The sequence below is a fragment of the Chromobacterium sp. CCUG 30098 genome, from assembly GCF_059916605.1.
The window spans coordinates 200,860-255,884 of record NZ_JAUCGS010000006.1; the positions used below are offsets into that span (position 1 = coordinate 200,860).

Sequence of the window (55,025 nt, forward strand, 5' to 3'; positions counted from 1 at the left end):
TGCGCATCGACACCGAAAACGGGAGCTGTGTGATGAGGGTAAACGGAATCGTCGCGGCCTTGGCCGCCCTGGCCTTGCCTGCCTTGGCTGTGGCGCAGACGGCGGACGAACAGTTGCTGGCGGCGCAGATGTACTACCAGCAAGTGCGCGGCGCGCAGCAGAAGGCGGACGCGCGTTTGACGCAGGCCGAGTCCGACAAGCTCAAGGCGGAGCAGCGACTGAGCGAGGCTCAGGCGGGCTTGAGCGGCGCCACGGCGGAACTGGAGGCGGCCAAGTCGGCTCAGGCCGCGGCGGCGCAGACCAGCGAGGCGGCCACCAAGGCCTTGAACGAGGCTTGGCAGCGCAAGGACGGCGGGCAGTAGTTAGCCGCCGCGCAATTGCCGGTAGCGGTTGAGGTCGTTCTGAGTCTTTTGGCGGAAGGCGGCCAGCTCCTGCTGCTTGGCGGAGATTTGCCTGGCCAGTTCGGCTTGCTCCGCCTGCAGCACGTTCAGATTGCGCTGACTGTTTTGCGGAGGGGCTTGTTTGTTGCGCCGGCTTTGCGCAATGTCTTGCTGAATGCCTTGAATTTGCAGCGTCAGGCCGCGAGAGCGCAGTTGCAGCGCGTCCAGCGCGCTTTGCAGCACGGCCTGCTGTTTGGCGCGCTCGGCCTGCAGTTGCTGCAGGTTGGCGTAGCTTTCCACCAGCGCGTTGTCGCGGCGGGTGTTTTCCAATTGCTGGGCGTCGCGTTGTTTTTGCGCGGCCTCGGCGGCTTCGCGCGCTTGGCGGGCGGCGGGGCTTTCCGCCGGTTTGGTGACGGCGCCCTGCTTGGACAGCTCGGCGACGCCCTGCTGCTGGCTTTGCAGCGGCGGGGAGTCGCTGTAATGCACCTTGCCGGATTCGTCCACCCACTTGTAGAGGCCGCCGGCGTAGGCGGCGGTTCCCAGTATCAGCAGCGCGAGTCCGGCAAGCGGTTTCATCAGTCGTTGACTCCGTATTGCGCCCGGTAGGCGCGCACCGCGTCCAGGTGCGCCGCCAGTTCCGGGCTGTGTTCCAGGAAGCCGAGCAAATCTTTCAGCGTGGCGATGGCGATGACCGGCAGGCCATGTTGCTGGGCCACTTCCTGCACCGCCGACAATTCGCCGCTGCCGCGTTCCATGCGGTCCAGCGCGATGGCCACCCCGGCCGGTTCGGCGCCGGCGGCGCGGATCAGCTGCACCGATTCGCGCACCGAGGTGCCGGCGGAGATCACATCGTCGATGATCAGGACCTTGCCTTGCAGCGGGGCGCCCACCAGGGTGCCGCCTTCGCCGTGGTCCTTGGCTTCCTTGCGGTTGTAGGCGAAGGGTGCGTTGCGACCCTGTTCCGCCATCGCCATGCAGGCGCCGGCGGCCAGGATGATGCCTTTATAGGCCGGGCCGAACAACATGTCGAATTGTACGCCGCTTTCCAGTATCGACTTGGCGTAGAAGCGCGACAAGTGCAAAGTGGACAGACCGTCGTTGAACAGGCCGGCGTTGAAGAAGTAGGGAGACTTGCGGCCGGCCTTGGTGATGAACTCGCCAAACTTCAAAACCTGCTTGTCGAGCGCAAAACGAATAAAATCCTGACGGAAATCGCTCATCATTACTCCTTATTAACTGTTAACTGTTTGAACGGCTGAAAAAATTGCCGGCAAGCATATCACGGGAGAGTCCTTTGCTTCGAATCGTTTCCGCCAATCTGAACGGCATCCGCTCCGCCGATAAAAAAGGCTTTTTCGACTGGTTGGCCGATATAGACGCCGACTTCGTCTGCGTGCAGGAACTGAAGGCCCAGGCCGGCGACCTGTCCGAGCGCATGCGCCAGCCGGACGGGATGACCGGCTATTTCCATTACGCGGAAAAAAAGGGCTACAGCGGCGTAGGCCTGTATACCCGTCATCAACCGGATGCGGTGGTGGAGGGGCTGGGCGTCGACTGGATCGACGCCGAAGGCCGCTTTTTGCAACTGGATTTCGGCAATCTCAGCGTGATTTCGCTGTATCTGCCGTCGGGCTCCAGCAGCGATGAACGCCAGCAAGTGAAATTCGATTTTCTCGACGTGTTCATGCCGCATCTGGAAACGCTGCGCGCGGCCGGCCGCGACATCGTGATCTGCGGCGACTGGAATATCGCCCACAACGAGATCGATCTGAAGAACTGGAAAGGCAATCTGAAGAACTCCGGTTTCCTGCCGGAAGAGCGCGCCTGGATGACGGACTTGCTGGGCCGCGTGGGTTGGTGCGACACCTGGCGCCGCCTGTACCCGGACACGCCGGGCTACACCTGGTGGAGCAACCGCGGCCAGGCTTACGCCAAGGACGTGGGCTGGCGCATCGATTATCACATCGTGACCCCGTCGCTGATGGAGCTGGCGCGCAAGGCCTCGGTATACAAGGACGAGAAGTTTTCCGACCATGCGCCGCTGATCGTCGATTACGAACGGAGCCTGTGATGTTGGACGAGGACGACGTCACCTTGATCACGGTGCCGGGCTGGGGCAATTCCGGCGCTGAGCATTGGCAGACCAGTTGGGAGCGCTGCTACCCCTTGGCGCGCCGGGTGGAGCAGGACGATTGGCTGTACCCGGAGTGCGAGGCCTGGGTGGAAGGCATCCGGCGCACGTTGGAGCAGGTGCCGGGCCGCTGGATGCTGGCGGCGCACAGCCTGGGCTGCCATGCGGCGGCGGCCTGGCTGCGGACCTTGTCCTTGCGCGAACAGAAGCGGCTGCAAGGGCTGCTGCTGGTGGCGCCGCCGGCCTTGCCCATCAGCGAGGCGCGGGCGCGCGCCAGCGGCGAACTGCCGGAGGACGCGCCCTTGCCCGCTTTCGCCGGCTTCAACGCGCCGACGCTGCGCTTGCCGGCGCCGGCCTTGCTGGTGGCCAGCCGCGACGACTTGTTCTGCGACATGGCCGAGGCCGAGGCGATGGCACAAGCCTGGAGCTGTCCCTTGGTGGACGCCGGCGCGCATGGACACCTGGGCAGCGCCGCGCGCCTTGGGCATTGGCGCTTCGGCCAGGATTTGCTGCAGGAACTGATGCTGGCCTGAGCCTAGCGCGCCACCGGCCGCGCCGGGTCGCTGCACCATTCGCTCCAGGAGCCTGGGTAGAGCCGGCTGCCTTCGAAGCCGGCGTGGCGCAGCGCCAGCAGATTGTGGCAGGCGGTGACGCCGGAGCCGCATTGATGAACGATGGACGCCGGATCGAGGTCGCCGAGCGCCGCCTGCCATTCGGCGCGCAGCTGTTCCGCCGGCTTGAAGCGGCTGTCGGCGTCGACGTTGAGCATGAAGAAGCGGTTGGCCGCGCCGGGAATATGGCCGCCCACCGGATCCAGCGTTTCGCCTTCGCCGCGGAAGCGCTCGGCGGAACGGGCGTCCACCACGGTGAAGGCCGGCTGCTCGATATTGCTCAGCACGGCGGCGGCGTCGACGGTGTCTTCCAGCGCGGGCTTGATCGAGAAACGGCAGGGACGGCGTTCCGCCGTTTGCTGGTCGAGGGCGCGGCCGGTCCGGGTCCAGGCCTGGACGCCGCCGTCCAGCACCGCGACCGCGGAGTGTCCCAGCCAGCGCAACAGCCACCAGGCGCGGGCCGCGTATTGTCCGGCGGCGTCGTCGTAGGCGACCACCTGGGTGTCCGGAGTGATGCCGATCGCGCCAAGGTCCACCGCCAAGCGGCTGCCGTCGGGCAGCGGATGGCGGCCGTTGGCGCCGGTCTTGCTGCCGGAAAGATGGTAATCCAGGTTCAGGTAATGCGCGTTCGGCAGGTGGCCGGCCTCATAGGCGGTCAAGCCATAATCTGCTTGTTCCAGCCGGAAGCGGCAATCCAGAATCACAAGGCGTTCTGTCGGCAGAGCCGCCAGCTGTTCCGCGGAGATCAAGGTTTGGTGCATGGCATTCCTCTTTCTTGATGGATGGCCGAGGGCGGGCGCTTAGCGCAGCCGTCCGGCCTGATAAGGACGCGGGCAGGGCAGCAGCCGGTAGCTGCCGGGCTCCAGGCGCAGGCTGTCCACTTGTTCAGTGCCGTCAGGGCCGCAGCGGCGCAAGGCCAGCCAGTGCCGGCCGTCGGCGTCCACGCTGTCGACCGGCCAGCTCAGGCCGGATTCGGCGAAGAAGCGGTAGCAGGCCAGATCGGCGCCTTCCAGCCCGTCCGGAACCTGGTCCACCTGGATTTGATAGTCCAGCCAGCAATGAGTCTGGGCGGCGGCGAGCTGTCGGCGCAACTGCTCAGCCAGTTGCGGCCAGGCGCGCGGAGCGCTTTGGCGGCGGGCCGCGGCCCAGATCGGGGCGGGAAAATGAGCGTCGTCGGCGAAGCGGGGAATCACGTGCCAGTGCAGGTGGGGCACCATATTGCCGAGGCTGGCCAGGTTGATCTTGTCGGCTTGCATGCAGCGCAGCAGCGCGGCTTCCACGTAATGGACCCAGTCCAGCAGGTGCAGGCGGCCGCAGGCGGACAGGTCCGTCATTTCCTTGACGTGGGCCTTCCAGATCACGCGGCAGAAACCGGGGTAGCCTTCCTCGTCCACCAGCAGGACTTTGAGATGATCGTCTTCGTGCAATACTTGCCCGACCGGTGCCTGGCACAATTCACAATCCATGATGGCGGCCTTTTGAAATGCGGAAACCTTATTGTAACGGTTGCCGCGGGCTTCGGCTAAAGCCCGGTTCGCTGCTATCATTACAGAAATTATGATTTGAACTATTTATCATGCCTTCTGCCGTATGCCGTCGCCTGTGCGGTGTTCAGGCGCAGCGGCGGGCACAATGGAGAGCTTGATGACGGATATGATGATTATTCTGGCGCTGATTCTGGCCAGCGCCTTTTTCTCGGTGTCGGAAATATCGCTGGCGGCTTCCCGCAAGATCCGCTTGCGTCAGATGATGGACGAGGGCAACGTCAATGCCGGCAAGGTGCTGGCTTTGCAGGAGCATCCGGGACATTTCTTCACCGTGGTGCAGATAGGCGTAAATGCGGTGGCCATCCTGGGCGGCATTGTCGGCGAGGCGGCGTTCACGCCCTTCTTCGCCCGCGTATTGGGGTTTTTCCTGTCCCCGGATCTGGCTCAGAGCCTGGGTTTTCTCTCGTCCTTCCTGCTGGTGACCAGCCTGTTCATCCTGTTCGCCGACTTGACGCCCAAACGTCTGGGCATGGTGGCCGCGGAGACGGTGGCGGTGCGCATTGTGCGGCCCATGCTGTTCATGGTGTTGCTGTTCAAGCCGCTGGTGTGGCTGTTCAATGAATTGTCCGGCCTGCTGCTGCGGCTGGTGGGCATGCCGACCAGCCCGCGCGACGAGATCACCAGCGACGACATCTCGGCGATGATGGATGCCGGCGCGGAAGCCGGCGTGCTGCACCGGCAGGAACATCAGGTGATTGAGAACGTGTTCGAGCTGGAAAGCCGGCTGGTGCCGTCGTCGATGACGCCGCGGGAGAGCATCATCTATTTCACGCTGGACGAAGCGGAGGACAGCATCAAGTCCAAGGTGGCCGAGCAGCCGCATTCCAAGTTCCTGGTCTGCGACAACGGCATCGACAATGTGGTCGGCTACGTCGATTCCAAGGATTTGCTGCGCCGGGTGCTGGCCGGCCGGGCGATCTCCTTGAAGGAGCCCGGCTTGTTGAAGACGGTGCTGCTGATTCCGGACTCCTTGACCTTGTCGGAGTCGCTGGATCAATTCAAGGGCACGCGCGAGGACTTCGCTGTGATCTTGAACGAATACGCTTTTGTTGTCGGCCTGATCACGCTCAATGACGTGATGTCCACGGTGATGGGCGATCTGGTGGGCCAGGGACAGGAGGAGCAAATCGTCAAACGCGACGAGAATTCCTGGTTGGTGGACGGCATCACCCCGGTGGAAGATGTGCTGCGGGTGTTGGAGATCGACGAATTGCCGGACGATCAGAACTACGAAACCGTGGCCGGCTTCATGATGTATATGCTGCGCAAGATTCCACGCCGCACCGATTGCGTGCAATACGCGGGCTACAAGTTCGAAGTGGTGGACATCGACAATCACAAGATCGATCAGATCCTGGTGACGCGGGTGGCGGCCAAGGAGCCGGCGCCGGTCTGAGAAGATTTGACTCCGCTCGCTTGGAGAGGCGCGGCGCTGAGGCCTTGTACGATCGGTTACATGATTTAACACAGGCCTCACAGACTGCGGCGAGGCGGCTTGCATATGATGAATTCAAGGACGCACCAGGACGGTGCCCTGACAACCGATAAGTCGCAGACTTGGAGAAACATCATGAAAAAGATCACCGCACTGATCCTGGCTTCCGTAATCGGCCTGACTTCCGCCGCCGCCTTCGCCGCCGACGCCTCCGGCCCGGCCGCCAAAGCCGCCGCTCCGGCGCACGCCAAGAAGCATCACGCCAAGAAACACCATCACAAGAAGCACGCCAAGAAAGCGGCTTCCGCTCCGGCCGCGCAGAAAGCCCAGGCCGCCAAGAAGCACGTTAAGAAGCATCACCACAAAAAAGCGCAGGTGAAAAAAGCGGCTTGATTCTGCGGCTACAGGCAGGGTATCGGGGGGAGGCCAAGGCCTCCTCCTTGCGTTTCTGGCCGGTTGCGGCATGCGTTTGGCTTGCGATTGAAAACGTAATGGTTTTGTAGTGGCATGGTTTTGTGAAGCCCATGCTTTTGCTGTGAAGTTTTGTCTCAAATTGCCAACAGGCATTTCTCCTGTGCTTAAGCGGCTTTCTCACTGAAGAAATAGACATCGCCAAGTGCGCTGTTTATCTCCTTTTCTTGGCTATTTGCGCGATAAATTCGCCTAAATTCGCGTAAACCTGAACTTTCCCGCATTTTTGAGCCACAGCTGCGCCCTTGTCGGCGTAAGACAATCCTTTTGACCTGTTTTAACTGTTATTAAGGACAGGTTGGTGAAATTTGGGTTGGCAGCGGTGGAGTGATTGCTCGAATCTGATACCACTGTAATACCACATGTCCGAACTAAAACGCCGGCTTGCGGTGCTGCAGCGGGGACAGCATGACGCTGCCGTGATCACTGACAGAATTGAGGAGGTCCGAATGTCGAAACTTTCGTTGACGTTGTCGGCGCTGTTTGGGGGGGCTGGCTTGTTGTTGAGCAGCGCGGCGGCGTTCGCCGCGCCGGCCTGCAGTGCGTGGAGCAATGCGCAGACCTATAACGGCGGCGATTACGCCTTGTACGCCAACAAGACCTGGCGCGCCAAGTGGTGGACGCAGAACAATCAGCCGGGCGCGGATCAATGGGGGCCGTGGGAAGAGCGGCCTGCCGGCGAATGCACGCCGGGCGGCGGCGATCCCGGCCCCGGACCGGGCACCGGCGTGCCGCCGGAACCGACGCCGACCGTGGGCCGTCATGTCGGCTCTTATTTTGCGCAATGGAGCATTTACGGCCGCAATTACAAGCTGCGCAATCTGGTGGACGCCGGCGGCGACAAGAAGCTGACCTTCCTGAACTACGCCTTCGGCAACGTCTACGCCGACGGCAAGTGCGGCATGGTGACCCGTGCAGAGAACGGCAACGGCGACGGCGGCGACGCTTGGGCCGATTACCAGAAATCCTTCGGCGCCAATGAGTCGGTGGACGGCAAGGCAGATGCCTGGAGCGATCCGCTGCGCGGCAACTTCAATCAGCTGCGCAAGCTGAAGCTGGCGAATCCTTCGCTGAAAGTGCTGATTTCGCTGGGCGGCTGGACCTGGTCGAAGAATTTCGGCAAATTCGCCGCCACCGACGCCGGCCGCAAGACCATGGTCGCATCCTGCATCGATCTGTACCTGAAAGGCAATCTGCCGGTGGGCGAGAACGCCGGCGGCGCCGGCGCGGCCAAGGGCGTGTTCGACGGCATCGACATCGATTGGGAATACCCGGGCGGCGGCGGTCTGCCGACCAATAGCGTGGATCCCAACGATAAGCAGAACTTCACCTTGCTGATGGCGGAATTCCGCAGCCAGCTGGACGCGCTGACCGCGCAGAACAAGCGCCGCTACTACCTGACCGCGGCGATTGGCTCCGGCGTCGACAAGATCCGCCAGACCGAGCCGGCCAAGTACGCGGCCTATATGGACTGGATCAATGTGATGACTTACGACTTCAATGGCGGCTGGGACGCCAAGGGGCCGACCAACTTCCAGTCCAATCTGTTCCGCGATCCGGCGGCTCCGGTGACCGGCGACCGCGTCTACTACAACGTCGACGACTCGATCCAGACCCTGGTCAAGGGCGGCGTGCCCAAGGCCAAGCTGAACGTGGGCATCCCGTTCTATGGCCGCGGCTGGGCCGGCGTGGCGGCCGGGCCCAAGGCCGATGGTCTGTACCAGGTGGCCACCGGCGCGGGCAAAGGCACTTACGAAGCCGGCATCGAGGATTACAAGGTGCTGAAGACGCGTTCGGCCAAGCAGTTCGTGCATCCGGTCAGCAAGCAGCTGTGGACTTACGACGGCAACGAGTTCTGGAGCTACGACGACCCCGCCACCATCCGCACCAAGTTGGATTACGTGCGTCAACAGCAGCTGGGCGGGGTGTTCAGCTGGTCCTTGGACGGCGACGACGCTCAGGGCACTTTGCTGAAGACCACCAGCGAAGTCCGTCAGGACGCCGCCGCGGCCAAGAAGAAGGCGGCCGCCAAGGCCTCGGCCGCGTCGCCGTTGAAGTAAAACGGAAGCCGCAAAGAAAAACCGCCGGGCGTGCCCGGCGGTTTTTGTTTAGGCCGCGCCGCTTTCCAGTTCGGCGATGTTGCGCACGCGTAGGGGCTTGGGTGTTTCGTCCAGATTGGACCAGACCCAGTTGAAGTGATCGATCACCTGTTCCGCGTTCAGCCGCGGCCGCGGTTTGCAGGTGTGGGCGTCGGCGATCAGGGTGACGGCGTATTCCTGCGACATCGCCGAGCGCAGCGTGCTGTCCACGCAGAACTCGGTGGCGGAACCGGCCAGCCACAGCTCGTCGACATCGCCGCCGCGCAGCAGCTCGGTCAGCGTGGTGCGCTGGAAGCTGTCGCTGAAGCGTTTGTGCACCACGGCGTCGCCGTCCAGCCGCGCCAGCGCCGGATGCAGCTGCCAGGCCTCGCTGTCGCGCGCCAGATCGCTGCCGGGGCCGCTGTCGTGCTGGATGAAAATCACCGGCATGTCTTGGCGGCGCGCCAGCGCGATAGCGCGGTTGAGATTGGCCAGCACGGCGTCGGCGCGGCCGGCGCGGGGCTGGCCTTCGATCTGACCGTATTGCACGTCGATGACGATGAGCGCTTTGTTGCCCATGGGTTGTTCTCCAACCTTATAGAAGCACGCGCTCAATGCCGCCATCGCGCGCCTGGTCCACATACTGTTTCAACCAGTTCGGCCCCAGCACATGCTTGGCGATTTCCACCACGATGTAGTCGGCCTCGGTGCCGGTGTCCGGGCCGTAGCGCGACAAGCCTTGCAGGCAGGACGGGCAGGAGGTCAGGATCTTCACCGGCTGCGCCGGCTTGGCGCCGCCGGTCAGCGCTTGCAGGTTCTTGTTGATTTCCTCTTCCTTGCGCGAGCGCACCTGGGTGGCGATGTCCGGCCGGCTGGCGGCGAAGGTGCCGGATTCGCCGCAGCAGCGGTCCGACAGTGCCACGCCGCCGCCCAAGAGCTCGTTGACCACCTTCATCGGCTGATAGGCCTTCATCGGCGTGTGGCAGGGGTCGTGATACAGGTATTGCTGGCCGCCTACGCCGTCCAGCTTGACGCCTTTCTCCATCAGGTATTCATGGATGTCGATGATGCGGCAGCCGGGGAAGATGTCTTCGAAGCGGTATTGCGACAATTGGTCGTAGCAGGTGCCGCAGCTGACCACCACGGTCTTGATGTCCAGATAGTTCAGCGTGGTGGCCACGCGGTGGAACAGCACCCGGTTCTCGGTGGTGATGGCGTCGCCCTTGTCCTGATAGCCGGCGCTGGTCTGCGGATAGCCGCAGCACAGATAGCCGGGCGGCAGCACGGTCTGCGCGCCGACATGCCACAGCATGGCCTGGGTGGCGAGGCCGACCTGGCTGAACAGGCGCTCCGAGCCGCAGCCGGGGAAGTAGAACACCGCTTCCGCGTCTTCCGACAGCTTGGGGTTGCGGATGATGGGCACGATGCTGGCGTCTTCCACGTCCAGCAGCGCGCGCGCGGTTTTCTTGGGCAGGCCGCCGGGCATGGGCTTGTTGATGAAGTGGATCACCTGCTCCTTGACCGGGGCCTTGCCGACGGTGGCCGGCGGCTGCCGGGTCTGGGAGCCTATCAGTCCCAGGCGCTTGCCCACCGCGTTGCCCAGCCGCTGCGCCTTGTAGGCGACGCCGACCAGGCCGGTGCGCAAGGCCTTGATGGTGGCCGGGTCCTTGGCGGTGAGAAAGGCCATGCCGACGGCGGTGCCGGGGTTGAAGCTCTTGTTGCCGGTCTTGCGCAGGAAGTTGCGCATCGCCACCGAAACATCGCCGAAGTCGATCTTGACCGGGCAGGGTTTGACGCAGCGGTGGCAGACCGTGCAATGGTCGGCGACATCGGACAATTCCTCGAAATGCTTGAGGCTGACGCCGCGGCGGGTCTGCTCTTCGTAGAGGAAGGCCTCGGTCAGCAGGCCGACGCCGAGGATTTTGTTGCGCGGCGAGTACAGCAGATTGGCGCGCGGCACATGGGTGGAGCACACCGGTTTGCACTTGCCGCAGCGCAGGCAGTCCTTGATCGAATCGCTGATCGCGCCGATGTCGGATTGTTCCAGGATCAGCGACTCCGCGCCCAGCAAGGAGAACGACGGCGTATAGGCCATGGCCAGGTCGGCGCCGGGCAGCAGCTTGCCGCGGTTGAAGTGGCCGTTGGGGTCCACTTGCTGCTTGTAGGCGCGGAAGGGGGCGATTTCTTCTTCGCTGAGGAATTCCAGCTTGGTGATGCCGATGCCGTGCTCGCCGGAGATCACGCCGCCCAGCGCGCGCGCCAGCGCCATGATGCGCTCCACCGCCTTGTGCGCGGTCTGCAGCATCTCGTAATCGTCGGAGTTGACCGGCAGGTTGGTGTGGACGTTGCCGTCGCCGGCGTGCATGTGCAGCGCGACGAAGACGCGGCTGCGCAGCACTTTTTGCTGGATGGCGCGGATGGCGGCTAGGATGGGGCCGTCGGTGTTGCCGGAGAACAGCTGCTCCAGCTCGGCCTGCATCTCGCGCTTCCAGCTGACGCGCACGACCATATCGCGCAGCGCGTGAAACACCGAGGCCGGCGTCGCCGCGGCGTCTTCCAGCGGCGCGTGCGGCCAGCGTTCGCGGTATTCGTGAAAGGGACGGTCAAGGTGTTCCAACAGCCATTGCCAGCGGTCGCGGGTGATGGCGAGCTGGGACAGCGCCGAGGCGCGGCGGTCGCCGATCAGTTCTTCCGACGGCAGATTGGTGTCCAGCTTGTCCACCGGCAGCCGGCCGTGGAAATATTCGGTCAGGGTGTCGAGCAGGCGCAGCTTGTTCTGGATCGACAGTTCGATATTGATGCGTTCGATGCCGTCGCTGTAATCGCCCAGCCGCGGCAGCGGGATCACCACGTCTTCGTTGATCTTGAAGGCGTTGGTGTGTTTGGCGATGGCGGCGGTGCGGCTGCGGTCCAGCCAGAAGCGCTTGCGCGTTTCCGGGGTGATGGCGATGAAGCCTTCGCCGTGACGCGCATTGGCCAGCCGCACCACCTGGCTGGCGGCTTCCGCCGCCGCGTCCTCGTGGTCCGACACCAGATCGGCGATCAGCACCATCTTGGGCCGGCCCTTGCTCTTGGCCTTGGTCACATAGGACACCGCGCGCACATAGCGCCAGTCCAGGTGTTCTAGGCCGGCCAGCTGCACGCCGGCGGCGAGGCCGGCGCCGCCGGGTTTGAACAGGTCGGTGATTTCGACGATGGCCGGCGTGGCCTCGGCCACGGTGCCGAAGAATTCCAGACAGACGGTGCGGATGTGCTTGGGCATGCGGTGCAGCACGAAGCGGGCGCTGGTGATGATGCCGTCGCAGCCTTCCTTCTGCACGCCGGGCAGGCCGGCCAGGAATTTGTCGGTGACGTCCTTGCCCAGGCCCACTTTGCGGAAGGCGCTGCCGGGGATGTCCAGCTGACGGCTGGACACCACGGTCTGGCCATCGTCCTTGAGTTGGCTGACGCGGAAGCGGGCGACGTCGACGTCGTGGATCTTGCCGTAGTTGTGGCCCAGGCGTTCGATGAACTGCCATTGGCCGTCGGCGTCCACCATTTTCCAGCTGGCGAGGTTGTCCAGCGTGGTGCCCCACAGCACCGCCTTCTTGCCGCCGGCGTTCATCGCGATATTGCCGCCGATACAGGAGGCCTCGGCCGAGGTGGGGTCCACCGCGAACACCAGGCCGGCCGCCGCCGCGGCCTCGGCGACGCGGGCGGTGACCACGCCGGCGCCGCATTGTATGGTGGCGCGGGGGCCGTCCAGGCCGGGCAGTTCCACCTGTTCGACGCCGAGATGGTGGTCCAGCTTCTCGGTGTTGATCACCGCGCTCATGCGGTCCAGCGGCACCGCGCCGCCGGTGTAGCCGGTGCCGCCGCCGCGCGGAATGATGGTCAGGCCCAGCTCGATACAGGCGCGCACCAGCGGCGCGATTTCGGCCTCGCCGTCCGGGCTGAGCACCACGAAGGGGTATTCGACGCGCCAGTCGGTGGCGTCGGTGACGTGGGCGACGCGGGACAGACCGTCGAACTGGATATTGTCGCGGCGGGTGAGCCGGGACAGCTTCTTCAGAATCTTGGCGCGCAGTTCGCGGGTATCCTCGAACTGTTCGGCGAAGCGCTCGACGGCGGCTCGGGCCGCCGTCAGCATCTTGCCCACCTTGTCGTTGCCTTCGCGGCGTTTTTCCACTTCGGCCAGCCGGTGGCGCATCGCGTCCACCAAGGCGGCCAGCCGCTTGGGATTGTCCAGCAGGTCGTCGACCAGATAGGGGTTGCGGTCCACCACCCAGATATCGCCCAAGACCTCGAACAGCATGCGGGCGGAGCGGCCGGTCTTGCGTTCGGCGCGCAGTTCTTCCAGCAGCTTCCACATCGGCGCGCCCAGCAGGCGGATGAAGATTTCGCGGTCGGAATACGAGGTGTAGTTGTACGGGATCTCCCGCACACGGGCTTGGGTGGTGGTGGTCATTGTCCGTGCAGCTGTCATTATTGGAAAAACGTCCACCAGTGTAGCCCAATTGTTGCGTTGCGAAAAACCCGTATTCACTAGGGATTTCCCTCTTTACTTCAAGATATTGGCGCGAATTGTATATTGTTGGGCAAGGCGGGCCGGGGGCGGAGCGCGCCGGTCTTGCCGGTCTGGCCGCGCAGGGGAGGGAATGGTGCGCGCTATTCCATAGGCGGGGCGAAAACTGCTGGTTTTATGCTTTTTATGGGTAAACTGAAGCTCGAACGCGTTGCGCTGATCGGGATGGCGCGGCCACGACGGGAATGGAGAACAGGATGATGTGGAAGAAGTGGGCGATGGCTTTGTTATTGGCGGCGTCGCTGAGCGGCTGCGGTTACAACGCGATGCAGACTCAGGACGAGGCGGCCAACGCGGCCTGGTCCGAGGTGATCAATCAATACCAGCGGCGCGCGGATCTGATTCCCAATCTGGTCAAGACGGTGCAAGGCTACGCCAAGCATGAAAAAGAGGTGCTGACCCAAGTCACCGCCGCGCGGGCGCGGGTGGGCAGCATCCAGATGGATGCGTCGATGGCGACGGACGAGAAAAAGCTCAATGATTTCGCCTCGGCGCAGAATCAGCTGGGCTCGGCCTTGTCCCGCTTGCTGGTGGTGTCGGAAAACTATCCGCAGCTGAAGGCGGATCAATCCTTCCGCGATCTGCAGGCGCAGCTGGAGGGCACCGAGAACCGCATCGCCTTGGCGCGCAAGCGTTATATCGATTCGGTGCAGGCGTACAACAGCACGGTGCGGACCTTTCCCAATAATCTGACCGCGATGATGTTCAGCCTGAAGACCCGGCCGAATTTCACCGTGGAGAACGAGAAGGCCATTTCCACCGCGCCGCAGGTCAACTTCGGCGAGCCGGAGGCGAGCAAATAAGATGAGGGCGCTATGGCGTTGCTTGGGCATCGCGTTGCTGCTGTGCGCGCAGCTGGCGCGGGCGGAACTGGCGGTGCCGCCGCCCAGTTCGCCGGTGGTGGATCTGGCCGGTTTTTTATCGGCGGACGAGCGCGGGCAATTGGAACGGCAATTGCTGAGCTTTCATCAGCGCAAAGGCAGTCAGCTGGCGGTCTTGATCGTGCCGTCGGTGGAGCCGGAAACGCCTTTTGACTACGGCACCCGGGTGATGGACGCCTGGAAGCTGGGGCGCAAGGGGGTGGACGACGGCGTGCTGCTGCTGATCGTGGCGGATCAGCACAAGACCCAGTTGTTGGTGGGCCGCGGCCTGGAGGGCGCGATTCCCGACATCTACGCCAAGCGCATTCTGCAGGACACGCTGAGGCCTCTGTTCAAGCAGGGTTTGCGCTTTCAGGGCATTCAAGCGGCGGCGTCGCAACTGGAAGGTCTGATCGACGGCGAAAAGCTGCCCCCGCCGACGCGGACTCAGCAGCAGGGCTGGGAAGACAGTTGGCCGGCGCTGGCGTTCGCGGTCTTGTTCGGCGCCGGCGTCGTCAGCCGCCTGTTCGGACGCTTGATCGGCAGCCTCATCATGGGCGGCCTGGGCGTCGCCGCGGCCTTGCTGCTGGGCGCAGGCGTCGTGTTCGCCTTGCTGGCCGGGGCGGTGGCGGCGCTCCTGTGCCTGGTGATCGGCGCCCACGGCTTGTCGTTCGGCGGCGGAGGCGGCGGGAGTTGGCGCGGCGGAAGCAGCGGCGGCCGCGGAGGCGGCTGGTCCGGCGGCGGCGGGGGATTTGGCGGCGGCGGCGCTTCGGGAGATTGGTGATGTGGAAATCATGGCATAGAGTGCTGCGTCATCTGGCCAGCACCGGCTACTTGGCGCGACGGCGTTTTCCCGCCGCGGAACTGGCGCGTTTGCAGCAAGGCATCGCGGCTTCGGAACGCGAACACGCCGGTCAGCTGCGCTTTGTGGTGGAGTCGGCGCTGGATTGGCGCGATGCCTGGCGCGGCATGAGCGCTCGAGAACGGGCGCTGGAGTGGTTCGGCCTGCTGAGGGTATGGGACACCGAGGAGAACACCGGCGTGCTGGTGTATGTGTTGCTGGCGGAGCGCCGCATTGAAATCGTCGCCGATCGCGGCATAGACCGGCGGGTGCCGTCGCGGGCCTGGGAGGAGATTTGCGCCGAAGTCGGACGCGCGATGGCGGAAGGCAAGCGAGTGGCCGGCCTGGAGGCCGGCTTGTGGCGGATACACGCTTTGTTGATCGAGCATGCGCCGCTCCGAGGCGGGCCCAGCGTCAACGAGTTGCCGGACGAGGTGATCGTCCGCTGAGTCAGTTCGCGGCGGAGGCGGCCAGTTGCGCCGCCAGCTGCACGGCCTCGAACAGACTGCCCGGGTGGGCCTGACCGCTGCCGGCCAGATCCAGCGCGGTGCCGTGGTCGACCGAGGTGCGGACGATGGGCAGGCCCAGGGTGATGTTGATGCCGGCGCCGAAGCTGGCGTGTTTGAGCACCGGCAAGCCTTGATCGTGATACATCGCCAGCACCGCGTCGCAGCGCCGCAGCTTGTCGGGGTTGAACAGGGTGTCGGCCGGCAAGGGGCCGATCAGGTCCATGCCCTCGCCGCGCAGCCGCGCCAGCAGCGGTTCGATGACCTCGATTTCCTCGCGCCCCAGATGGCCGCCTTCGCCCGCGTGCGGATTCAGGCCCGCCACCAGCACGCGCGGCGCGGCGATGCCGAACTTGGCGCACAGATCCCCGTGCAGGATGCGGATGACCTGCTCCAGGCTGTCCGCGGTGATGGCGTCGGCGACGTCCCGCAGCGGCAGATGGGTGGTGGCCAGCGCCACGCGCATGCCGCCGCCGGCCAACATCATCACCACCTTGGGCGTGTGCGTGCGTTCGGCCAGGTATTCGGTGTGGCCGGAGAAGGCGACGCCGCCGTCGTTGATGACGCCCTTGTGCACCGGCGCGGTCACCATGGCGGCGAACTCGCCGCTAAGGCAGCCGTCGATGGCGCGGTCCAGCATCGCCAGCACATAGCCGGCGTTGGCCGGGTCCAGCCGGCCGGGAGCGGCCGGAACCGCCAGCGGCACATGGCAAACTTCCAGTCCCTGTGCCGGCGCGGGCGTGTCCGGCGCGTAATCGCGCAGCGCGAGCGAGAGGCCCAGCTGCCGCGCGCGCGCGGCCAGCAAGGTCTTGTCGCCGATCAGCACGCAGCGCGCGCCGACGCCGGCCTCCGTCAGCCGCAGCGCCAGATCCGGCCCCACGCCGGCTGGTTCTCCGGTGGTGACGGCCAATACGGGGACGCTCATCTTACTTCTCGTCCAGCCGTTCTTCGACGAAGGCGGAGTCGCGCAGTTGGCGCACCCAGTCGGCGTACGCCTGTTCGATCTTGCGGGAGCGGATCTGTTGTTTGACCGCCAGCCGCTCGCGGTCGCCGGACACGTCTTGATTGCGCTTGCCTTCCACCAGGATCAAATGCCAGCCGAAGGGCGTGCGCACCGCCGGCGACAATTGGCCGATAGGCAGTTGCGTCATCGCGCTCTCAAAATCCGGCACCAGATCGCCCAGATTGACCCAGCCCAGATCGCCGCCCTTGGCGTTGCTGCCGTCTTCGGAGTAGAGCTTGGCCATGTCGGCGAACTTGGCGCCGCGCTGGATGCGGTCGCGCACCTGTTCGATGCGGGTTTTGGCGTCGTTGGCCGACACCGCCTCGTTGGTGCGGATCAGGATGTGGCGCACATGGTATTGCTCCACCATCATCGGCGCGCCGCTGTCGCGTTTGTCCTGCAATTGGAAGATGAAGAAGCCTTGCTGGGTGCGGATCACATTGGTGTGCTGGCCGGTTTTCAGCTGTTCCAGCATCTGCACGAACTCAACCGGCAGCGACACCGCGCTGCGCCAGCCCATGTCTCCGCCTTTCAGTGCATTGGGGGCGTCGGAGTAGCTGGCCGATACCTTGGCGAAGGCTTGGCCGGACTCCAGATCCGTCAGCGCTTTCTCGGCCTTCTTCGACAGCGCGTCGATCTGCTTGGCGTCGGCGCGTTCCGGCACGTTGATCAGGATGCTGGCCAGGTGGTATTCGGCGCGGTTGCCGCTCTGCGCGCTTTTCAGCACCTGATCGACTTCGGTCTCGTTGACGTTGACCTTGGCGGCGACTTCGCTGTCGCGCAGGCGCGCGATGGTCAGTTCCTTGCGCACTTCGGCGCGCAGCTTGTCGAAGGCCAGGCCTTCCTTGGCCAGCTGGGCTTTCAGGCCGGCCACGTCCATCTTGTTCTGCTTGGCCAGATTGGCCACCGCCTGATCCACCGCGGCGTCGTCGATGCGCAGGCCGCCGCTGGCGGCGTACTGCAGCTGAACCTCCTCGGTAATTATCTGTTCCAGCATCTGTTTTTCCAGCACGGCGCGCGCCGGCGGCGTCACTTTCTGCGCTTGCAGCTGTTTGATGGCTTCGTCGACGCGGGATTGCAGATCCAGCCAGGTGATCACGTTCTTGTTGACCACCGCGACGATGCGGTCCACTTCTTTGACCGGGGCGGCGGGAGCGGCGACGGCGCCTTGCAGGGCGCCGGCCAGCAGCAGGGCGAGCAGAGTCTGTTTCATGATCATCGCTTATAAATCGTTAGTCTTGCTATAGCCGGGAATCGCCAGCTTCAGCGTGTTGAGCGGATTGTTGCCGAAGCCGCCAAGGCCCTTGAATTCCAGCTGGAAATAAATGGCGTTCTTGGTGGTGATCAGGTCGCTGACATAGCGCTGACCGACCAGGCGCGCCGACCAGCAACCGTCGTTGTACTCGAATCCGGCCAGTTGTTCCAGCGGCTTGCGGTCGGCCAGCGAATAGTTGTAGCGGCCCAGCGCATACCATTTCTTGGCGATAGGCCATTGAGCGCCGATATCGACCTGGCGCAAGGGGCCGTACAAGGTGGAGTTGTCCAACTGCTCGTAGCGGCCGTAGCGGTAACGGGCGCTGAGCACCTTGCCGGGCGCCGGGTTGTAGCGCAGCTGGGCATTGTAGCGTTCGGTGGTTTTCAGCGCCTCGTTCCATTCATAGGAGCTGTCCAAGCGCCAGCCCTGGGCCAGATCGCCGCTGGCGCCCAGCAGCAGATTGGAGCCGCTGACGGTGCGTTGTTTCGGCACTCCATCCAACTGGATGTCGTCCTGGTTGAAATAATAGCGCTTGCCCACGGTCAGCCGTAGCCGCTCCAGGCCGTTTTCCTGGCTGATCAGGCGGCTGGTCAGCGCCGTGGTCAGCTGATTTGCGCCGTTGACACGGTCGGAGCCGGAGAAACGATTCTCGGTGAACAGCTGCGCAAAGTTGAAATCGTTTAGCGAAGTGTCGAAGTTGGGAAGGTTGTTCTGATTGCGGGTTGGAATATTGACGTAGAACAGGCGCGGCTCCAGCGTCAGCAGATGATCCTGGCCCAGAAACTCGGTATCGCGGTCGAAATAGAGGCCGGCGTCGGTGCTGAAAATAGGCAGGCTGCGCGACACCGAACGGCTCTGCTGGCCGGGCAGCGCGTCCAGATTATATTCGGTCAGGTGCAGGCCAAGCTTGGGACGCAGAAAGCCCCAACTCTTGTCCAGACTCCACGTCAGGCTGGGGTAGGCGACCAGGCGGTCGCCGGTTTGCAGAGTCGGATGGGAGAAGCGGGTCAGTTCGCTTTGCAGATTGGCGCTGAAGCCCTGCGACAATTGCTGGTTGGCCGTGAAAGTCAGTTGCGGCAGCCGCGCATAGGGAATGTCCCCTGACGTCGGCTTTTCCAGCAGAGTCTGGTAGCGCTGCGCGCGCAAAGTGGCGTTGGCCGAGCCGCCTTGCCAGCCGAAGCCGTAACTGAGCCAGGCTTCGCGCACCAGGTTGACGTTGGCGGCGATGCTGAGACGGTCGCCGAAATCCTTGAAGTAGTTGGGGTCGGAGACGTAGTTGGCGTTGTAGCCGAAGGTCAGACCCGGCGCCAGCGTCTGGTTATGCGTCGCATACCAGGCGTAGCGGTTCTTGTCGGTGACCTTGTCCTTGGGCAATTGCTCGGTGTAGATCGAGCCGGCGTAATTGGGCTGCAGATAGCGGAATTCCGCGCCCAGCATGGTGCCGTGCTTGTCGTTGAAATGCGGGGTGATGGTCGCGTCGTAGTTGGGCGCGATATTCCAGTAATAGGGCAGCGCGACTTCGGTGCCGTTGGTGCCGGTCTTGAAAGTGGGCGGCAGGAAGCCGCTCTTGCGGTTGCCGTTGAGCGGGAAGTCCATCCACGGGGTGTACAGGATGGGCACGCCGTAGAAATTCAGCCGCGCGTTGCGGGCGACGCCGACGCCGTTGTTGTAGTCGAGGTCCAGCAGCGAGGAGTTCAGATACCAGGAGTCGTCGCCGGGTTCGCAGCTATTGATGCGGCTGTTGTAGACCCGGTACTCGTTCTGGCCGCGGAAATCCACTTGCTGGCCGTCGCCGCGCATCGGCACCGTGCTCATCGGACGGGTGGCGGCCGGCGCGCCCTTGGCGGCGGGCGCCGGCTTGCCCATGGCGAACACCGGGTTCATGCCGGTGCCGCTGTAGTTGGCGACGTTGTAATCCAGCGTAGTGCCGGTGACCACGTCGACGCCGCGCGTCATCTTGAAGCGGTCGCCGGCCTTGACCCGGTCCTTGTTCTGGTAATAGTCCAGCCAGTCGGACTCCAGTTTCTGGTCGTCGCGGGTGACCACCACATTGCCGCGGGCTTTCAGCTCCACATTCATCTCGCCGTCCATATCGTCGGCGGTGACGTGGGTCTGGCCTTCGGCCTTGGGCGGGGTGGGCAGGGCGATAGGGGCGTCTTCATCGGCCAGCGCCAGCGCCGGCTGCAGTGAGAACGCGGCCGCCAGCGCCAGGGCCAGCGGATTGGGTTTGATTCTGGGCATGCACAAAGCCATATCTAAGGGGCGGCGGGGCAGTATAAAATCAGCCAATTCTATCAGCACCAAGACGAAGCGACATGCATAGACAGGAACTCATCAAAAAATGGCTGGCGGATTTGTACCCGGGACAGGACATCGGGCTCGAATTCGCCGCCGCGGATGCCGACTTCCGGCGCTACTTCCGTGCGACCTGGCCGGACGGCGCGAGTTGCATCGTGATGGACGCGCCGCCGGAAAAAATGAGCACCGACGCCTATGTGCAAGTGCGCGACGTTTTCGCCATGGTCAATGTTCCCAAGCTGCTGGCGCGGGATAGAGAGCAGGGCCTGCTGCTGCTGGAGGACCTGGGCCGGGTCACCTATCTGGCCGCTTTGGAGCATGATGGGCGCGAACAGGTGCGGCGCCATCTATTGCTGGAGGCGCTGGACACCCTGGTGGAGATCCAGTCCGCCAGTCAGCCGGGAGTGTTGCCGGAATACGACGAAGCGCTGCTGACGCGCGAGTTGAACCTGTTTCCGGAGTGGTTCTGCGCCAAGGAATTGGGCCGGCCGCTGGATTTCGCGCAACGCCAGCTGTGGGACGCCGGGGTCAAGGCCTTGCTGCCGGTGTTGCTGGCCCAGTCCAAGGTGTTCGTGCACAGGGATTTCATCGTGCGCAACCTGATGCTGACGCCGGGCAAGCCCGGGGTATTGGATTTTCAGGATGCGGTGTACGGCCCGGTCAGCTACGACATCGTCAGCCTGCTGCGCGATGCCTTCATCGAGTGGGACGAGCCCTTCGTGCTCGATATCGCGATCCGCTACTGGGAAAAGGCGCGCGCCGCCGGCCTGCCGGTGCCGGCCGAATTCGACGTCTTCTATCGTGATTTCGAATGGATGGGCGTGCAGCGCCACCTGAAAGTGGCCGGCATCTTCGCGCGTCTGTTCCATCGCGACGGCAAGGACAAGTACCGCGCCGAGATTCCGCGTTTCATCAAGTATCTGAAACGGACCACCCGCCGTTACCAGGAACTGGCGCCGCTCTATCAGCTGTTGCTGCAGTTGGTGGGCAAGGACCAGACCGATGACGAGCTGCAATCGACCTACCCGGCCTTGAGCTACAAGGGATGAGCATGCCGATAGCCATGATTCTGGCGGCCGGTCGCGGCGAGCGGATGCGGCCGCTGACCGACCATGCGCCCAAGCCCTTGCTGGAGGTGGGTGGCAAGCCCCTGATCGTCTGGCAGATCGAGCGCCTGGTGGCGGCCGGTTTCGCCGACATCGTGATCAATCACGCCTGGCTGGGCGCGCAGATAGAACAGGTGCTGGGAGACGGCGGCCGCTTTGGCGCGCGCATCGCCTATTCCGCCGAGGGCGAGCCCTTGGAAACCGCAGGCGGCATCGCCAAGGCCTTGCCCAGCTTGCGGGCGGGACGGGAGCGCGCTTTTCTGTGCGTGGCGGCGGACATTTATACCGATTACGACTACGCAAGCCTGCTGCCGCGGCTGGACGCGCTGGAGGGGCTTGAGGAACCGGGCATGCACCTGGTGATGACGGACAATCCGGCTTTCCACGCGGGCGGGGATTTTGCCTTGGAGCCGGACGGCGGCCTGCGCGCCGACGGCGAGCGCAAGCTGACCTTCTCCAGCATCGGCCTTTACGATACCCGCATGTTCGCCGGCCTTTCCGCAGGCCGCTTCGCGCCGATGCGCCCGTTTTACGACGCCGCGATTGCGGCCGGACGGGCCAGCGGCGAGTATTTCAACGGCGTCTGGCACAATGTGGGCACGCCGCAGCAATTGCGGCAGTTGGATGCGCAATTGCGCGCCGTCCCGGGCTGAGGCGATGTCGGCTCAGCTTCTTCCCGGCGCGCGCCGCATCCTCGGCATCGACCCCGGCAGCCGCATCACCGGCTTCGGGGTGATCGATCTGGTCGGCCAGCAACGCCATTACGTGGCCTCCGGCTGCATCCGCACGCCGCCGGGCGCGCCTTTGAGCGATCGCATCCGCGTGATCGTCGATGGCCTGTTCGGCGTGATCGATACCTACCAACCACAGGCGGCGGCGATCGAGCAAGTGTTCGTCAACGTCAATCCGGCGGCCACGCTGATGCTGGGTCAGGCGCGCGGCGCCTGCATCAGCGCGCTGGTGTTGCGGGACCTGCCGGTGGCGGAATATACCGCGCTGCAGGTCAAGCAGTCCGTCGCCGGTCACGGCAAGGCCGCCAAGGAGCAGGTGCAGCACATGGTGGTGCGGATGCTTAATTTGTCCGGCACGCCCCAGGCCGACGCCGCCGACGCGCTGGCGGTGGCCTTGGCGCACGCCAATCTCAGCGCCGGCGCCTTGGGCCAGCTGGCGCAGAGCGGCCTGAAAATTCGCGGCGGCCGGCTGGTCTAGCCGACGCGCCTGTAATCGCTTGAAGAAAGAACCGGAACATGATTGGACGCCTGAGCGGCAATCTCATCGAAAAACTGCCCCCGCAAGTGGTGTTGGACGTCAACGGGGTCGGCTATGAAGTCGATGTGCCGATGACCACTTTTTATCAATTGCCGGCCTTGGGTCAGAAAACCACGCTGTTCACCCATCTGGTGGTGCGGGAAGACGCCCATCTGCTGTTCGGCTTCGCCAGCAAGGAGGATAGACAGACCTTCCGGCAACTGGTCAAGGTGACCGGCATCGGCGCCAAGATCGCCCTGGCCATCCTGTCCGGCATGACCACCGATGAACTGGCGGTGGCGGTGGCCAGCGAAGACATCAAGCGCTTGTCCGCGGTGCCGGGCATAGGCAAGAAGACCGCCGAGCGTCTGGTGCTGGAGCTGCGCGGCAAATTGGCCACCGGCAGCACGCTGACCGCGCCGGGGGGCCTGGCTTTCGCCGCCACGCCGGATGAGAAGGGCGACATCGTCAATGCCTTGCTGGCCTTGGGTTACAACGAGAAGGAGGCCGCGGCCGCCACCAAGGGCCTGCCGGCCGAGGTGACGGTGAGCGAGGGCGTGCGTCTCGCCTTGAAGAGCCTGATGAAGTTCTGAAAACGCGAGCCGGCTCTTAAAGCCGGCGGCGCTTTGCCTATAGTGGGGAGTGCCGTGCGCTGGGCATGGCGATGAATCCGGCATGGCCGGGAGGCGTACCCACCGTGAAAACAGGACTGGCGCGAGCATGTCTGTTGCTGGCGGCCTGCTGGGCCGGCGGCGCTCATGGCGGCGTGTCGTGTCCGCAGCGGCCGATCCGTTTCGCTTTTTACGAGATCGGCCAGTTCTACAGCGCCGGCCGCGGCTTGGATCGAGACGTGGCGGAGGAATTGCGGCGGCGCAGCGGTTGCGAGTTCGAGTTCGTGGTGATGCCGCGGGCTCGCATCTGGCAGGAACTGGAGGCCGGCTCGCTGGATATGACCGGTTCCGCGATCGAGACCCCGGAACGCAGCAAAATCTATTGGTTTTTCAACTACATCCAGCTGCGTCAGTACGCGATTTTATCGATAGACGTGCCCGACTCCATCCGCTCGATGGAGTCCTTCATCCAGGATGCTCCGTCCAGCCGCTGGGCCATCGTGCGCAGTTACAGCACCAGCCGTTATTTCGATCCCTTGGTCTTGCAATTGGGCGTGCAGCGCCGTTTGGTGGAAGTGGCGGAGGAGGATGTCCTGTTCCGCATGCTGGACCAGCGTCGCGTTGCGGGCATTTTCTCCACGCCCATGGTGTATCGGCAGAAAATCAGACAACACGGTTTGGAAGACAGGGTGAAAGTGGCGGACTGGGAGAAGGACGACGCGCCCAGCCCGCGCAGCCTAGTGTTGACCAAGCGGGCTTTCCCCGACAGCGAAGCCAGAGCCTGGCGCCAGTTGGTTGACGGCATGAACCGCGACGGCACCATGCTGCGTCTGATCAACCGCTATATGAGCAGGGACGAAGCCGCTGCAGCGGTGTGGGCCGGCGGAAAACGATAGCGCCCGCGAATAAAAAAGGCCGCCCAGAAGGGCGGCGAATGGAGGCGGGCACACTTGCGTGCGTTCCTTGGGACGACTCCGGGTAAAGCGAGGGTCGGCGCTGCTGTACTCAGGGCAAGCGAGCCAGACGGGCAGCGCGCCGACGAACTAGAGGGGTTTAGCCTGCGGCTTTGAGGGTGACGTTGGTGCGAACCGCGGTCACGCCCGGCACGCGGGAGGCTTCTTCGGCTACGCGGCGCAGCGCTTCTTCGCTGGGCGCGGTGCCGCTCAGGGTGACTTCGCCCGCCTTCACGCTGGTCTGGATATTGGCGCCAACCTGGGCTGCGGCTTTGGTCACAGCTTCCTGCACCGCCTGATTCAGGCCGGCGGCGGCGCTCGGCGCGGCTTCGGCGATCAGGGCTTCAGCCGCGCTGGCGTCGCCTTTGGCGGCGGTGGCGCGTTGAGCTTGTTCGGCCGGGGCGCTGGCGTCGCCCTTGGCGGCGGTGGCGCGTTGAGCTTGTTCAGCCGGTGCGCTGGCGTCGCCCTTGGCGGCGGTGGCGCGTTGAGCTTGTTCAGCCGGTGCGCTGGCGTCAGTCTTGGCGGCGGTGGCGCGTTGAGCTTGTTCAGCCGGGGCGCTGGCGTCAGCCTTGGCGGCGGTGGCGCGTTGAGCTTGTTCGGCCGGGGCGCTGGCGTCGCCTTTGGCGGCGGTGGCGCGTTGAGCTTGTTCGGCCGGGGCGCTGGCGTCAGCCTTGGCGGCGGTGGCGCGTTGAGCGTGTTCGGCCGGGGCGCTGGCGTCGCCCTTGGCGGCGGTGGCGCGTTGAGCTTGTTCAGCCGGAGCGCTGGCGTCTTGAGCCGCCCAGCTGGCGCCGGCGAACAGGGAAGTCATCAGAGCAATGGCAAGAGTGGATTTCTTCATGGGATTAACCTTTTCGAGAGAGTGAGTCACATCGCTTGCGCTTGAGTCTGCCGCGCTTCGATCATTTGCGCTTTCCCTATGGCAAAAGGCGTGCCAGCTTTGGTTTTTTCTTATTTTTCAAAGCCTTGTGCTTTTTTTGGCTTGAGTTCGCTTGCAGGAAGCGGCCATTCTGTCGCCGTTAGGCGACAGAATGTCGGTGGAGATGGGCAGGGCTTTGATTTGCTTGGGATTTTGCCTGTCGCCGATCGGCGACAGGCGTAGAGGCGCTCCGTTTCCGTCACGCCGATCGCGTCGCCGCGCTTATTCCAGCTTGAAGGCGGCCGGCGTCAGTTCGTGTTTTTGCAGCAAGCGGTAAAACTCGGTGCGGTTGCGGTCCGCCAGGCGCGCGGCGTCGCTGACATTGCCGCCGGTCAGCCGCAACAGGCGTTCCAGATAGTCGCGTTCGAATTGCCGCTTGGCTTCCGCCAGCGTCGGAATCGCGCTTTCTTCACTGGCGACGGCTTTCTGTACTTGCGCCAGCGTTACCAGAGAGCCGGTGGTCAGCACGCAACATTGTTCAACCACATTGGCCAATTGTCGGATATTGCCCGGCCAGGGCGCCGCGCTCAGGTATTCCAGCGCGTCGGCGGCGAAACCGCTGACGGCCTTTTGATAGCGGGTGGCGATTTTTTCCAGGAAATGCGCGGCCAGCAGAGGAATGTCTTCGCGGCGTTCCGCCAGCGGCGGCAGGCGCAGAGACACCACGTTCAGGCGGTAGAACAGGTCCTCTCGGAAGCTGCCTTCCTGAATCAGCGCTTCCAGCTCGCGATGCGTGGCCGACACCAGACGGATATCCACCGGGGTCGCCCGCGTCGCGCCGACCGGACGCACCTCGCGCTCTTGCAGCACGCGCAGCAGTTTGACCTGCAGCGGCGGCGGCATATCGCCGATCTCGTCCAGGAACAGGGTGCCACCGTCCGCCTGTTGGATCAGGCCGGTCTGGCGCGCGTTGGCGCCGGTGAACGAGCCTTTTTCATGGCCGAACAACTCGCTTTCCAGCAGATTGTCCGGAATCGCCCCGCAGTTGACCGCGATGAAGGGCTGGCCGGCGCGCGGGCTGGCCAGGTGGATGGCCTTGGCCAGCACTTCCTTGCCGGTGCCGCTTTCGCCGCGCAAGAGCACGCTGGCGCCGGTGGCGGCGACCATGCGGGCCTCGGCCAGCAGTTCCTCCATCGCCGGGCTGCGGCTGACCAGGCCGGAGCGCCAGCCGGCCGCGGCCTGATCGACCGCGCGTCCGGGGCCCGCCAGCGATAGCCCTTGGGCCACCTTGTCCAGCAGCGCCTTGCCGTCGAAGGGTTTGACCAGATAGCCGAACACGCCGCGGCTGACCGCTTCCACGGCGTCCGGCACCGTGCCGTGGGCGGTCAGGAGAATCACCGGCATCGCGGGATAGCGCTGGCGGACTTGCTCAAACAGTTCCAGACCATCCATGCCGGGCAGGCGCCAGTCCGTCAGCAGCAAGTCGGCGCGGCGGGCCGCCAGCGCGTTCAAGGCCGCTTCGGCGCTGTCCAGCGCTTCGACCTCGTAGCCGGCGGCGCCGAGGCGAAGGCCGAGCAAGCGCAACAAATCGGGATCGTCGTCCACCAAGACGATGCGGGCGATGGCGCTCATGGTTGGCCTCCTTTGGTTTTGCTGGGTTTCAGCTGGAGTTCGCGCTCGACTTCGCGCAAGGCGTTGAGCTTGCCGTTCAAGTCGTCGTAGCGTTTTTGCAGATCGCGGTTCTGCGCCTGCTGTCGTTCCAGCGCTTCCGCCAGCTTGCGTCTTTCCTGCAGCTGTTGAAGCGGCAGCCGCGCAAGACCCTGGCTGGCCGGGTCCAGATTATCGGTTTTGGCGAGCAGACTTTCCAATTGGGCCTGCAGTTTTTGAACATCGGCGCGGTTCTCCGCCGTCTGCGCCTGTTGCAGCAGAGTCAGCAAGCGGGCGCTGCCGCAGCTTTCCCGTCCGGCCAGGCTCAGCGCCTGGATTTCCCGCGTCTGGCTCAGCAGCAGCAGGATCTGGTTGGCGTCCGGGCAACGGATGATGGGCGCGGCGGGCACGGCGACCGGCTGGCCTTGATGAGCGCAGGCGCTCAGGGCCAGCAGGCCGCACAGCCAAAGCAGCCGGCGCGCGTTGAGAGCCCAAAAGCGAGATGTCTTCATGTTTTGTTCTCCGGTTCCGGCCACTGCAGGCGGAAGCAGGCGCCGGCCTGAGGTTTGGATTCCAGCGTCAGTTCGCCGCGCATCAATTGGGCGAAGCCGCGCGCCATCGCCAGGCCCAGCCCGGTGCCGGGCAGTTCGCCCGGCGGCGGCGAGCCGCTCCAGAACGGTTCGAAAATTTTTTCCCGATAGGCGTCCGACACTCCGGGGCCTTGATCGCGGATTTCCAGCCAGACGCCGCCGGCGTCGCGGCCGTGGCGCAGGCTCAAGGCGCTGCCGGCGGGGCTGTGGCGGATGGCGTTGATCAATAGATTGTCCAAAATGGTTTCCACTTTGGAGCGGTCGCCGTTGACCCGGTCCGCGTCGCCCAGGACGTCGGCGGCCAGGCGTTTGGCCTGCAATAGCGGACGGCTGGCCTGCAGCCGCTCCGCAATCAGCGCCGGCAGGTCGAAGGTTTCCACGGTCAGCGTCTCGGACAGCCATTGGCCGGCATCATAGCGCAATAAGGCTTCCACGCGCTGACGCAGGGTTTGCGCATTGTTTTGCAGGATAGCGACGATCTCCTGCTGCTGCGCGGACAGCTGTCCTATCACTTCTTCGCGCAGCAGCGCGGCGGCTTCGTGGATGGCGGCCAGCGGCGTTTTCAGCTCATGGGACGCTTGGCGGAAGAAACGGCCTTTCTGTTCTTCCAGCGCCGCCAGCCGGCGGTCTAGCTGGGCCAGCTCGCGCGCCAGACGCTGCAGGTCGGCGGGGCCGGACTGGCGCCAGTCCTGCAGCCGCGCGCCGTCGCTCATCCGCGCGATCTTGGCTTGCAGCTTGCGCAGCGGCCAGCTGATCAACAAGGTCATCGCCAGCGCCAGCGCCAGCGCGGAGGCCAGCGACAGCCAGGCCAGGCGGTCGGCGGTGCGGCGCATTTCCGTGATCGAGTCCTGCCATTGGCGCTGGCTTTGTTCCAGTTGGCGGTTGATCAATTGGCCTTGCGCGGTCAGGTGCAGGTCCAGCTGGCGGAACAAGCGGTCGCGTTGCGCGCCGGCGCGCGCCGGCAGGGCCTGGAGTTGCGGCTGGATCGCCAGAATGGCCCGGGCGCTGAGCGTCAACTCGTCGTCGTCGCCGCGTTGCAATTTGCGTTGCGCCAGCTCGATCTCCTGCCAGGCGCCGGCGGCGGTTTTGGCCAGTGCGCGGTCTTTCAGGATTTGAGCCTGGCGGGTGGCGCGTTCGAATTGAATGGATTGCTCGCGCGACACGCGGTTGGCGTCCAGCCATTCCTTGGCTTGCTCCTGATGCGAGCGCAGTGTGGAGGCGGCGTGTCCCAGCTCGTTGCGCAGCTGGATCAGCACGGCCGAGGGCACGACGGCGACGATCAGAAAGCTGGCCAGCAACAGGCTGCGGAATGAAACGAAACGAAGCATGATGGGGTCGGCGTCGACGCCGCGGGCGCAGGCCCGCGGCTAAGGGCAAAGATCAAGCAGACAGCGGAGCGGCGGCTAAGTTCTGGCGGGAAATCCATTCAGCCAGTTCAGCCACGCTCAGAACGGGCAGCGCGTGCGTTTGAGCGTAGTCTGCGATTTGCGCGCCGCGCATCATGCTGCCATCGGGGTTCATCAGCTCGCAGAGCACGCCGGCGGGCTGGAAGCCGGCCAGGCGCGCCAGTTCCACCGCGGCCTCGGTATGGCCTCGGCGGCTCAGCACGCCGCCGGCGGCGGCCACCAGCGGGAAGACATGGCCGGGGCTGACCACGTCGCCCGCCTGCGCCTGCGGGTGGACGGCGGCCTGGATGGTGCGCACCCGGTCGGCGGCGGATACGCCGGTGGACACGCCCTGGGCGGCTTCTATGCTGACGGTGAAGGCGGTGCCGTAGCGGCTGCCGTTGCGTTGCGTCATCGGCGGCAATTGCAGCCGGGCGGCGTGCTCGGCGGTCAGGCACAGGCAGACGATGCCGCTGCAATCGCGGATCAGACGCGCCATTTCGGCCTCGCTCAGCGCGTCGGCGGCCAGGATCAGGTCGGCCTCGTTCTCGCGGTCGTGATCATCGGGAACGATGACTGGCAGGCCGCGGCGCAAGGCGTTCAGCGCCGCCTCTACGCGTTGGGACAAGATGTCGGGGTGTGTGGCGATACTCATGGAAACGGTCCTCGGGTCGTTTGAGAAACAGGTTCCAGGGCGTGAAAAGGGCCGGCGCAAGCCAACCCGCGCGCACTAGCGCGCAGCGAACACGCCGCGGCCGCGCGTAGCGCGGCAGGCGGCCATGTCGTCTTCTCTCATCCGGACTATTACCGTCGGCTCTGGCCTATCACCAGATCTGCTGACCTTCCGCCGGGAAGCGGAAGCGCTCGCGGGCTCGATCTTGCGATCATACCGCCGGTGGGGAATTGCACCCCGCCCTGAAGACGTTGCGTTGGCCCGCGATGATGGGCGGGCCAGCGGCGATTATAGCGCGGTGGTAAGATTGGGCATTCGTTTTTTTGGCCGGCGGCTGACACCATGATTGAAACCGACAACCTGTACGGCGGCGCGCCCGAGCCGCGCATCGTCACCCAGCAAAGCCTGTCCAGCCAGGAGGAGGCGCTGGAGCGCGCCTTGCGGCCCAAGCAGCTGGACGAGTACGTCGGCCAGAAGAAGGCGCGCGAACAGCTGGAAATCTTCATCGAAGCGGCCAAGCGCCGCAACGAAGCGCTGGACCACGTGCTGCTGTTCGGCCCGCCCGGCCTGGGCAAGACCACGCTGGCGCACATCGTCGCCCGCGAAATGGGGGTGAATTTGCGCCAGACCTCGGGGCCGGTGCTGGAGCGGGCGGGCGATCTGGCCGCCTTGCTGACCAATCTGGAGCCGCACGATGTGCTGTTCATCGACGAGATCCACCGGCTGAGCCCGGTGGTGGAGGAAATCCTCTATCCGGCGCTGGAGGATTATCAGATCGACATCATGATAGGCGAGGGGCCGGCGGCGCGTTCGGTCAAGATCGATCTGCCGCCGTTCACCCTGGTGGGGGCCACCACCCGCGCCGGCATGCTGACCAATCCGCTGCGCGACCGTTTCGGCATCGTCGCGCGGCTGGAGTTCTACAACGCGGAGGAACTGACCCGCATCGTCAGCCGTTCTGCCGGCTTGTTGAACGTCAAGCTGGCCGACGACGGCGCGTTCGAAGTGGCGCGCCGCAGCCGCGGCACGCCGCGCATCGCCAACCGGCTGCTGCGCCGGGTGCGGGATTACGCCGAGGTCCGGGCCGACGGGGTGGTCAGCGCCCAGGTGGCGGACGCCGCGCTGGCGATGCTGGACGTGGACCCGGCCGGCCTGGACGTCATGGACCGCAAACTGCTGCAGGCCATTCTGGAGAAGTTCTCCGGCGGGCCGGTGGGGCTGGACAACGTCGCGGCCGCCATCGGCGAATCCACCGACACCATAGAAGATGTGATTGAGCCCTTCCTGATTCAGCAAGGCTATCTGCAGCGCACTCCGCGCGGCCGGATGGCGACGGCGTTGGCCTATCAGCACTTTGGGCTGCCGTTGCGGGATTGACGCGCCGGCCGGCGCTGTCGCTTGCGCGCAGCAGCATGGCCATCCCTTGATCGCCGCCGCCGCCGCGCGGGCGTACAATGCCTGCTTTCACGCATTCCGCTGCGGCGGGGGATGATTATGTTCTACGCTTTGTTCGGCCTGACCTTGGCGGTGGCGATCGCCACTTCGATTTTCACCGCGCGCTTTTTCGATCCGGCGGTCAACAAGATTCTGGCGCGAGTCCTGGGACGGGATTTGACCGATGCCTGGCGCAAGTACATTTTCTTCGCCATCGTGGTCACCGGCGTGTCCGGCGGCGTGCGGCAGTGGGCGCTGGAGAAGTATCTGCCGCCGGCGGCGGGCAAGGGCAGCACGGTGATGGAGCTGACCGGCGAACGCTGGTTGCTGGAGCTGTTCAATACTTTCATCGACACCCTGCGCTCGATTGCCTGGGTGATGTTGTTGTTCTTCCTGTGCGCGATGCTGGCCTATGTGATCATGAAGGCGGTGGAGATGCGCAAAGGCGAGCAGGCCTCCGACGAATGAAAAAAATCCCGGTCCATGACCGGGATTTTTCTTTGAAGCGCGGGGCGCGGGGCGGCTCAGCGGCCGATCTTGATTTGCGACCACAAGCGGTTCAGATCGCGGCGGGATTTCACGTCCAGATCTTTCAGCGCCACGTATTTGCCCTTGGCCGGCTCCAGCATGATCACCGGATTGGCCTTGATCTGCGGTTTGAAGAAGGCCTCGGCCGCCTTGACCGGATTGGTTGCGCCGATCTGGTTGGAAATCTCGGCGGCGTTCTTGCCGTCCAGCATGAAATTGATGAAGCGGTGCGCCAGGTCCGGACGCGGGGCGTCCTTCAACACCACCATATTGTCCACCGCCAGGATATTGCCTTCTTTCTGCGGCTGGTAAGCCAGCTTGAACGGGCGTTTGGCGTGCTGCGCGTCCTGCTGCGCCTGGAACAGATCGTTGGAATAGCCGTGTGCCACCCAGATATTGCCGACGGTCAGCTCTTTGATATAGCTCTGGTTGTTGAAGGCGGCCCAATAGGGCTTGGCTTTGCGGATCACGCCGGCCGCGGCCTTCCAGTCTGCTGGCTGGACGGAGTTGGCGTCCTTGCCCAGATAGAGCAGGGCGGCGGACATCAGTTCGCGCTGAGAATCCAGCACGGTGACCCTGCCCTTGATCTTGGCCAGCACCGCGGGATCGAAGATCAGCGCCCAGCTGTTGGCCTGCGGCAGCACGCCGGCTTTTTGCAACTGGGTTTCGTTGTAGCCTAGCAAGGTCAGCGACACCACGGTGGGCGCGGCCACCTTGTTGCCGGCGTCGAACGGCGCGTTCAAGTTCAGATAGCCGGCATTGAGGTTTTTCCAGTTGGGCAGCAGCGCCTTGTTCAGCGGCTGGGTCTTGCCCTGCTTGATCAGCGTGCTGACGGCGAAGGCGGTGGGAAACACCATGTCGTAGCCTTTGGCGCCGGCGGCCAGCTTGGCCAGCATTTCCTCGTTGTCCCCGTAATAGTCCTGCACCAGCCTGCATTTGCACGATTGTTCGAAACGCTTGGCGGTGTCTGCGGACAAGGCGTTGTTCCAGTTGTAGATATGGAGTACGTCCTCGGCCATTGCCGAGCCCCAAGTCAGAGCCAGAAGCGCCGAAAGGGCCAGCTTTTTCATACGCGTGAATCCTTAAGTTCAAAGAATGGGAGGGTAAAAAGGGAAGCGGAGCGAAGGCGCCGCGGCGCCTCCGCCTCCGTCACAGCGCGACCATATTGTCGCGATGGATCAGTTCCGGTTCGATCATATAGCCGAGCGCGGCTTCGATCTCGCGGGTGGGTTTTTGCATGATGGTGCGCGCTTCGCTGGAGCTGTAGTTGACCAGGCCGCGCGCCACTTCCTTGCCTTCCTGATCGACGCAGGCCACTGCCTCGCCGCGGAGGAAATCGCCTTCCACTGCGCAAACGCCGATAGGCAGCAGGCTGGTGCCGCGTTCCCGCACCGCCAGCGCCGCGCCGGCGTCCAGCACCAGACGGCCGGACAGCTTCAGATGATCCGCCAGCCATTGCTTGCGCGCCGCCATGCGGCTGGTGGGCGGCAGCAACTGGGTGCCGATGCCTTCGCCGTCCGCCAGGCGCGACAGCACTTGATGCTCGCGGCCGCAGGCGATCACGGTGGCCGCGCCGCTGCGCGCCGCGCGCTTGGCGGCGAGAATCTTGGTGATCATGCCGCCGGTGCCCACGCTGGAGCCGGCGCCGCCGGCCATCTCTTCCAGCCGGGCTTCGCCGGCGACGGCTTCGTGGATGAATTCCGCGTCCGGGTGTTTGCGCGGGTCAGCGCTGTACAGGCCTTGCTGATCGGTGAGAATGATCAGCGCGTCGGCCTCGATCAGATTGGTCACCAGCGCGCCCAGGGTGTCGTTGTCGCCGAAGCGGATTTCGTCGGTGACCACGGTGTCGTTCTCGTTGATGATGGGCACCGCGTTCAGGTTCAACAGGCTGGTCAGCGTGGAGCGGGCGTTCAGGTAACGGGTGCGGTCGGCCAGGTCCTCGTGGGTCAGCAGGATTTGCGCGGTTTGCAGGCCAAAGCCGCGGAAGGCGGTTTCGTAGGCCTGGCACAGGCCCATCTGGCCGACCGCCGCCGCGGCCTGCAATTCGTGCACGCCCTTGGGGCGTACGGTCCAGCCCAAGCGTTGGCAGCCCTCGGCGATCGCGCCGCTGGAAACCAGCACCACCTGCTTGCCGCGCCGCTTCAGCTCGGCGATCTCCGCGGCCCAGCGATCAAGCGCCGCCCTGTCCAGGCCCTTGCCGTCATTGGTGACGAGACTGGAACCCACCTTGACCACAATCCGGTCTGCGGCGTGAATAACCGAGCGCATCCAAAACTCCATAAGTCGAAAACGATAGATGCGGGGGAGTGTACCCGAAAAAGCGGGGGGCGGACCGTCTCCAGCGGTGAGGGCGTCCGCCGGCGACCAAGCGATGGCGCCAGCCCGTTGATTACAAGGGCTTTGATCCGGACCGCGGCATCCGGCCGGCCAGGCGGCACGATAAAAGCTTGATCTGGATCAGAAATGCTCGCTGTCGCGGTATTCCATGATCTGGAACAGCGGAGTCTGCGCGTGCAGACGCGACACCCGGATCAGGCTTTCCCGTTCGCCGTCGTGCAGGCGGAATTCGCGCAACTGGCTATACGGGCGTCCCGCCATCAACAGCAGTTTGGGCGCGCCGGCAGGCGTGGCCAGCAGCAAGACGAACTGAAAGCTGTCGCCGGGATGGGTAATGCTGGGCACGGCCAGCGCGGGCCGGGGCGGCCCGCCGATGAACTCCACGCCGCATTCGATCTCCCGCCCGTCCGCGCGCAGCGCGACCCAGCGAGCGATGCCCAGCTTGGCGTTTTCCGGCTGATTGGGCGGCGTGACCAGCAGCAACTCGCCGGCGCGCAAAGATTGATCGCGCGGTTGGCCGTGCAGCAGCAGGCCGTTGTCGCTCTGGTTGGAAATAGCCAGCAAGCAGGGCGGCGGCGGCGGGCGTTGGCGCGGCGTGTCCTCTTCCGCGGCGATGCCGGGTAACTGCCAGCTCAGATCGTTGCGATGGAACCAGATGCCCGGCAGCGCGGCGACGATTTCAATAATGGTTTGGGTCTTGAGCCGCGGGTGGCGGCGGCGTTTGGGCTGATGCCACTCCTCCACCAAAAGGGACAAGAGCTGCAACTCGTCTATCATCAGGCCTTGCTGGCGATTGTTCTGCGCCTTTTGCAGCGCTTCGCGGCTTTTCTCCAGAATGTCGCGCAGCGGCTCCAGATCCAGCAGAAAGCAGCCGGGGCCCAATTTGCTTGCGGAAATCGGCAGAAAGCGCGGCGGGGAATCGATCTGTTGGTCCACCAGATAGCCGTGCACCGGCTGAGTCAAGGCTTCCACCGGGATCAGCCGGGCCTTGGCGGCCAGGTCGAAGATCAACTGCCGCGACAAGGCCTGCTCGGTGGGGGCGAGACGATTGCTGGGCGTCAGTCCCATCAGCAGAATTTGCAGATAAATGGTCTGGATGGAGTCGTCGTTGGCCAGACCCTTGTCCTGCCAGCCGCGGCTGCTGGCGAAGATATGCAGCTGGTGGCAGTCATACCAGAAGTCCGGCGTGATCGGGCTATAACATTGCTGGCTGATGCTTAGCAACTGGCGCGCCGCCATCATGGTGTAGGCCATCAGCTCGATTTTCGGATGTTCGCGATCCAGCAGGCTGCGCTTGGCAAGGCGATCGTGCAGCGTCTGTTTGAAAGTGATGAAAATCATTGCAAACAGCTCGACGCTGAGCAAGGCCAGCTGTCGCACTTTTGGCGTGCCCAGGCTGTCGTGCTGCCGAATCTCGTTTTCCAGCAGCGGGTAATAGCGGTCCACCGCTTTTAGATACAGCTTCAGCAGCTTGTGGCGCAAATGGCTGTCCAGCGGAACCCGGGACAGGTTTTGCAGGGACTGGCTCAATAAGCGTCCGCATTCGGGCAGGTCGGTGAAGGGCAGCCGCTCCAGCCATGCCGCCACACTATCCGGTTGAGTATCTATCAGCAGAGGATCCATAGTTTGTTCTGGCAGGATGAGCGGCGGCATGCAAGGCGATTCACAATGTAAATCTTGCCAAATCGCATGCTATGGGCACTCACCCCGCCATGGCAAGGAGGATCACGGCAAAGCGATGCTTTGGCCGTCGGCGGTGTTGGATGCGCGCGCCAGTTCCTCCAGCGTGGCTTCGGTGGCGGTGATCAGGAAGGCCATTTCCTCGTCGGTGATCGAGTAGGGCGGCATGAAGTAAACGGTGTTGCCGATCGGACGCAGCAGGCATCCGCGGCGCAGCATCGCGGCAAAGCAGGCCTGGGCGAAATCGGCTCGAGTGGTGTCGACCTCGAAGGCCCAGATCATGCCGCAGTGACGGAAATCCCTGACATCCGGCCGTGCCCGCAAGCCCGCCATCTGCGCGTTGAAGCGCTGGGCCTTGGCGGCGTTGACTGCCAGAACATCTTCCTCCGCAAAGATATCCAGCACCGCCAGGGCCGCGGCGCAGGCCAGCGCATTGCCGGTATAGCTGTGCGAATGCAAAAAACCCCGGGTGACGTCGTCGTGATAGAAGGCCTGGTAGATCGGACCGCTGGTCAACACGCAGGAGAGCGGCAGGAAGCCGCCGGTAATGCCTTTGGACAGGCAGAGAAAGTCCGGCGTGATGTCGGCTTGCTGATAGGCGAACAGACTGCCAGTCCGGCCAAAGCCGACGGCGATTTCATCGGCGATCAAGTGCACCTGATATTGGTCGCACAGCCGGCGCAGCTCGCTCAGATACAGCGGATCGTACATCGCCATCCCGGCCGCGCCTTGAACCAAGGGCTCCACGATGACGGCGGCCACTTCCCCCGCGTGTTTGGCCAGCAGGCTTTCCAGCGCCTGGATCGCTCTGAGCGCGGCATCGGCCGCGCTTTCTCCGGGCTGCGCGCGGCGGGCGTCCGGAGACGGCGCGCGCAGGCCCGGCTTCAGCAAGCCTGCATAGGTGTTGGAAAACAAGGGAACGTCGGTCACGGCCAGGGCGCCGACGGTTTCGCCGTGGTAACTGTTTTCCAGACTGATGAAACGTGTTTTGTCCGCTTGCCCCTGGTTGCGCCAATAGTGGAAGCTCATCTTGAGCGCAATTTCCGTGGCGCTGGCGCCGTCGGAGCCATAGAACACGTGGGCCAGGCCGCTGAGCTTGGCCAGACGTTCCGACAGCTCCACCACGGGCTGATGCGTAAAGCCTGCCAACATCACGTGCTCGAGCTTGTCCAGCTGATCCTTGATCGCCTGCTTGATCCGAGGCTGGCCATGGCCAAACAGATTGACCCACCAGGAGCTGACCCCGTCCAGATAGCGCTTGCCGTCGAAGTCGCTCAGCCAGACGCCGTCGGCGCTGGCGATGGGCACGATGGGCAAAGCCTCGTGGCGCTTCATCTGGGTGCAGGGGTGCCAGACGGTGTTGAAGCTGCGTTGCAGCCAGTCTTGGTTGCTGTTCATAAATAGTTCCAAGGGGGCAAGGACTGCATGCTATCACAGCAGATTTTAAGGGTTGAATATGACGAAAAACGTCACATAGTTCCTTTATGAGGAGGGCACTAAACGTGTGCAAAAGGGATAATGATGGCTCCACATATGCTGGCATGCTTTCTGCTGGTACATCGGGACAAGCCAGACAATGGGGTCTACTGGTCATGAGGAGTGTCGCCGCAGGTTTTACTCTGATTGAGTTGATGATTGTAGTTGCGATTATCGGCATTCTCGCCGCCATTGCGATACCTGCCTATCAGGATTACGTGATTCGCTCCAAAGTATCTGAAGGCTTGAACTTTATTGATCACGCCAAGACCACGGTCAGTGAATCTTATCTGGCAAACAACGTTTGGCCGGCCAATAATGCCAGTGCAGGGATGCCTAGCATGCTTTCTGGTAACTATGTCAGTGATGTTCAGGTAACCATCGCAGGCGGAGTGAGCATCATTACTGCGACGTTCCAAGCAAGTTCGGTTCCTAGTTTGAGCGTAGTGTTTACTCCTAGTGTAGCAAGCAGTGGCGCGGTGCAGTGGACTTGCTCGGGTCAAGGGCAGAATCTTCAGTATTTGCCGTCAATTTGTCGTTAAAGTCATTTTAGGAGAGAGTTCCATGAGAAAGAGTTCGCAACAGGGTTTTACTCTGATTGAGCTGATGATCGTTGTGGCGATTATTGGTATCCTTGCCGCCATTGCCATTCCAGCGTATCAGGACTATACCGTCCGAGCCAAGGTGACAGAGGGCTTGTCTGCAGCGGCTGCGGCCAAAACTGCCATTTCTGAAATGGCGATCTCGAACGGATCAATGCCAACTAGCAACTCTGGTGCTGCCGGCGTTGCTTTTACTTCGCCTACCACAAAGTATGTTAATAGTGTTGCCTATGCATTGAGTGGCACAAATGGAGTGCTGACTGTGACGCTGAACGCTTCAACGGTAGGAGGAAGCGTAACCGGCAGTGCTAATCAATTTCTCCTGACTGGTTCGTTGGCCAGTGGTTCCGTCACTTGGACATGCTCTGCGGGTGGTAACGCGATTCCGGCTCAGTATTTGCCGGCAAACTGCAGGTAAAATGTGTTTATAAGCTTCAGGGCTCCATTCGGAGCCCTTTATTATTTGCGGATTCCTATGGTTGCAAATCGAGCTGGTGTTTTCTTTCATTTGATTTCTTTGGCGATTGTCCTGCCGTTATTTAATTTTGCACGGTTTTATCCTTTGCCGGATTGGGTGTCGAGTGCACTGGCTTTGGTTTTCGTAGGCCTGGCTTTGCTGTTCGCGTTGTTTGATCGGGCGGAGGGAAGGGTTTCTTTCGCCTTTGTGACAACGATGCTGCTTGCGATTTATTGCTTGCTGCAGTATGAAATGGATGGTCTTCCATTCGGGCTTGTATTAATTTTGCTTTCGGCTGTAATGCTGTTTATTCCATTTTATGCTTCGATAGATCTTAAAGGAGGAATTGTTTTGCTGGCAACTTGGTTGTTGCTGGCTGCGCTTTTACAATGCATGCTTGGTTGGTTGCAGTTGCTTGGTCTTGCGCCAAAAATGTATGGATTTGTTTTGTTTGATGCGGGTAATCCAACAGGCAATGTGATGGGGAATATTGGTCAGCGTAACTTGTATGCTGAATTTTTGGTGTGGGGAAGTCTTTCAGCTTGTTATTTGTTCTCGATTAAAAAGCTGGGTAAGTGTTTATTTGTATTTAGTCTTTTTTCATTGGTGCTAATGATTGCATGGACTGGCTCTCGCTTGCCTTTGGGGTATGCTGTTGGCTTGATTTTTCTTGTTTGGTTTTGGTTGCGTCGTTCAAGCGGAAAAGTTGAAGTTCAGCGCATGGCTATCGCCATTTCATGTTTTGTTATTCTGTTGTCGCTTACGCAGTTTTTTAATCATGAGATTATTTGGTTTTTAAATAAAATTGGTTTGAATATTGCGGCTGTGAGTGGCTCAGAGAGAATATTGGATGCTGGGTTTGGTGCCCGTAGAAGAGTAGAGTGGAGTAAGGCATGGGATATATTTAAGAGCCATCCATGGTTCGGAGTTGGTTTTGGAGGATTTGCGGCAGCCTCCACAAGAATGGAGGTTTTTTCGGGTTTTGCCAAAGTGCCGGAAAGCTATTTGTTCACCCATAGCCACAATATTTTCTTTCAGCTTTTAGCCGAATCTGGAGTTGTTGGTACATTGATTGTACTGATTGGTGGCGTGGTGTCGATGCTTGGGTTTTTTGTAAAGGGTAAGCAGTCTGTTGAGGGTTTTCTCTTGGTCGGAGTTGTTTTGGTTTTAATGATTCATAGCATGTTTGAATATCCTTTGTGGTACTTGTCATTTTTGTTGATGCTTTGTGTGGCAGCCTCTCTGTCGTCAGTGGGTCATTATACCTTTTCTATTAAAAGTCGCTTGCTTTCGATATATTGTTTAATAATAATTTTTTTGTGCTTTTCATATGTTTTTTCTGGAGTGTTTGTATATTCTAAGTTGGTGCGTTATAGCTCGCCTCCAGTAGATCGCACTCTAAGGGTAAAGGCGATTAAAGAGCTAGGTTCGGTTGCGAATTATCCACTTTGGTCATGGGATGTAGATATGGCTATGGCAAACTACCTTGAGCCTTCAAGAGAGGGTCTGTCTATAAAATTAGCTTTTTTTGAACGAATCGCCAACTATCGTCCATATCCTGCCGTTTTGGTGAAACTGAGTATGTTACAAGCATTAAACCGACAGCCAGAGCAAGCTAGAGAGACCCTACGTATTGCGATTGCAAATTACCCAGACTACTCCGCACGGCTGGCCTTGATGTTTGCTTATCGCTCTGAAAAAGAACTTATGCCGTTGCAATCCATGGTCATGAATGCAGCAGCTGCTTACGGAAGATTCGCTGTCTACTCCGACCAAGCTCGGAATGCCGCGGTGATGACAGTTGTGGAGCCCGTCACCAGAAAGACGCTTTTTTGATAGAAGGGCGCTTGAGCTTATTGCGCCATCAGGTATGCTTCACGCTTTACTTTGCAAAATGTTGCTAGTGGGATGACATTACAAAATACGACCTCCCGATTGGCGATGCTGGCCCTATGCCTCATCGCCATCCTCCCTTTCGCCTCGCGCATCCACTATGTGCCGCTGCCGCAGTGGTTTGGCGAAATCAATGTGGTCTGGCTGCTGCTGGCGGCGGCGGTTTTCTTGTTGCCTAGCGGATTGTTATTCCGCTACATGCCGCGCAGCGCCTGGTGGTGTCTGGCCATGGGCCTGCTGTGGGCCGGGCAGCCGTTCTGGGTGGAGGCCTTGTTCCCCGGGATGAATTACGCCACCGCCTTGGCCTGGCTGGCTGCGGGCTTGCTCGCGGCTGTCACCGTGTCCTTGCGCGAGGAAATGGGGGAGCGGCCGTTCGCGGTCTGGTTGGCCTGGGCCTTGATTGTGGGCGGCTTGGTGCAGGCGGCGATAGGCGTGGCTCAGTTGACCGGTTACGCCGCGGAGCTGGGCTTGTTTTACGATGGCTCGCATCCCACCAGCAATATTTTTGGCCACATCGGCCAGCGCAATCAATACGCGCATTATTTGATGTGGTCGGTAGTGGCCGGCGTGTATTTGTACGCTGCCGGCCGGCTGCCGCGTTGGGGCTTGGCGATACTGGTGCTCGGCCTGGCCTTGATGTTGGGCTGGGCGGGTTCGCGAACGATTCTATTGTACCTGCTGGCCTTGTCCGGTCTGGCCGCGCTTTGGCATTGGCGCATCGGCAGCGCGGAGTCGCGCCGGATGTTGTGGGCGATGTGGTTGTCCTGCCTGGTGGTATTGGCGATGCAGTTCGCCCTGCCTTGGTTCAATCAGCTGATTTCCTGGCTGACGCATGAAAACTTGCAGAACACTTCCGGCCTGGCCCGTCTGGCGGCCAATGGCGACGATATGGGTTCGCGGCGTTTCGCCGAAATGCACAAAGCATGGTTGAGCTTCCTGTCACATCCGCTGACGGGTGTGGGTTGGTCGCAGTTTGCCTCGGAGAGCGTGCGTTTGCAGCCGCTGCCGCAATTCGCCGCATCCGGTTTCAATAGCGGTTTGTTCACCAACTCCCATAATCTGGTGCTGCAATTGCTGGCCGAGATGGGCGGCGTGGCCACCTTATTGATCGTCGGCGGTTTTGCCTGGGCGCTGTGGCCGTTCTTTGGCCGGCGCGCCACTCTGGAAGGGGTGTTGGCTTTGGGCTGCCTGGCGGTGACGCTGACGCACAGCATGTTGGAGTATCCGCTGTGGTATTACTACTTCCTGGCAATGCTGGTGATCTTCGCCGCAATGGCGCCGCGCGGCGATAGGCAATTGGCTTGGCCGCTGCGTCTGCCGCTGTTCGCGGCGCTGGTCTGGGTGGGTTGGCTGTCGATCAGCAGTCTGTCGATGTTCTGGGAGCTGGTGGGCTTGTATACGCCGACCAATGACGCCAAGCGCGATGCAACGCGGATGGAGCGTCTGATCGAGATCGCGGACACCAAGCCGCTGTTCGCCTACCATGCGCTTTACACCGTGGACGACTACTTGAAAGTAGGGCCGGAGCAACTTGAGCGCAAGCTGACGCTGGAGAACCGGCTGACCGCGTTCCGTCCTTATCCGGAAGTGATGCTGAAGCGCGCGCAGTTGGAAATCTTGGCGGGGAGGCAGGTTCAGGCGGAGCAGACCTTGCGGACGACGCTGGCATCGTTCCCCACTTACGCCGGCGTGTTTCTGGGTACGCTGGACGATGACAGGGCGGAATGGGAGCCTCTGCGCGCGGTGGCCCGCGAGGCCTATGCCAAGCTGCCGGCGAAGTACCAGACCATGTTGGAGTAAGCGCTTTCTAGTGCTCGGGACACAAAAAAACCACAGGCTGAGGCCTGTGGTTTTTTATTGAGCGGAAGACGCTTAGCCTTCTATCACCACGCCTTGGCTGAGGGCGGTCTTCATTTTGCCCAAAGCCTTGGCTTCAATCTGGCGGATGCGCTCGGCGGACACGCCGAATTCGGCGGCCAGCTCGTGCAGCGTGGAGCCGCTGTCGTCGGCCAGCCAGCGCGCTTCAACGATGCGGCGGCTGCGCGGGTCCAGCGTGGCCAAAGCCTGTTGCAGGCCTTCGGTCTGCAGATGATCGAACGCGCGGCGCTCCATCTCGCGGGTGGGCTCATTGTGATGATCGGCCAGCCAGTCGATCGGCGCGTAGCCGTCGTCGTCGTTGTCGTCCGCCAGCAAGGCGATGTCCTGACCGCTCATGCGGGTTTCCATCTCGCGGACTTCTTCCGGCTTGACGCCCAGATCGGCAGCGATTTGGCGGGCCTCGTTTTCCGACAGCGCGGAGAAACTGCTCTTCATGCTGCGCAGGTTGAAGAACAGCTTGCGCTGAGGCTTGGTGGTGGCGATGCGCACCAGGCGCCAGTTGCGCAGGATGAATTCGTGAATCTCGGCCTTGATCCAGTGCACGGCAAAGGAAAACAGGCGCACGCCGCGATCGGGCTCGAAGCGTTTGACGGCTTTCATCAGGCCGATATTGCCTTCCTGAATCAAGTCGGCTTGCGGCAGGCCGTAACCGGAGTAGCCGCGGGAAATCGACACCACCACGCGCAGGTGCGAGAGCACCAGCTGGCGCGCGGCCTCCAGGTCGTTTTGCTCCTGGAAGCGCGTTGCAAGCTCGTTTTCCTGCTCAGGCGTCAGCATGGGTACGCTGTTCACAGCTTGGATGTATTGCTCCAGGCTGCCGCTGGTGGACGGGACGGGCAAAGCAAATGTTGTGGTCATCTGTATAACTACCTCCTTGGGTAGTGATATGTTAGCACTCGTATATGGAGAGTGCTAGCAATGAAAGGTTCCAGCGTCAATGATTTTTTCTATCGTCTCGATAGTAGCGCAGCCGGTGCGCCGACGCCGTTTGCTCTGATTAACAGTTGTTGCGCCGCTTACATGCGCGTGTAAGCGGCCGCGTTTCATTTGGGTTCTATCTTGCGCAGATGATGGTCGGAGGCGAGGCGGGCGCCCAGCATCGCCAGCAGGGCGGAGACGGCGACGGCGACTGCCAGTTCGATCGGGTTCAGATTGCGCAGTTCCACCCGTTCGCCGTACAACTGGGCGAATTCGCGAATCGCCGGATTGGCCACCGAGGTCAGCCAACCGGTCAGCGCCCAGGCGGCCAAGCCGGCCAGGATGCCTTGCCACATCGCGTGGTACATGAAGGGGCGGCGGATGAAACTGTCCGGCGCGCCTATCAATTTGGACACCTCGATTTCGTCCTGGCGCGCCAGGATTTGCATCCGGATCGCGTTATTGGTCACCAGCACCAGCGCCAGGCCCAGGGCGATGGCCATGAACCAGGTTAGATGCTTGCCCATTTCCACCATGCCGTACAAACGCTTGGCCCAGTCCGCGTCGAATTGCGCCTGTTCCACCATGGGCAGGCCGGAGAGCTCTTTTTGCAGCATCTCCAGCTCACGCGGCTCCAGCGCCTTCGGCGTGACCACGAAGGCGTCCGGCAGCGGATTACTGTCCAGACCGTCGGCCAGGCCCGGCAGGCCGTTGCGCTTTTCCATATCGGCCAGCGCCTTGCTCTTGCTGACGAAGCTGTAGCTCTTGATTTTGGGATGATGCGTCAGCGTGGAGGTCACCGCGGCCAGGTCCGCCTCTTCCGATGACTGCTCCATGAACAGGGTGACTTGCGGCGTGGCGCTCAGCCGGCCCACCCAGTCTTGCACGCTGCTGACGGCCAGATAAAGCGAGAGCGGCAAGGCCAGCGCCAGCGACAGCATCAGCAAGGTCAGCAGGCTGCCGAAAGGTTGCCGCAGAATCTTGATCAGCGCGAGTTTGGCGCTTTGCCAGTTCAGATAGAGATAATGTTTCATGCGGCAAATTGTCCTTCCCGCAGGCGAATGATTCGGCGGCCGTAGTCTTCCATCAGGGTCTCGTCGTGAGCGGAGATCAATACGGTGACGCCCACTTGGTGGAAGGATTTGAACAATTCCATGATGTCCAGCGCATAGGCGCGGTCCAGGTTGGCGGAAGGTTCGTCGGCCAGCAGGATGCTGGGGCGGTGCACCACGGCGCGGGCGATGCACAGGCGCTGCTGCTCGCCGCCTGACAGGCGGATAGGCATGCTCTTTTCCTTGCCGAGCAGGCCTACTTTGTCCAGCGCGGCGCGCACGCGCTTGGCGGCGTCGCGGCGATCGAAGCCGATGATGTCCAGCGGCAGCATCACATTGTCGAACACGCTGCGGTCGAACAGGATCTTGTGGTCCTGAAACACCAGGCCGATGTGCTGGCGCACATAGGGGATCTGGCTGGAGCGCAGCTTGGACAGGTTCTGGCCGTTGACGACGACGCCGCCCGCGGTGGCGCGCTCTATGCCGGCGATCAGCTTGAGCAAGGTGGACTTGCCGGCGCCGGAATGGCCGGCGAGGAAGACCATCTCGCCGGTGTCAATGTTGAAAGACAGGTTTTTCAGGGCTTCATTGCCACCTGGGTAGCGCTTGGTGACCTGGTCGAACTGGATCATTATTCTGTTCCCGCGTTAGCTGGTGACGGCAAGAGTGAGAGCTTGCAATGGCTGATGCGTTCAGTCGAACAGCGCGTCGATGTAGTCCTTGGCCTTGAACGGCCGCAGGTCGTCTATGCTTTCGCCCACGCCGACAAAACGCAGCGGAACCGGACGTTGCTTGGCGATGGCCGCGATCACGCCGCCCTTGGCCGTGCCGTCCAGCTTGCTCAGAATCAGCCCGGTCAGGCCGAGGGCGTCGTCGAAGGTCTTGACCTGGGTGATGGCGTTCTGGCCGATATTGGCGTCCAGCACCAGGATGATTTCATGCGGCGCGTCGGGCAAGGCTTTCTGGATCACCCGCTTCACCTTCTTGATTTCCTCCATCAGGTGCAACTGGGTGGGCAGGCGGCCGGCGGTGTCGGCCAGCACGATGTCGATGCCGCGGGCGACCGCGGCCTGGATCGCGTCATAGCAGACGGCGGCGGAGTCGCCGCCTTGCTGGGCGATCACGGTGACGTTGTTGCGTTCGCCCCAGGCCATCAGCTGTTCGCGCGCGGCGGCGCGGAAGGTGTCGCCGGCGGCGAGCAGCACGCTCTTGCCCTGGCTCTGATAGTACTTGGCCAGCTTGCCTATCGACGTGGTCTTGCCGGCGCCGTTGACGCCGGCCATCATGATGACGAAAGGTTTCTTGCCGCTGACGTCCAGCGGCTTTTCCAGCGGCGAGATCAGGTCGCCGAGCGAATCCTTCAACGCGTCTTTCAGTTCCGAGGCGTCTTTCAGTCCTTTCAGCGAAACGCGCTCGCGCACGTCGCCAAGCAGGTGCAGGGTGGCGTCCACCCCCATGTCGGCGGTGAGCAGCACGGTTTCCAGCTCTTCGTACAGCTCCTCGTCTATCTTGCCGCCGCCAAACAGGCCGGCCAGGGATTTGCCCAGCTTGTCGCGGGTTTTGGACAAGCCGGTCTTCAGGCGTTCGGCCCAGCTCATTTTCTTCAGCGAGAGCGGCTCGGCTTCAAGCGGCTCGGCCGCCGGCGGCGAAGCCGGTGCGATGGGGGCGGGCGTCGGGGGCGTCGGCTCGGGCTGCGCTTGCTGCGGCTCGGGCGTCCGCGTTTCGGACTGGGTGGCTGGCGCGTCCGCATCGGGCAGCGCGGCGGGCTGGATATCGGCCATCGGCTCCGCTGGGGCGGTTGCCGGAGGCGTGGGCTCGGATTGGGTTTTTCTTTTGAAGAAGCTAAACATGCGTAAAGGCCGGCGGAATTCGGTAAATGGCTAAATTGTATCCTCAAATGGAGGTGCTTACCCAATTGTTGCTGCGCGGCGGGAGACGGAGGCGCCGCATCGTTGAAATCTATATATAAGGAATAGACGGCTTTTTGTGGCGTGAGCGGCGACAGATGGCGACCGGTTTGCGCGACAATGAGGCGCGACGGCTCGGATCGGGTTACACTCAGCCCCTTGTTTTTTGAGCTTGGAATTATGAGTCAGTCGCGTAACACGGTCAGAATCATCGGTGGCGAGTATCGGCGCCGGCTATTGCCGTTTCCCGACGCTCAGGGTTTACGGCCAACGCCGGACCGTGTGCGGGAGACTTTGTTTAACTGGTTGGGCCAGCAGCTGTACGGCAAATCCTGCCTGGATCTTTTCGCCGGAAGCGGGGCTCTGGGCTTTGAGGCGGCTTCGCGCGAGGCGCGGCGCGTGGTGATGGTGGAGAAATCCCGCGTGGTCGCCGAGTCCTTGAAAGCCAACCGGCAGTTATTGTCCGCCGCGAGCATCGATGTGGCGCAGTTCGATGCCCTGGCCTATCTGAAGGGCTGCCGCGATCGTTTCGACGTCGTCTTCGTCGACCCGCCGTTCGACACCGATTTGCTGACGCAGGTTTTGCCTTTGCTGGCTCAGGTGATGAGTGAGGACGGCCTGGCGTATATCGAAAGCCGCCGTTGGCCCGAAGAGCTGCCGGGCTGGGAGGTGCTGAAGCGGGCCAAGGCCGGCCAGGTGCATTACGGTTTGCTGCGCCGGGCGGCGGAGCCGGCCTGAGCGGTTTGCCTGCAGCCAGTCTCATAAATATATAACGGGGCGAACTTGCGAGCCCGACTGTCGGGTGACAAAATTCATGTTGTGGAATACTTGAGGAATTTACTATGTCTTTGATGATTACCGACGAATGCATCAACTGCGACGTCTGTGAGCCGGAGTGCCCCAATAACGCGATTTCCCAAGGCGAGGAAATCTATCAAATCGACCCCAATCTGTGCACCCAGTGCGTCGGCCACTACGACGAGCCGCAATGCCAGCAGGTCTGTCCGGTCGATTGCATCCCTCTGGATCCGTCTCACGAGGAGACTCAAGAGGTCTTGCATCAGAAGTATCTGCGGATATCCGGCCAGGCGTGACGCGCTAAGTTTTTGAATTTATTGGAAGCGCCCCGGGCTTGCCGGGGCGCTTTGCTTTTGCGGGCAAAATAATTAGAAAAAAATGCAAAAACCGGTTGACGGCCATCGGGGCTATCTATAATATTCGGGTCTCTTTCAGGAGGGATTCCCGAGCGGTCAAAGGGATCAGACTGTAAATCTGACGGCTCTGCCTTCGAAGGTTCGAATCCTTCTCCCTCCACCAGAATTTAGCGTCTTGGCGTGTGCGATGAAAGTCGCTCGAGGTTGTTGTTGCAGGCGGGTGTAGCTCAATGGTAGAGCAGAAGCCTTCCAAGCTTACGACGAGGGTTCGATTCCCTTCACCCGCTCCAAGCGTGTAGCCTGTTTTAAAGGGCCCATGTAGCTCAGGGGTAGAGCACTCCCTTGGTAAGGGAGAGGTCGGCAGTTCAATTCTGCCCATGGGCACCACCATTTACTTTGTGTTGTTTCGTATCCAGGAAATTTTGCCATGGCTAAGGAAAAGTTCGAGCGGACTAAACCGCACGTAAACGTCGGCACCATCGGTCACGTGGACCATGGTAAAACCACTCTGACCGCTGCGATCACCACTATTCTGTCGAAGAAGTTCGGTGGCGAAGCCAAGGACTACTCCCAGATCGACAGCGCGCCGGAAGAGAAGGCTCGCGGTATTACCATTAATACCGCTCACGTAGAATACGAAACCGAGTCCCGTCACTACGCTCACGTAGACTGCCCGGGTCACGCCGACTACGTTAAGAACATGATTACCGGTGCTGCCCAGATGGACGGCGCTATCCTGGTGTGCTCGGCCGCTGACGGTCCGATGCCGCAAACCCGCGAACACATCCTGCTGTCCCGTCAGGTTGGCGTTCCGTACATCATCGTGTTCCTGAACAAGGCCGACCTGGTGGACGACGCTGAGCTGCTGGAACTGGTTGAAATGGAAGTTCGCGATCTGCTGTCTTCCTACGACTTCCCGGGCGACGACACCCCGGTGGTGATCGGCTCCGCTCGTCTGGCGCTGGAAGGCGACCAGTCCGAATACGGCGAACCGGCCATCTTCAAGCTGGCTGCTGCTCTGGATTCCTACATCCCGACTCCGGAACGCGCCATCGACAAGCCGTTCCTGCTGCCGATCGAAGACGTGTTCTCGATCTCCGGCCGCGGCACCGTGGTAACCGGTCGCGTGGAGCGCGGCATTGTTAAAGTCGGCGAAGAACTGGAAATCGTGGGTCTGAAGGCTACCGCGAAGACCACTTGCACCGGCGTGGAAATGTTCCGCAAGCTGCTGGACCAAGGTCAAGCCGGCGACAACGTGGGCGTGCTGCTGCGCGGCACCAAGCGTGAAGACGTTGAGCGTGGTCAGGTACTGGCCAAGCCGGGTTCCATCACCCCGCACACCAAGTTCCAGGCTTCGGTATACGTACTGAGCAAAGACGAAGGTGGCCGTCACACCCCGTTCTTCGCGAACTACCGTCCGCAGTTCTACTTCCGCACCACCGACGTAACGGGCGCCGTTACCCTGTCGGAAGGCGTGGAAATGGTAATGCCGGGCGACAACGTGGAGATCACGGTTGAGCTGATCGCTCCGATCGCCATGGAAGATGGTCTGCGTTTCGCCATCCGCGAAGGCGGTCGTACCGTCGGCGCCGGTGTGGTGGCTAAGATCATCGCTTAATCAGGTTTAAAGGCCAGTAGCTCAATTGGTAGAGTATCGGTCTCCAAAACCGAGGGTTGGGGGTTCGAGACCCTCCTGGCCTGCCAATTAAGACCAGCCGGCGCTTGTGCGCCGGTTGGTCTTTTGTCGCATACGCGCAAGAGAAGATATCGACATGGAAATGCAAGATAAAATCAAGCTGGCGTTGGCTGGTTTGCTGGTGGCGGCCGGTATCGTCGGCTTTTACATGATTCCGGCGGACCAGGGTATTTTGCGCGCGCTTTCGTTTGTGGCCGGCGTGATTCTGGCGGTTGGGGCGGTTTGGCTGTCGCAGCCGGGCAAGAGTTTCGTCACTTACGCCAACGAGTCTCTGGTTGAGGCTCGCAAGGTGGTGTGGCCCACTCGCAAAGAGGCGATGCAGATGACCGGCATGGTGTTTGTTTTCGTGCTGGTGCTGGCCTTGTTCATGTGGTTGGTGGACTCCAGTCTGTCCTGGTTGTTTTATGATGTGATTCTCGGTCGAGGTAAATAATGGCAATGCGCTGGTATGTGGTTCACGCTTATTCTGGCTTTGAAAAAAGCGTGCAAAAGGCGTTGCGCGAGCGCATCGAGCGTTCTCATGTCGCCGATCAATTTGGTCAAATCCTGGTGCCGGTGGAAGAGGTTGTCGACGTCAAGAATGGCCGTCGCTCCATTACCGAGCGCAAGTTTTTCCCGGGCTATGTGTTGGTCGAGATGGAAATGACTGACGATACCTGGCATCTGGTCAAGAGCACGCCGAAAGTGACCGGTTTTGTTGGCGGTACCGCCAACCGCCCGGCGCCGATTTCCAAGAAGGAAGTCGAGGCCATCATGCAGCAGATGCAAGAGGGCGTGGAAAAGCCGAAGCCGAAGGTGCTGTTCGAAGTGGGCGAGAAGGTGCGCGTCATCGACGGCCCGTTCAACGACTTCAACGGTTCGGTCGACGAAGTGAACTACGAGCGCAACAAGCTGCGCGTGTCGGTACAGATTTTTGGCCGCGACACCCCGGTTGAGCTCGAATTCAGTCAGGTTGAGAAGTTGTAAGTCTGCCTCTTGGCAAGCTTTTTTTAAGCGTGTATACTGTTGCGCTTTCGTCGGGAAGCGAGTTGACGCTCGCGCTATACCCAAACTAGGAGTTTAATCGTGGCAAAGAAAATTGTCGGCTATATCAAGCTGCAAGTGCCCGCTGGCAAAGCCAACCCGTCGCCGCCGATCGGTCCGGCCCTGGGTCAGCGTGGTCTGAACATCATGGAATTCTGCAAGGCGTTCAACGCCGCGACCCAAGGCGTTGAGCCGGGTCTGCCGATTCCCGTAGTGATTACCGCATTCGCGGACAAGTCCTTCACCTTCGTGATGAAGACCCCGCCGGCCACCATCCTTCTGAAGAAGGCTGCTGGCATCAAGTCCGGTTCGGCCAAGGCCAATACCGACAAGGTGGGTAAAGTGACTCGCGCTCAGCTGGAAGAAATCGCCAAGACCAAGCAGCCGGATCTGACCGCTGCTGATCTGGACGCCGCTGTTCGCACCATCGCCGGCTCCGCCCGTTCGATGGGTCTGGAAGTGGAGGGCGTGTAATGGCTAAGGTTTCCAAGCGCTTGCAAGCTCTGAAGGCTGGCGTTGATCGCAACAAGCTGTACGCTATCGACGAAGCGATCTCCCTGGTGAAAGCCGCCGCTACCGCCAAATTCGATGAGTCCATCGACGTGGCCGTGAATCTGGGCGTGGATCCGCGTAAATCCGACCAAGTGGTTCGTGGTTCCGTGGTTCTGCCGCGCGGTACCGGCAAGTCCGTACGTGTTGCCGTGTTCGCTCAAGGCGCGAACGCTGAAGCCGCTAAAGCCGCTGGCGCGGAAGTCGTTGGTTTCGACGATCTGGCCGAGCAGGTTAAAGCCGGCAATCTGGACTTCGACATCGTGATCGCCTCCCCGGACGCCATGCGCGTTGTGGGTCAGCTGGGTCAGATCCTGGGCCCGCGCGGCCTGATGCCGAACCCGAAGGTGGGCACCGTGACCCCGAACGTAGCCGAGGCCGTGAAAAACGCCAAGGCCGGTCAGGTTCAGTACCGTACCGACAAGGCCGGTATCGTTCACGCCACCATCGGCCGTGCTTCTTTCGAAGCCGAAGCCCTGCGTGAAAACTTCTCCGCTCTGGTTGATGCCCTGGTGAAAGCCAAGCCGGCAGCTTCCAAGGGCGTGTATCTGAAAAAGATCGCCGTATCCAGCACCATGGGTGTCGGCGCTCGTGTAGATACCAACTCGATCAGCGCTTAATCGCTGTTTGAGTTTGGCGGGGCGGTTCGCCGCCTCGCCAAGGCTTTGGGCTGGCAAGTTCGCTTGCCAGGTTGTCAAAGACCGTAGGCGCCGCAAGGCTTAATCACAGATTTGCCGGTATGGAAGTCCGCACCCTACGCAGATGGTGTACCCGAAACAGGCTTCTGAACAAAGTTCAAGCTCATGTAGCTCAGGGGTAGAGCACTCCCTTGGTAAGGGAGAGGTCGGCGGTTCAATTCCGCCCATGAGCACCAGTTCTTTATGATGTCTCCTGATGTAGGTCGCCGCTGCAAAGCGAAGCGAAAATCCTTTCGCTTCATTTCAGTCTAGGAGGTAGACCTTGAGTCTCAATATCGAAGATAAAAAGGCGGTCGTAGCTGAAGTATCTGCCACGCTGGCAGACGCTCAGACCCTCGTTATCGCTGAATATCGGGGCATCGAGGTAAGCAGCATGACCAAACTCCGCGCTCAGGCGCGCGAGAATGGCGTATACCTGCGCGTTCTGAAGAACACGCTGGTTCGCCGTGCTGTGGAAGGCACTCCGTTTGCCGGTCTGGCTGACCAAATGGTCGGCCCGCTGGTTTACGCTGTTTCCACCGACCCGGTAGCTGCTGCCAAGGTGCTGCATCAATATGCCAAGGCTGACGACAAAATCATCGTCAAAGCAGGTTCCTACGATGGCCAGGTGCTGAATGCCGCTCAGGTTGCTGAGCTCGCGTCCATCCCGAGCCGCGAAGAACTGCTGTCCAAGCTTCTCTACGTTATGCAGGCTCCGGTCGCTGGCTTCGCCCGCGCGCTGGCCGCCCTGTCCGACAAGAAGCAAGCCGAAGCCGCTTAACTTATTTGATTCTTATAGAATTCAGGAGATTTTCACATGGCAATCACCAAAGAAGACATCCTCGAGGCCGTTGCTGGTCTGACCGTGATGGAACTGAACGACCTGGTTAAGGCGTTCGAAGAGAAGTTCGGCGTTTCCGCCGCTGCTGTTGCTGTTGCTGGCCCGGCTGGCGCCGGCGCTGCTGCCGCTGAAGAAAAAACCGAGTTTGACGTTATCCTGACTGGCGCTGGCGACAACAAGGTTGGCGTGATCAAGGTTGTGCGCGCAATCACCGGTCTGGGCCTGAAAGAAGCCAAAGACCTGGTTGACGGCGCTCCGAAAGCCCTGAAAGAAGGCGTGGCGAAGGCTGAAGCCGACGACATCCTGAAACAGCTGACCGAAGCCGGTGCTAAGGCTGAAATCAAATAATCTTCTTTGAAAAAAGAGGGTGAGGCTGGCGGAGAAATCCGCCAGCCTTATTGCGCTTGTAGTTGGCCGAAACGAAGAAGGTAAAAGCCAGCAATTATTGAGCGTGGCTGCTGACTTTTGGTTTCTTGCTTGCGCCACCCCACCTCGATGGAGACTCTATGAGTTATTCGTTTACTGAGAAGAAGCGTATTCGTAAAAGTTTTGCGAAGCGTGCCAGTGTTCTCGATGTCCCATTCCTGTTGGCGACCCAGATTGATTCCTACACCGAATTTCTCCAGTTGGGTGTGCCGCTTGACCAGCGTAGGGATGTGGGCCTTCAGGCTGCGTTCAAATCGATCTATCCGATCATCAGCCATAATGGCTATGCGCGTCTGGACTTCGCTCATTACGTCTTGGGCGAGCCGCCGTTCGACGTGCAGGAGTGCCAGCTGCGCGGCATTACCTACGCCGCTCCGTTGCGCGCGCGCATCCGTCTGACCATCTTCGACAAAGAGTCTTCCAAGCCGGTGGTGAAGGAAGTGCGCGAGAACGAAGTGTACATGGGCGAAATCCCGCTGATGACGACCAATGGTTCGTTCATCATCAACGGCACCGAGCGCGTCATCGTTTCTCAGTTGCATCGTTCCCCGGGCGTGTTCTTCGAGCACGACCGCGGCAAGACTCATTCCTCCGGCAAACTGTTGTTCTCCGCCCGCGTGATTCCTTACCGCGGTTCCTGGCTGGACTTCGAGTTTGACCCGAAAGACCTGCTGTACTTCCGTATCGACCGTCGCCGCAAGATGCCGGTGACCATCCTGCTGAAGGCGCTGGGTTACACCAACGAAGAAATCCTGTCCGAGTTCTACAGCTTCGACACCTTCTACCTGACCAAGAGCGGCGTGTTCATGCGCGTGGTTCCGGATCGTCTGAAGGGCGAAGTGGCCAAGTTCGACATCGTTGCCGCCGACGGCAAGCTGATCGTGGCCAAGGACAAGCGTATTACCGCCAAGCACATCCGCGACATCCAGACCGCTGAGCTGGACCGCATCGAAGTGCCGGCCGACGCGCTGCTGGGCAAGGTGCTGGCGCACAACGTCGCCAACGCCGACACCGGCGAGCTGATTTCGCGCGCCAACGACGAAGTGACCGAGGAAGTGCTGGCCAAGCTGGCGCTGGCCGATATCCAGCAGGTGGAAGTGTTGTTCACCAACGATCTGGATCAGGGCTCCTACATCTCCCAGACGCTGCGCGCCGACGACATCCAGGACCAGCTGCAGGCCCGCGTGGCCATCTACCGCATGATGCGTCCGGGCGAACCGCCGACGGAAGACGCGGTGGAAGCGCTGTTCCAGCGTCTGTTCTTCAGCGAAGAAACCTACGATCTGTCGCGCGTGGGCCGCATGAAGTTCAGCTCGCGCACCTACCAGTACAAATTCGACGACAAGACCCCTGAGTGGTTCAAGGTGCTGATCGGCGAGAAGTTCGCCGAGCGTCGCGATGTGATGGAAGGCACGCTGTCGACTGAAGACATCGTGTCCGTGATCGCCATCCTGACCGAGCTGCGCAATGGCCGCGGCGAAGTGGACGATATCGATCACCTGGGTAACCGTCGCGTGCGTTCGGTGGGCGAACTGGCCGAAAACCAGTTCCGCGCCGGCCTGGTACGCGTGGAGCGCGCGGTCAAGGAACGCCTGAATCAGGCGGAATCCGACAACCTGATGCCGCACGACCTGATCAACGCCAAGCCGGTGTCCGCCGCGATCAAGGAGTTCTTCGGCTCCTCGCAGCTGTCCCAGTTCATGGACCAGACTAACCCGCTGTCGGAAATCACCCACAAGCGCCGCGTATCGGCTCTTGGCCCGGGCGGTCTGACCCGCGAACGCGCCGGTTTCGAAGTGCGCGACGTACACCCGACCCACTACGGCCGCGTGTGCCCGATCGAAACGCCGGAAGGCCCGAACATCGGTCTGATCAACTCCTTGTCCGTCTATGCGCGCACCAATGAGTTCGGCTTCCTGGAAACCCCGTACCGCAAGGTAGTGGACAGCAAGGTCACCAACGAGATCGACTACCTGTCCGCGATCGAAGAAGGCCGCTACGTGATTGCTCAGGCCAACGCCGAGTTGAGCGAAGAAGGCGCGCTGATCGACGAGCTGGTGACCTGCCGCGAGAAGGGCGAAACCATTCTGGCGACTCCGGACCGCGTACAGTACATGGACGTGGCCACCGGTCAGGTGGTGTCCGTCGCCGCTTCGCTGATTCCGTTCCTGGAACACGATGACGCCAACCGCGCATTGATGGGCGCCAACATGCAGCGCCAGGCCGTGCCTTGCCTGCGTCCGGAAAAAGCCCTGGTGGGCACCGGTATCGAGCGCTCGGTGGCGGTTGACTCCGGCACCACCGTGGTGGCGCGTCGCGGCGGCGTGGTCGACTATGTCGACGCGACCCGCGTGGTGGTTCGCGTCAACGACGAAGAAGCCGTTGCCGGCGAAGTGGGCGTGGACATCTACAACCTGACCAAGTTCACCCGCTCCAACCAGAACACCAACATCAACCAGCGTCCGGTGGTGAAAGTGGGCGACCACATCGCCCGTGGCGACGTGGTGGCCGACGGCGCCTCCACCGATCTGGGCGAGCTGGCGCTGGGTCAGAACATGACCATCGCCTTCATGCCGTGGAACGGTTACAACTACGAGGACTCGATCCTGATCTCGGAGAAGCTGGTCGCCGAAGACCGCTACACCTCGATCCATATCGAAGAACTGTCCGTGGTTGCCCGCGACACCAAGCTGGGCCCCGAGGAAATCACCCGCGACATCCCGAACCTGTCCGAGCGCATGGCCGGCCGTCTGGATGAATCCGGCATCGTGTACATCGGCGCCGAAGTCGAAGCCGGCGATGTGCTGGTGGGCAAGGTGACGCCTAAGGGCGAAACCCAGCTGACCCCGGAAGAGAAGCTGCTGCGCGCGATCTTCGGCGAGAAGGCTTCCGACGTGAAGGACACCTCGCTGCGCGTGCCGACCGGCACCGTGGGCACCGTGATCGACGTTCAGGTGTTCACCCGCGAAGGCATTGAGCGCGACAAGCGCGCCCAGTCCATCATCGATTCGGAACTGAAGCGCTATCGCCTGGACCTGAACGACCAACTGCGTATTTTCGACAACGACGCCTTCAGCCGTATCGAGCGTCTGATCGTGGGCAAAGTGGCCAACGGCGGTCCGAAGCGTCTGGTGAAAGGCACTGTGATCGATCAGGAATACCTGGCCGATCTGCCGTCCAAGCACGACTGGTTCGACATCCGCATGGCCGATGAAGACATCGCCAAGCAGCTGGAACTGATCAAGGAAAGCCTGGCGCAGAAGCGCGAAGAATTCGACCTCAAGTTCGAAGACAAGAAGCGCAAGCTGACCCAGGGCGACGAGCTGCCGCCGGGCGTGCAGAAGATGGTTAAGGTTTACCTGGCCGTTAAGCGCCGCCTGCAGGCCGGCGACAAGATGGCCGGCCGTCACGGCAACAAGGGCGTGGTATCGCGCATCTTGCCGATCGA

The 55,025-nt window shown here is 61.9% G+C and carries 52 protein-coding genes, 5 tRNA genes and 1 riboswitch (1 of these 58 running past the window's edge); of the genes, 35 read left to right on the top strand and 22 right to left on the bottom strand.

What is annotated here, in order from left to right; all coding sequences use genetic code 11:
- Positions 1-32: 32 nt before the first annotated feature.
- Positions 33-362 carry a hypothetical protein gene (locus QUG03_RS15330; protein WP_227106531.1) on the top strand — a complete coding sequence of 110 codons (330 nt, stop codon included), beginning with the start codon at positions 33-35 and terminating at the stop codon, positions 360-362.
- Here QUG03_RS15330 and QUG03_RS15335 read toward each other — a convergent pair whose 3' ends face one another.
- Positions 363-956: a DUF4124 domain-containing protein gene (locus QUG03_RS15335; protein WP_500820350.1), complete on the bottom strand. Its 594-nt coding sequence runs from the start codon at positions 954-956 to the stop codon at positions 363-365.
- Positions 956-1,600, bottom strand: a complete 645-nt coding sequence (gene pyrE / locus QUG03_RS15340) for an orotate phosphoribosyltransferase (RefSeq protein WP_166451192.1) — start codon at positions 1,598-1,600, stop codon at positions 956-958. The genes QUG03_RS15335 and pyrE overlap by 1 nt, the downstream gene beginning before the upstream one ends.
- Before the next feature lie 74 nt (positions 1,601-1,674).
- On the opposite strand from pyrE, the gene QUG03_RS15345 reads away from it, so the two are divergent.
- Positions 1,675-2,451 carry an exodeoxyribonuclease III gene (locus tag QUG03_RS15345; protein ID WP_500820351.1) on the top strand — a complete coding sequence of 259 codons (777 nt, stop codon included), beginning with the start codon at positions 1,675-1,677 and terminating at the stop codon, positions 2,449-2,451.
- Positions 2,451-3,044, top strand: coding sequence for an RBBP9/YdeN family alpha/beta hydrolase (locus tag QUG03_RS15350; protein WP_500820352.1), 594 nt, complete (start codon positions 2,451-2,453; stop codon positions 3,042-3,044). Before QUG03_RS15345 ends, QUG03_RS15350 begins: the two co-directional genes overlap by 1 nt.
- A 2-nt stretch (positions 3,045-3,046) precedes the next feature.
- On the opposite strand, the gene QUG03_RS15355 is transcribed toward QUG03_RS15350, so the two are convergent.
- Both QUG03_RS15355 and QUG03_RS15360 read right to left on the bottom strand, forming a co-directional pair.
- Entirely contained in the window at positions 3,047-3,883 is an 837-nt protein-coding gene (locus QUG03_RS15355; RefSeq protein WP_500820353.1) for a sulfurtransferase, read from the bottom strand.
- Between the two features lie 39 nt (positions 3,884-3,922).
- Positions 3,923-4,588: an HIT family protein gene (locus tag QUG03_RS15360; RefSeq protein ID WP_500820354.1), complete on the bottom strand. Its 666-nt coding sequence runs from the start codon at positions 4,586-4,588 to the stop codon at positions 3,923-3,925.
- A gap of 178 nt (positions 4,589-4,766) precedes the next feature.
- On the opposite strand from QUG03_RS15360, the gene paeA reads away from it, so the two are divergent.
- The 3 genes from paeA (at position 4,767) to QUG03_RS15375 (ending at position 8,635) form a co-directional block, all read left to right on the top strand.
- A complete protein-coding gene (gene paeA, locus QUG03_RS15365) occupies positions 4,767-6,065 on the top strand; it encodes a polyamine export protein PaeA (protein ID WP_227106541.1) in 1,299 nt (432 codons plus the stop codon).
- Between the two features lie 174 nt (positions 6,066-6,239).
- Entirely contained in the window at positions 6,240-6,497 is a 258-nt protein-coding gene (locus QUG03_RS15370) for an acid-shock protein (RefSeq protein ID WP_107797890.1), read from the top strand.
- A gap of 527 nt (positions 6,498-7,024) precedes the next feature.
- Complete coding sequence (locus QUG03_RS15375) at positions 7,025-8,635, top strand: glycosyl hydrolase family 18 protein (RefSeq protein ID WP_107797891.1); 1,611 nt, start codon at positions 7,025-7,027, stop codon at positions 8,633-8,635.
- A 48-nt stretch (positions 8,636-8,683) separates the two neighbouring features.
- Here QUG03_RS15375 and QUG03_RS15380 read toward each other — a convergent pair whose 3' ends face one another.
- On the bottom strand, positions 8,684-9,232 hold the full coding sequence (locus QUG03_RS15380) for a cysteine hydrolase family protein (protein WP_500820356.1): 549 nt from the start codon (positions 9,230-9,232) through the stop codon (positions 8,684-8,686).
- 16 nt (positions 9,233-9,248) lie between these two features.
- Entirely contained in the window at positions 9,249-13,100 is a 3,852-nt protein-coding gene (locus QUG03_RS15385; protein ID WP_500820357.1) for a DUF3683 domain-containing protein, read from the bottom strand.
- A gap of 317 nt (positions 13,101-13,417) precedes the next feature.
- On the opposite strand from QUG03_RS15385, the gene QUG03_RS15390 reads away from it, so the two are divergent.
- From QUG03_RS15390 to QUG03_RS15400, 3 genes are read left to right on the top strand one after another with little or no spacing between them, the layout of a single operon-like run.
- Positions 13,418-14,020, top strand: a complete 603-nt coding sequence (locus tag QUG03_RS15390; RefSeq protein WP_500820383.1) for a LemA family protein — start codon at positions 13,418-13,420, stop codon at positions 14,018-14,020.
- Position 14,021: 1 nt separating this feature from the next.
- Positions 14,022-14,861 carry a TPM domain-containing protein gene (locus tag QUG03_RS15395; RefSeq protein ID WP_488878461.1) on the top strand — a complete coding sequence of 280 codons (840 nt, stop codon included), beginning with the start codon at positions 14,022-14,024 and terminating at the stop codon, positions 14,859-14,861.
- Entirely contained in the window at positions 14,861-15,367 is a 507-nt protein-coding gene (locus tag QUG03_RS15400) for a TPM domain-containing protein (protein WP_500820358.1), read from the top strand. The genes QUG03_RS15395 and QUG03_RS15400 overlap by 1 nt, the downstream gene beginning before the upstream one ends.
- A gap of 1 nt (position 15,368) precedes the next feature.
- Here QUG03_RS15400 and pdxA read toward each other — a convergent pair whose 3' ends face one another.
- From pdxA to QUG03_RS15415, 3 genes are read right to left on the bottom strand one after another with little or no spacing between them, the layout of a single operon-like run.
- Positions 15,369-16,349 carry a 4-hydroxythreonine-4-phosphate dehydrogenase PdxA gene (gene pdxA, locus QUG03_RS15405; RefSeq protein WP_500820359.1) on the bottom strand — a complete coding sequence of 327 codons (981 nt, stop codon included), beginning with the start codon at positions 16,347-16,349 and terminating at the stop codon, positions 15,369-15,371.
- A gap of 1 nt (position 16,350) precedes the next feature.
- Positions 16,351-17,640, bottom strand: a complete 1,290-nt coding sequence (locus QUG03_RS15410) for a peptidylprolyl isomerase (protein ID WP_500820360.1) — start codon at positions 17,638-17,640, stop codon at positions 16,351-16,353.
- Positions 17,641-17,649: 9 nt separating this feature from the next.
- Positions 17,650-19,923 (bottom strand): LPS-assembly protein LptD, encoded by a 2,274-nt coding sequence (locus QUG03_RS15415; RefSeq protein WP_500820361.1) that lies wholly within the window; start codon positions 19,921-19,923, stop codon positions 17,650-17,652.
- A gap of 74 nt (positions 19,924-19,997) precedes the next feature.
- Between QUG03_RS15415 and amgK the strand changes: the two genes are divergently transcribed.
- The 5 genes from amgK to QUG03_RS15440 all read left to right on the top strand — a co-directional run bounded on the left by amgK (position 19,998) and on the right by QUG03_RS15440 (position 23,841).
- The gene (gene amgK / locus QUG03_RS15420) at positions 19,998-21,029 is read left to right on the top strand and encodes an N-acetylmuramate/N-acetylglucosamine kinase AmgK (RefSeq protein ID WP_227106549.1); all 1,032 of its coding nucleotides are present in this window, start codon (positions 19,998-20,000) and stop codon (positions 21,027-21,029) included.
- 2 nt (positions 21,030-21,031) lie between these two features.
- A complete protein-coding gene (murU, locus tag QUG03_RS15425; protein WP_253313482.1) occupies positions 21,032-21,739 on the top strand; it encodes an N-acetylmuramate alpha-1-phosphate uridylyltransferase MurU in 708 nt (235 codons plus the stop codon).
- A 4-nt stretch (positions 21,740-21,743) separates the two neighbouring features.
- Positions 21,744-22,295, top strand: a complete 552-nt coding sequence (gene ruvC, locus QUG03_RS15430) for a crossover junction endodeoxyribonuclease RuvC (protein ID WP_227106553.1) — start codon at positions 21,744-21,746, stop codon at positions 22,293-22,295.
- A 38-nt stretch (positions 22,296-22,333) separates the two neighbouring features.
- Positions 22,334-22,927 carry a Holliday junction branch migration protein RuvA gene (gene ruvA / locus QUG03_RS15435; RefSeq protein ID WP_107797902.1) on the top strand — a complete coding sequence of 198 codons (594 nt, stop codon included), beginning with the start codon at positions 22,334-22,336 and terminating at the stop codon, positions 22,925-22,927.
- Between the two features lie 104 nt (positions 22,928-23,031).
- Positions 23,032-23,841: a substrate-binding periplasmic protein gene (locus tag QUG03_RS15440; RefSeq protein WP_227106555.1), complete on the top strand. Its 810-nt coding sequence runs from the start codon at positions 23,032-23,034 to the stop codon at positions 23,839-23,841.
- 157 nt (positions 23,842-23,998) lie between these two features.
- Here QUG03_RS15440 and QUG03_RS15445 read toward each other — a convergent pair whose 3' ends face one another.
- From QUG03_RS15445 to ribB, 5 genes are all read right to left on the bottom strand, one after another.
- Positions 23,999-24,736, bottom strand: a complete 738-nt coding sequence (locus QUG03_RS15445) for a BON domain-containing protein (RefSeq protein WP_500820362.1) — start codon at positions 24,734-24,736, stop codon at positions 23,999-24,001.
- A gap of 300 nt (positions 24,737-25,036) precedes the next feature.
- Positions 25,037-26,386 (bottom strand): sigma 54-interacting transcriptional regulator, encoded by a 1,350-nt coding sequence (locus tag QUG03_RS15450; RefSeq protein ID WP_107797910.1) that lies wholly within the window; start codon positions 26,384-26,386, stop codon positions 25,037-25,039.
- Positions 26,383-26,913: a hypothetical protein gene (locus QUG03_RS15455; RefSeq protein WP_500820363.1), complete on the bottom strand. Its 531-nt coding sequence runs from the start codon at positions 26,911-26,913 to the stop codon at positions 26,383-26,385. Before QUG03_RS15455 ends, QUG03_RS15450 begins: the two co-directional genes overlap by 4 nt.
- Positions 26,910-28,319 carry a sensor histidine kinase gene (locus QUG03_RS15460; protein WP_500820364.1) on the bottom strand — a complete coding sequence of 470 codons (1,410 nt, stop codon included), beginning with the start codon at positions 28,317-28,319 and terminating at the stop codon, positions 26,910-26,912. Before QUG03_RS15460 ends, QUG03_RS15455 begins: the two co-directional genes overlap by 4 nt.
- A gap of 52 nt (positions 28,320-28,371) precedes the next feature.
- On the bottom strand, positions 28,372-29,031 hold the full coding sequence (gene ribB, locus QUG03_RS15465) for a 3,4-dihydroxy-2-butanone-4-phosphate synthase (protein WP_486636427.1): 660 nt from the start codon (positions 29,029-29,031) through the stop codon (positions 28,372-28,374).
- Positions 29,032-29,156: 125 nt separating this feature from the next.
- Positions 29,157-29,303: riboswitch (FMN riboswitch) on the bottom strand.
- Between the two features lie 88 nt (positions 29,304-29,391).
- On the opposite strand from ribB, the gene ruvB reads away from it, so the two are divergent.
- Positions 29,392-30,426, top strand: coding sequence for a Holliday junction branch migration DNA helicase RuvB (gene ruvB / locus QUG03_RS15470; protein ID WP_253315591.1), 1,035 nt, complete (start codon positions 29,392-29,394; stop codon positions 30,424-30,426).
- A 117-nt stretch (positions 30,427-30,543) separates the two neighbouring features.
- Positions 30,544-30,951 carry a hypothetical protein gene (locus QUG03_RS15475; RefSeq protein ID WP_107797914.1) on the top strand — a complete coding sequence of 136 codons (408 nt, stop codon included), beginning with the start codon at positions 30,544-30,546 and terminating at the stop codon, positions 30,949-30,951.
- Between the two features lie 56 nt (positions 30,952-31,007).
- Here QUG03_RS15475 and QUG03_RS15480 read toward each other — a convergent pair whose 3' ends face one another.
- The 4 genes from QUG03_RS15480 to QUG03_RS15495 all read right to left on the bottom strand — a co-directional run bounded on the left by QUG03_RS15480 (position 31,008) and on the right by QUG03_RS15495 (position 36,426).
- A complete protein-coding gene (locus QUG03_RS15480) occupies positions 31,008-32,081 on the bottom strand; it encodes an ABC transporter substrate-binding protein (RefSeq protein ID WP_253315590.1) in 1,074 nt (357 codons plus the stop codon).
- Positions 32,082-32,160: 79 nt separating this feature from the next.
- The gene (gene proB, locus QUG03_RS15485) at positions 32,161-33,279 is read right to left on the bottom strand and encodes a glutamate 5-kinase (RefSeq protein WP_107797916.1); all 1,119 of its coding nucleotides are present in this window, start codon (positions 33,277-33,279) and stop codon (positions 32,161-32,163) included.
- A 189-nt stretch (positions 33,280-33,468) separates the two neighbouring features.
- Entirely contained in the window at positions 33,469-34,971 is a 1,503-nt protein-coding gene (locus QUG03_RS15490; protein WP_227106564.1) for a cyclic-di-GMP receptor FimW-related protein, read from the bottom strand.
- Positions 34,972-35,073: 102 nt separating this feature from the next.
- Positions 35,074-36,426, bottom strand: a complete 1,353-nt coding sequence (locus tag QUG03_RS15495; RefSeq protein ID WP_500820365.1) for an adenosylmethionine--8-amino-7-oxononanoate transaminase — start codon at positions 36,424-36,426, stop codon at positions 35,074-35,076.
- A gap of 104 nt (positions 36,427-36,530) precedes the next feature.
- Between QUG03_RS15495 and QUG03_RS15500 the strand changes: the two genes are divergently transcribed.
- The 4 genes from QUG03_RS15500 to QUG03_RS15515 all read left to right on the top strand — a co-directional run bounded on the left by QUG03_RS15500 (position 36,531) and on the right by QUG03_RS15515 (position 41,256).
- Positions 36,531-37,046, top strand: a complete 516-nt coding sequence (locus QUG03_RS15500) for a pilin (protein ID WP_500820366.1) — start codon at positions 36,531-36,533, stop codon at positions 37,044-37,046.
- A gap of 22 nt (positions 37,047-37,068) precedes the next feature.
- Positions 37,069-37,524 (top strand): pilin, encoded by a 456-nt coding sequence (locus tag QUG03_RS15505; RefSeq protein WP_500820367.1) that lies wholly within the window; start codon positions 37,069-37,071, stop codon positions 37,522-37,524.
- A 57-nt stretch (positions 37,525-37,581) separates the two neighbouring features.
- The gene (locus QUG03_RS15510; RefSeq protein WP_500820368.1) at positions 37,582-39,399 is read left to right on the top strand and encodes a PglL family O-oligosaccharyltransferase; all 1,818 of its coding nucleotides are present in this window, start codon (positions 37,582-37,584) and stop codon (positions 39,397-39,399) included.
- A 105-nt stretch (positions 39,400-39,504) separates the two neighbouring features.
- Positions 39,505-41,256, top strand: a complete 1,752-nt coding sequence (locus QUG03_RS15515) for a PglL family O-oligosaccharyltransferase (protein ID WP_500820369.1) — start codon at positions 39,505-39,507, stop codon at positions 41,254-41,256.
- Positions 41,257-41,328: 72 nt separating this feature from the next.
- Here the strand turns inward: QUG03_RS15515 and rpoH are convergent, their stop codons facing one another.
- The 4 genes from rpoH to ftsY all read right to left on the bottom strand — a co-directional run bounded on the left by rpoH (position 41,329) and on the right by ftsY (position 45,154).
- Positions 41,329-42,192 (bottom strand): RNA polymerase sigma factor RpoH, encoded by an 864-nt coding sequence (gene rpoH / locus QUG03_RS15520; RefSeq protein WP_107797923.1) that lies wholly within the window; start codon positions 42,190-42,192, stop codon positions 41,329-41,331.
- A gap of 185 nt (positions 42,193-42,377) precedes the next feature.
- A complete protein-coding gene (gene ftsX, locus QUG03_RS15525) occupies positions 42,378-43,286 on the bottom strand; it encodes a permease-like cell division protein FtsX (RefSeq protein WP_107797924.1) in 909 nt (302 codons plus the stop codon).
- Entirely contained in the window at positions 43,283-43,936 is a 654-nt protein-coding gene (gene ftsE, locus QUG03_RS15530; protein WP_043592279.1) for a cell division ATP-binding protein FtsE, read from the bottom strand. Before ftsE ends, ftsX begins: the two co-directional genes overlap by 4 nt.
- A 60-nt stretch (positions 43,937-43,996) precedes the next feature.
- Entirely contained in the window at positions 43,997-45,154 is a 1,158-nt protein-coding gene (gene ftsY / locus QUG03_RS15535; RefSeq protein ID WP_500820370.1) for a signal recognition particle-docking protein FtsY, read from the bottom strand.
- Between the two features lie 237 nt (positions 45,155-45,391).
- On the opposite strand from ftsY, the gene rsmD reads away from it, so the two are divergent.
- The 15 genes from rsmD to rpoB all read left to right on the top strand — a co-directional run.
- The gene (rsmD, locus tag QUG03_RS15540; RefSeq protein WP_107797926.1) at positions 45,392-45,949 is read left to right on the top strand and encodes a 16S rRNA (guanine(966)-N(2))-methyltransferase RsmD; all 558 of its coding nucleotides are present in this window, start codon (positions 45,392-45,394) and stop codon (positions 45,947-45,949) included.
- A 104-nt stretch (positions 45,950-46,053) separates the two neighbouring features.
- Entirely contained in the window at positions 46,054-46,305 is a 252-nt protein-coding gene (locus tag QUG03_RS15545; RefSeq protein ID WP_107797927.1) for a YfhL family 4Fe-4S dicluster ferredoxin, read from the top strand.
- Positions 46,306-46,443: 138 nt separating this feature from the next.
- Positions 46,444-46,528, top strand: a tRNA-Tyr gene (locus QUG03_RS15550).
- A 53-nt stretch (positions 46,529-46,581) separates the two neighbouring features.
- Positions 46,582-46,655, top strand: a tRNA-Gly gene (locus QUG03_RS15555).
- A gap of 22 nt (positions 46,656-46,677) precedes the next feature.
- Positions 46,678-46,752: transfer RNA gene (locus QUG03_RS15560), tRNA-Thr, on the top strand.
- A 40-nt stretch (positions 46,753-46,792) separates the two neighbouring features.
- Positions 46,793-47,983: an elongation factor Tu gene (gene tuf, locus QUG03_RS15565; RefSeq protein ID WP_227106574.1), complete on the top strand. Its 1,191-nt coding sequence runs from the start codon at positions 46,793-46,795 to the stop codon at positions 47,981-47,983.
- 10 nt (positions 47,984-47,993) lie between these two features.
- Positions 47,994-48,069, top strand: a tRNA-Trp gene (locus tag QUG03_RS15570).
- Between the two features lie 68 nt (positions 48,070-48,137).
- Positions 48,138-48,494 carry a preprotein translocase subunit SecE gene (secE, locus tag QUG03_RS15575; RefSeq protein ID WP_107797905.1) on the top strand — a complete coding sequence of 119 codons (357 nt, stop codon included), beginning with the start codon at positions 48,138-48,140 and terminating at the stop codon, positions 48,492-48,494.
- A complete protein-coding gene (nusG, locus tag QUG03_RS15580) occupies positions 48,494-49,027 on the top strand; it encodes a transcription termination/antitermination protein NusG (RefSeq protein WP_048411720.1) in 534 nt (177 codons plus the stop codon). Before secE ends, nusG begins: the two co-directional genes overlap by 1 nt.
- Before the next feature lie 99 nt (positions 49,028-49,126).
- Positions 49,127-49,558 carry a 50S ribosomal protein L11 gene (rplK, locus tag QUG03_RS15585; RefSeq protein WP_048416070.1) on the top strand — a complete coding sequence of 144 codons (432 nt, stop codon included), beginning with the start codon at positions 49,127-49,129 and terminating at the stop codon, positions 49,556-49,558.
- The gene (rplA, locus tag QUG03_RS15590) at positions 49,558-50,253 is read left to right on the top strand and encodes a 50S ribosomal protein L1 (protein WP_048416069.1); all 696 of its coding nucleotides are present in this window, start codon (positions 49,558-49,560) and stop codon (positions 50,251-50,253) included. Before rplK ends, rplA begins: the two co-directional genes overlap by 1 nt.
- A gap of 179 nt (positions 50,254-50,432) precedes the next feature.
- A tRNA-Thr gene (locus QUG03_RS15595) sits at positions 50,433-50,507 on the top strand.
- Between the two features lie 86 nt (positions 50,508-50,593).
- Positions 50,594-51,091 (top strand): 50S ribosomal protein L10, encoded by a 498-nt coding sequence (rplJ, locus tag QUG03_RS15600; protein WP_107797906.1) that lies wholly within the window; start codon positions 50,594-50,596, stop codon positions 51,089-51,091.
- A 36-nt stretch (positions 51,092-51,127) separates the two neighbouring features.
- Entirely contained in the window at positions 51,128-51,499 is a 372-nt protein-coding gene (gene rplL / locus QUG03_RS15605; protein ID WP_019102910.1) for a 50S ribosomal protein L7/L12, read from the top strand.
- 158 nt (positions 51,500-51,657) lie between these two features.
- A protein-coding gene (rpoB, locus tag QUG03_RS15610; protein ID WP_107797907.1) for a DNA-directed RNA polymerase subunit beta crosses the window boundary here: on the top strand, positions 51,658-55,025 show its 5' portion. 808 nt of this gene lie beyond the right edge of the window; the window shows 3,368 of its 4,176 coding nt (coding positions 1-3,368); the start codon lies at positions 51,658-51,660; the stop codon falls past the right edge of the window.

Excerpts from the sequence above, each read along its gene's own strand:
- QUG03_RS15330 (WP_227106531.1), top strand. The coding sequence starts at position 33 with ATGAGGGTAAACGGAATCGTCGCGGCCTTGGCCGCCCTGGCCTTGCCT.
- QUG03_RS15335 (WP_500820350.1), bottom strand. The coding sequence starts at position 956 with ATGAAACCGCTTGCCGGACTCGCGCTGCTGATACTGGGAACCGCCGCC.
- pyrE (WP_166451192.1), bottom strand. The coding sequence starts at position 1,600 with ATGAGCGATTTCCGTCAGGATTTTATTCGTTTTGCGCTCGACAAGCAG.
- QUG03_RS15350 (WP_500820352.1), top strand. The coding sequence starts at position 2,451 with ATGTTGGACGAGGACGACGTCACCTTGATCACGGTGCCGGGCTGGGGC.
- QUG03_RS15355 (WP_500820353.1), bottom strand. The coding sequence starts at position 3,883 with ATGCACCAAACCTTGATCTCCGCGGAACAGCTGGCGGCTCTGCCGACA.
- QUG03_RS15360 (WP_500820354.1), bottom strand. The coding sequence starts at position 4,588 with ATGGATTGTGAATTGTGCCAGGCACCGGTCGGGCAAGTATTGCACGAA.
- paeA (WP_227106541.1), top strand. The coding sequence starts at position 4,767 with ATGACGGATATGATGATTATTCTGGCGCTGATTCTGGCCAGCGCCTTT.
- QUG03_RS15370 (WP_107797890.1), top strand. The coding sequence starts at position 6,240 with ATGAAAAAGATCACCGCACTGATCCTGGCTTCCGTAATCGGCCTGACT.
- QUG03_RS15375 (WP_107797891.1), top strand. The coding sequence starts at position 7,025 with ATGTCGAAACTTTCGTTGACGTTGTCGGCGCTGTTTGGGGGGGCTGGC.
- QUG03_RS15380 (WP_500820356.1), bottom strand. The coding sequence starts at position 9,232 with ATGGGCAACAAAGCGCTCATCGTCATCGACGTGCAATACGGTCAGATC.
- QUG03_RS15385 (WP_500820357.1), bottom strand. The coding sequence starts at position 13,100 with ATGACCACCACCACCCAAGCCCGTGTGCGGGAGATCCCGTACAACTAC.
- QUG03_RS15390 (WP_500820383.1), top strand. The coding sequence starts at position 13,418 with ATGTGGAAGAAGTGGGCGATGGCTTTGTTATTGGCGGCGTCGCTGAGC.
- QUG03_RS15395 (WP_488878461.1), top strand. The coding sequence starts at position 14,022 with ATGAGGGCGCTATGGCGTTGCTTGGGCATCGCGTTGCTGCTGTGCGCG.
- QUG03_RS15400 (WP_500820358.1), top strand. The coding sequence starts at position 14,861 with ATGTGGAAATCATGGCATAGAGTGCTGCGTCATCTGGCCAGCACCGGC.
- pdxA (WP_500820359.1), bottom strand. The coding sequence starts at position 16,349 with ATGAGCGTCCCCGTATTGGCCGTCACCACCGGAGAACCAGCCGGCGTG.
- QUG03_RS15410 (WP_500820360.1), bottom strand. The coding sequence starts at position 17,640 with ATGAAACAGACTCTGCTCGCCCTGCTGCTGGCCGGCGCCCTGCAAGGC.
- QUG03_RS15415 (WP_500820361.1), bottom strand. The coding sequence starts at position 19,923 with ATGCCCAGAATCAAACCCAATCCGCTGGCCCTGGCGCTGGCGGCCGCG.
- amgK (WP_227106549.1), top strand. The coding sequence starts at position 19,998 with ATGCATAGACAGGAACTCATCAAAAAATGGCTGGCGGATTTGTACCCG.
- murU (WP_253313482.1), top strand. The coding sequence starts at position 21,032 with ATGCCGATAGCCATGATTCTGGCGGCCGGTCGCGGCGAGCGGATGCGG.
- ruvC (WP_227106553.1), top strand. The coding sequence starts at position 21,744 with ATGTCGGCTCAGCTTCTTCCCGGCGCGCGCCGCATCCTCGGCATCGAC.
- ruvA (WP_107797902.1), top strand. The coding sequence starts at position 22,334 with ATGATTGGACGCCTGAGCGGCAATCTCATCGAAAAACTGCCCCCGCAA.
- QUG03_RS15445 (WP_500820362.1), bottom strand. The coding sequence starts at position 24,736 with ATGAAGAAATCCACTCTTGCCATTGCTCTGATGACTTCCCTGTTCGCC.
- QUG03_RS15450 (WP_107797910.1), bottom strand. The coding sequence starts at position 26,386 with ATGAGCGCCATCGCCCGCATCGTCTTGGTGGACGACGATCCCGATTTG.
- QUG03_RS15455 (WP_500820363.1), bottom strand. The coding sequence starts at position 26,913 with ATGAAGACATCTCGCTTTTGGGCTCTCAACGCGCGCCGGCTGCTTTGG.
- QUG03_RS15460 (WP_500820364.1), bottom strand. The coding sequence starts at position 28,319 with ATGCTTCGTTTCGTTTCATTCCGCAGCCTGTTGCTGGCCAGCTTTCTG.
- ribB (WP_486636427.1), bottom strand. The coding sequence starts at position 29,031 with ATGAGTATCGCCACACACCCCGACATCTTGTCCCAACGCGTAGAGGCG.
- ruvB (WP_253315591.1), top strand. The coding sequence starts at position 29,392 with ATGATTGAAACCGACAACCTGTACGGCGGCGCGCCCGAGCCGCGCATC.
- QUG03_RS15475 (WP_107797914.1), top strand. The coding sequence starts at position 30,544 with ATGTTCTACGCTTTGTTCGGCCTGACCTTGGCGGTGGCGATCGCCACT.
- QUG03_RS15480 (WP_253315590.1), bottom strand. The coding sequence starts at position 32,081 with ATGAAAAAGCTGGCCCTTTCGGCGCTTCTGGCTCTGACTTGGGGCTCG.
- proB (WP_107797916.1), bottom strand. The coding sequence starts at position 33,279 with ATGCGCTCGGTTATTCACGCCGCAGACCGGATTGTGGTCAAGGTGGGT.
- QUG03_RS15490 (WP_227106564.1), bottom strand. The coding sequence starts at position 34,971 with ATGGATCCTCTGCTGATAGATACTCAACCGGATAGTGTGGCGGCATGG.
- QUG03_RS15495 (WP_500820365.1), bottom strand. The coding sequence starts at position 36,426 with ATGAACAGCAACCAAGACTGGCTGCAACGCAGCTTCAACACCGTCTGG.
- QUG03_RS15505 (WP_500820367.1), top strand. The coding sequence starts at position 37,069 with ATGAGAAAGAGTTCGCAACAGGGTTTTACTCTGATTGAGCTGATGATC.
- QUG03_RS15510 (WP_500820368.1), top strand. The coding sequence starts at position 37,582 with ATGGTTGCAAATCGAGCTGGTGTTTTCTTTCATTTGATTTCTTTGGCG.
- QUG03_RS15515 (WP_500820369.1), top strand. The coding sequence starts at position 39,505 with ATGCTGGCCCTATGCCTCATCGCCATCCTCCCTTTCGCCTCGCGCATC.
- rpoH (WP_107797923.1), bottom strand. The coding sequence starts at position 42,192 with ATGACCACAACATTTGCTTTGCCCGTCCCGTCCACCAGCGGCAGCCTG.
- ftsX (WP_107797924.1), bottom strand. The coding sequence starts at position 43,286 with ATGAAACATTATCTCTATCTGAACTGGCAAAGCGCCAAACTCGCGCTG.
- ftsE (WP_043592279.1), bottom strand. The coding sequence starts at position 43,936 with ATGATCCAGTTCGACCAGGTCACCAAGCGCTACCCAGGTGGCAATGAA.
- ftsY (WP_500820370.1), bottom strand. The coding sequence starts at position 45,154 with ATGTTTAGCTTCTTCAAAAGAAAAACCCAATCCGAGCCCACGCCTCCG.
- rsmD (WP_107797926.1), top strand. The coding sequence starts at position 45,392 with ATGAGTCAGTCGCGTAACACGGTCAGAATCATCGGTGGCGAGTATCGG.
- QUG03_RS15545 (WP_107797927.1), top strand. The coding sequence starts at position 46,054 with ATGTCTTTGATGATTACCGACGAATGCATCAACTGCGACGTCTGTGAG.
- tuf (WP_227106574.1), top strand. The coding sequence starts at position 46,793 with ATGGCTAAGGAAAAGTTCGAGCGGACTAAACCGCACGTAAACGTCGGC.
- secE (WP_107797905.1), top strand. The coding sequence starts at position 48,138 with ATGGAAATGCAAGATAAAATCAAGCTGGCGTTGGCTGGTTTGCTGGTG.
- nusG (WP_048411720.1), top strand. The coding sequence starts at position 48,494 with ATGGCAATGCGCTGGTATGTGGTTCACGCTTATTCTGGCTTTGAAAAA.
- rplA (WP_048416069.1), top strand. The coding sequence starts at position 49,558 with ATGGCTAAGGTTTCCAAGCGCTTGCAAGCTCTGAAGGCTGGCGTTGAT.
- rplL (WP_019102910.1), top strand. The coding sequence starts at position 51,128 with ATGGCAATCACCAAAGAAGACATCCTCGAGGCCGTTGCTGGTCTGACC.